General features: G+C 35.5%; 56 protein-coding genes, 1 tRNA gene, 1 other RNA gene and 3 pseudogenes (1 of these 61 cut by a window edge). 24 read left to right on the top strand and 37 right to left on the bottom strand.

Annotated features, from left to right (window positions below; genetic code table 11):
- Positions 1 to 514, top strand: partial view of an NAD(P)/FAD-dependent oxidoreductase gene (locus J3U74_RS05595; protein ID WP_267329405.1) — the final stretch only. Its footprint begins 668 nt before the window's first position; 514 of the gene's 1182 nt are visible here — the last part of the coding sequence; its start codon lies beyond the left edge, outside the window; it ends in the stop codon at positions 512 to 514.
- A gap of 19 nt (positions 515 to 533) precedes the next feature.
- On the opposite strand, the gene J3U74_RS05590 is transcribed toward J3U74_RS05595, so the two are convergent.
- Positions 534 to 1973: a sigma-54 interaction domain-containing protein gene (locus tag J3U74_RS05590; protein WP_416379781.1), complete on the bottom strand. Its 1440-nt coding sequence runs from the start codon at positions 1971 to 1973 to the stop codon at positions 534 to 536.
- Positions 1974 to 2235: 262 nt separating this feature from the next.
- Between J3U74_RS05590 and lysA the strand changes: the two genes are divergently transcribed.
- Genes lysA through J3U74_RS05570 form a run of 4 tightly spaced genes read left to right on the top strand, consistent with a single transcriptional unit; the run spans position 2236 to position 7682 of the window.
- Positions 2236 to 3633 carry a diaminopimelate decarboxylase gene (gene lysA / locus J3U74_RS05585; RefSeq protein ID WP_220218859.1) on the top strand — a complete coding sequence of 466 codons (1398 nt, stop codon included), beginning with the start codon at positions 2236 to 2238 and terminating at the stop codon, positions 3631 to 3633.
- A 53-nt stretch (positions 3634 to 3686) separates the two neighbouring features.
- On the top strand, positions 3687 to 5099 hold the full coding sequence (locus J3U74_RS05580) for an APC family permease (protein WP_220218860.1): 1413 nt from the start codon (positions 3687 to 3689) through the stop codon (positions 5097 to 5099).
- Between the two features lie 18 nt (positions 5100 to 5117).
- The gene (locus J3U74_RS05575) at positions 5118 to 6224 is read left to right on the top strand and encodes an alanine/ornithine racemase family PLP-dependent enzyme (RefSeq protein WP_267329407.1); all 1107 of its coding nucleotides are present in this window, start codon (positions 5118 to 5120) and stop codon (positions 6222 to 6224) included.
- Between the two features lie 54 nt (positions 6225 to 6278).
- Positions 6279 to 7682: an amino acid permease gene (locus J3U74_RS05570; protein WP_220218862.1), complete on the top strand. Its 1404-nt coding sequence runs from the start codon at positions 6279 to 6281 to the stop codon at positions 7680 to 7682.
- A 123-nt stretch (positions 7683 to 7805) separates the two neighbouring features.
- Here J3U74_RS05570 and J3U74_RS05565 read toward each other — a convergent pair whose 3' ends face one another.
- From J3U74_RS05565 to aas, 14 genes and pseudogenes are all read right to left on the bottom strand, one after another.
- A complete protein-coding gene (locus J3U74_RS05565; protein ID WP_220218863.1) occupies positions 7806 to 8408 on the bottom strand; it encodes a MarC family protein in 603 nt (200 codons plus the stop codon).
- 159 nt (positions 8409 to 8567) lie between these two features.
- Positions 8568 to 8918, bottom strand: a complete 351-nt coding sequence (gene rplS / locus J3U74_RS05560) for a 50S ribosomal protein L19 (RefSeq protein ID WP_034900792.1) — start codon at positions 8916 to 8918, stop codon at positions 8568 to 8570.
- Positions 8919 to 8949: 31 nt separating this feature from the next.
- Positions 8950 to 9702 (bottom strand): tRNA (guanosine(37)-N1)-methyltransferase TrmD, encoded by a 753-nt coding sequence (gene trmD / locus J3U74_RS05555; protein WP_220218864.1) that lies wholly within the window; start codon positions 9700 to 9702, stop codon positions 8950 to 8952.
- Between the two features lie 16 nt (positions 9703 to 9718).
- Positions 9719 to 10246, bottom strand: coding sequence for a ribosome maturation factor RimM (gene rimM / locus J3U74_RS05550; protein ID WP_267329408.1), 528 nt, complete (start codon positions 10244 to 10246; stop codon positions 9719 to 9721).
- A gap of 29 nt (positions 10247 to 10275) precedes the next feature.
- Positions 10276 to 10524, bottom strand: a complete 249-nt coding sequence (gene rpsP / locus J3U74_RS05545) for a 30S ribosomal protein S16 (protein WP_220218866.1) — start codon at positions 10522 to 10524, stop codon at positions 10276 to 10278.
- Between the two features lie 487 nt (positions 10525 to 11011).
- Positions 11012 to 11386 (bottom strand): DUF956 family protein, encoded by a 375-nt coding sequence (locus J3U74_RS05540; RefSeq protein ID WP_220218867.1) that lies wholly within the window; start codon positions 11384 to 11386, stop codon positions 11012 to 11014.
- A 180-nt stretch (positions 11387 to 11566) separates the two neighbouring features.
- Positions 11567 to 12478, bottom strand: coding sequence for a PTS system mannose/fructose/sorbose family transporter subunit IID (locus J3U74_RS05535; protein ID WP_220218868.1), 912 nt, complete (start codon positions 12476 to 12478; stop codon positions 11567 to 11569).
- A 16-nt stretch (positions 12479 to 12494) separates the two neighbouring features.
- Positions 12495 to 13295 (bottom strand): PTS mannose/fructose/sorbose transporter subunit IIC, encoded by an 801-nt coding sequence (locus tag J3U74_RS05530; RefSeq protein ID WP_220218869.1) that lies wholly within the window; start codon positions 13293 to 13295, stop codon positions 12495 to 12497.
- Positions 13296 to 13310: 15 nt separating this feature from the next.
- A pseudogene (locus J3U74_RS12540) lies at positions 13311 to 13859 on the bottom strand (PTS system mannose/fructose/N-acetylgalactosamine-transporter subunit IIB); the annotation flags it as partial.
- Positions 13860 to 13915: 56 nt separating this feature from the next.
- Positions 13916 to 14291, bottom strand: a pseudogene (locus J3U74_RS12535) (PTS sugar transporter subunit IIA); the annotation flags it as partial.
- A gap of 329 nt (positions 14292 to 14620) precedes the next feature.
- Positions 14621 to 16354: a carboxylesterase family protein gene (locus J3U74_RS05520; protein ID WP_267329409.1), complete on the bottom strand. Its 1734-nt coding sequence runs from the start codon at positions 16352 to 16354 to the stop codon at positions 14621 to 14623.
- Positions 16355 to 16647: 293 nt separating this feature from the next.
- A complete protein-coding gene (gene murQ / locus J3U74_RS05515) occupies positions 16648 to 17559 on the bottom strand; it encodes an N-acetylmuramic acid 6-phosphate etherase (RefSeq protein ID WP_267329410.1) in 912 nt (303 codons plus the stop codon).
- Positions 17546 to 18733 carry a lysophospholipid transporter LplT gene (gene lplT / locus J3U74_RS05510; protein ID WP_267329411.1) on the bottom strand — a complete coding sequence of 396 codons (1188 nt, stop codon included), beginning with the start codon at positions 18731 to 18733 and terminating at the stop codon, positions 17546 to 17548. The genes murQ and lplT overlap by 14 nt, the downstream gene beginning before the upstream one ends.
- A 15-nt stretch (positions 18734 to 18748) precedes the next feature.
- A complete protein-coding gene (aas, locus tag J3U74_RS05505; RefSeq protein WP_267329412.1) occupies positions 18749 to 20890 on the bottom strand; it encodes a bifunctional acyl-ACP--phospholipid O-acyltransferase/long-chain-fatty-acid--ACP ligase in 2142 nt (713 codons plus the stop codon).
- A 200-nt stretch (positions 20891 to 21090) separates the two neighbouring features.
- Between aas and J3U74_RS05500 the strand changes: the two genes are divergently transcribed.
- A complete protein-coding gene (locus J3U74_RS05500) occupies positions 21091 to 22065 on the top strand; it encodes a hypothetical protein (RefSeq protein ID WP_267329413.1) in 975 nt (324 codons plus the stop codon).
- Positions 22066 to 22137: 72 nt separating this feature from the next.
- Here J3U74_RS05500 and gpsA read toward each other — a convergent pair whose 3' ends face one another.
- The 3 genes from gpsA to J3U74_RS05485 are packed head-to-tail and all read right to left on the bottom strand — an operon-like array spanning position 22138 to position 24152.
- Positions 22138 to 23151, bottom strand: a complete 1014-nt coding sequence (gene gpsA, locus J3U74_RS05495; protein ID WP_267329414.1) for an NAD(P)H-dependent glycerol-3-phosphate dehydrogenase — start codon at positions 23149 to 23151, stop codon at positions 22138 to 22140.
- Positions 23152 to 23192: 41 nt separating this feature from the next.
- Positions 23193 to 23681 carry a protein-export chaperone SecB gene (secB, locus tag J3U74_RS05490; RefSeq protein ID WP_220218877.1) on the bottom strand — a complete coding sequence of 163 codons (489 nt, stop codon included), beginning with the start codon at positions 23679 to 23681 and terminating at the stop codon, positions 23193 to 23195.
- 30 nt (positions 23682 to 23711) lie between these two features.
- The gene (locus tag J3U74_RS05485; RefSeq protein WP_220218878.1) at positions 23712 to 24152 is read right to left on the bottom strand and encodes a rhodanese-like domain-containing protein; all 441 of its coding nucleotides are present in this window, start codon (positions 24150 to 24152) and stop codon (positions 23712 to 23714) included.
- 453 nt (positions 24153 to 24605) lie between these two features.
- Here J3U74_RS05485 and glnA point away from each other — a divergent pair, with 453 nt between their 5' ends.
- From glnA to fruA, 11 genes are all read left to right on the top strand, one after another.
- Positions 24606 to 26015 (top strand): glutamate--ammonia ligase, encoded by a 1410-nt coding sequence (gene glnA, locus J3U74_RS05480; RefSeq protein WP_220218879.1) that lies wholly within the window; start codon positions 24606 to 24608, stop codon positions 26013 to 26015.
- A 96-nt stretch (positions 26016 to 26111) separates the two neighbouring features.
- Entirely contained in the window at positions 26112 to 27161 is a 1050-nt protein-coding gene (glnL, locus tag J3U74_RS05475) for a nitrogen regulation protein NR(II) (protein WP_267329415.1), read from the top strand.
- Positions 27162 to 27172: 11 nt separating this feature from the next.
- On the top strand, positions 27173 to 28621 hold the full coding sequence (gene glnG / locus J3U74_RS05470; protein WP_267329416.1) for a nitrogen regulation protein NR(I): 1449 nt from the start codon (positions 27173 to 27175) through the stop codon (positions 28619 to 28621).
- A 182-nt stretch (positions 28622 to 28803) separates the two neighbouring features.
- A complete protein-coding gene (locus tag J3U74_RS05465; RefSeq protein ID WP_267329417.1) occupies positions 28804 to 29784 on the top strand; it encodes a siderophore ABC transporter substrate-binding protein in 981 nt (326 codons plus the stop codon).
- Positions 29785 to 29790: 6 nt separating this feature from the next.
- Entirely contained in the window at positions 29791 to 30747 is a 957-nt protein-coding gene (locus J3U74_RS05460) for an ABC transporter permease (protein ID WP_366518707.1), read from the top strand.
- Complete coding sequence (locus J3U74_RS05455) at positions 30737 to 31708, top strand: iron chelate uptake ABC transporter family permease subunit (protein WP_267329418.1); 972 nt, start codon at positions 30737 to 30739, stop codon at positions 31706 to 31708. The genes J3U74_RS05460 and J3U74_RS05455 overlap by 11 nt, the downstream gene beginning before the upstream one ends.
- On the top strand, positions 31705 to 32460 hold the full coding sequence (locus tag J3U74_RS05450) for an ABC transporter ATP-binding protein (protein ID WP_267329419.1): 756 nt from the start codon (positions 31705 to 31707) through the stop codon (positions 32458 to 32460). Before J3U74_RS05455 ends, J3U74_RS05450 begins: the two co-directional genes overlap by 4 nt.
- Positions 32461 to 32628: 168 nt before the next feature.
- Positions 32629 to 33651: a catabolite repressor/activator gene (gene cra, locus J3U74_RS05445; protein ID WP_267329420.1), complete on the top strand. Its 1023-nt coding sequence runs from the start codon at positions 32629 to 32631 to the stop codon at positions 33649 to 33651.
- 189 nt (positions 33652 to 33840) lie between these two features.
- The gene (gene fruB, locus J3U74_RS05440; RefSeq protein WP_267329421.1) at positions 33841 to 35046 is read left to right on the top strand and encodes a fused PTS fructose transporter subunit IIA/HPr protein; all 1206 of its coding nucleotides are present in this window, start codon (positions 33841 to 33843) and stop codon (positions 35044 to 35046) included.
- Between the two features lie 2 nt (positions 35047 to 35048).
- Positions 35049 to 35984, top strand: coding sequence for a 1-phosphofructokinase (fruK, locus tag J3U74_RS05435; protein ID WP_267329422.1), 936 nt, complete (start codon positions 35049 to 35051; stop codon positions 35982 to 35984).
- 8 nt (positions 35985 to 35992) lie between these two features.
- On the top strand, positions 35993 to 37693 hold the full coding sequence (gene fruA, locus J3U74_RS05430; protein WP_267329423.1) for a PTS fructose transporter subunit IIBC: 1701 nt from the start codon (positions 35993 to 35995) through the stop codon (positions 37691 to 37693).
- Positions 37694 to 37755: 62 nt separating this feature from the next.
- Here the strand turns inward: fruA and J3U74_RS05425 are convergent, their stop codons facing one another.
- Positions 37756 to 38331, bottom strand: coding sequence for a TIGR00730 family Rossman fold protein (locus J3U74_RS05425; RefSeq protein WP_267329424.1), 576 nt, complete (start codon positions 38329 to 38331; stop codon positions 37756 to 37758).
- A gap of 147 nt (positions 38332 to 38478) precedes the next feature.
- Here J3U74_RS05425 and J3U74_RS05420 point away from each other — a divergent pair.
- The 3 genes and pseudogenes from J3U74_RS05420 to J3U74_RS05410 all read left to right on the top strand — a co-directional run.
- Positions 38479 to 38554, top strand: a tRNA-Asn gene (locus J3U74_RS05420).
- 175 nt (positions 38555 to 38729) lie between these two features.
- Complete coding sequence (locus J3U74_RS05415; protein WP_267328898.1) at positions 38730 to 38867, top strand: Arm DNA-binding domain-containing protein; 138 nt, start codon at positions 38730 to 38732, stop codon at positions 38865 to 38867.
- 222 nt (positions 38868 to 39089) lie between these two features.
- Positions 39090 to 39307 (top strand): annotated as a pseudogene (locus tag J3U74_RS05410) (transposase); the annotation flags it as partial.
- A 59-nt stretch (positions 39308 to 39366) separates the two neighbouring features.
- On the opposite strand, the gene J3U74_RS05405 reads toward J3U74_RS05410, so the two are convergent.
- From J3U74_RS05405 to J3U74_RS05340, 14 genes are all read right to left on the bottom strand, one after another.
- Positions 39367 to 39765 (bottom strand): immunity 22 family protein, encoded by a 399-nt coding sequence (locus J3U74_RS05405; protein WP_267328897.1) that lies wholly within the window; start codon positions 39763 to 39765, stop codon positions 39367 to 39369.
- A gap of 115 nt (positions 39766 to 39880) precedes the next feature.
- Positions 39881 to 40042: a hypothetical protein gene (locus J3U74_RS05400; RefSeq protein WP_267328896.1), complete on the bottom strand. Its 162-nt coding sequence runs from the start codon at positions 40040 to 40042 to the stop codon at positions 39881 to 39883.
- A gap of 46 nt (positions 40043 to 40088) precedes the next feature.
- Entirely contained in the window at positions 40089 to 40634 is a 546-nt protein-coding gene (locus tag J3U74_RS05395) for a hypothetical protein (RefSeq protein WP_267346903.1), read from the bottom strand.
- Between the two features lie 596 nt (positions 40635 to 41230).
- Complete coding sequence (locus J3U74_RS05390; RefSeq protein ID WP_267346904.1) at positions 41231 to 41803, bottom strand: hypothetical protein; 573 nt, start codon at positions 41801 to 41803, stop codon at positions 41231 to 41233.
- A 611-nt stretch (positions 41804 to 42414) separates the two neighbouring features.
- Positions 42415 to 43137 carry a hypothetical protein gene (locus J3U74_RS05385; RefSeq protein ID WP_267328946.1) on the bottom strand — a complete coding sequence of 241 codons (723 nt, stop codon included), beginning with the start codon at positions 43135 to 43137 and terminating at the stop codon, positions 42415 to 42417.
- Positions 43138 to 43349: 212 nt separating this feature from the next.
- Positions 43350 to 43628: a hypothetical protein gene (locus J3U74_RS05380; protein WP_267328945.1), complete on the bottom strand. Its 279-nt coding sequence runs from the start codon at positions 43626 to 43628 to the stop codon at positions 43350 to 43352.
- Between the two features lie 207 nt (positions 43629 to 43835).
- The gene (locus tag J3U74_RS05375) at positions 43836 to 45542 is read right to left on the bottom strand and encodes a toxin-antitoxin system YwqK family antitoxin (protein WP_267328944.1); all 1707 of its coding nucleotides are present in this window, start codon (positions 45540 to 45542) and stop codon (positions 43836 to 43838) included.
- A gap of 75 nt (positions 45543 to 45617) precedes the next feature.
- Positions 45618 to 46076, bottom strand: coding sequence for an N-acetylmuramoyl-L-alanine amidase (locus J3U74_RS05370; RefSeq protein ID WP_220218895.1), 459 nt, complete (start codon positions 46074 to 46076; stop codon positions 45618 to 45620).
- A gap of 132 nt (positions 46077 to 46208) precedes the next feature.
- Entirely contained in the window at positions 46209 to 46388 is a 180-nt protein-coding gene (locus J3U74_RS05365) for a hypothetical protein (RefSeq protein ID WP_267328943.1), read from the bottom strand.
- 46 nt (positions 46389 to 46434) lie between these two features.
- Positions 46435 to 46980, bottom strand: coding sequence for a hypothetical protein (locus J3U74_RS05360; protein WP_267337949.1), 546 nt, complete (start codon positions 46978 to 46980; stop codon positions 46435 to 46437).
- 603 nt (positions 46981 to 47583) lie between these two features.
- Positions 47584 to 48156, bottom strand: a complete 573-nt coding sequence (locus J3U74_RS05355) for a hypothetical protein (RefSeq protein ID WP_267337948.1) — start codon at positions 48154 to 48156, stop codon at positions 47584 to 47586.
- 337 nt (positions 48157 to 48493) lie between these two features.
- Positions 48494 to 49138: a hypothetical protein gene (locus tag J3U74_RS05350; RefSeq protein WP_267328684.1), complete on the bottom strand. Its 645-nt coding sequence runs from the start codon at positions 49136 to 49138 to the stop codon at positions 48494 to 48496.
- A gap of 172 nt (positions 49139 to 49310) precedes the next feature.
- Positions 49311 to 49886, bottom strand: a complete 576-nt coding sequence (locus J3U74_RS05345) for a hypothetical protein (RefSeq protein ID WP_267328683.1) — start codon at positions 49884 to 49886, stop codon at positions 49311 to 49313.
- A 196-nt stretch (positions 49887 to 50082) separates the two neighbouring features.
- Positions 50083 to 50709 (bottom strand): hypothetical protein, encoded by a 627-nt coding sequence (locus J3U74_RS05340; RefSeq protein ID WP_267328682.1) that lies wholly within the window; start codon positions 50707 to 50709, stop codon positions 50083 to 50085.
- Positions 50710 to 51295: 586 nt separating this feature from the next.
- Between J3U74_RS05340 and J3U74_RS05335 the strand changes: the two genes are divergently transcribed.
- Both J3U74_RS05335 and J3U74_RS05330 read left to right on the top strand, forming a co-directional pair.
- Positions 51296 to 52024 carry an outer membrane protein gene (locus J3U74_RS05335; RefSeq protein ID WP_220218902.1) on the top strand — a complete coding sequence of 243 codons (729 nt, stop codon included), beginning with the start codon at positions 51296 to 51298 and terminating at the stop codon, positions 52022 to 52024.
- Between the two features lie 316 nt (positions 52025 to 52340).
- On the top strand, positions 52341 to 53078 hold the full coding sequence (locus J3U74_RS05330) for a carbonic anhydrase (RefSeq protein ID WP_220218903.1): 738 nt from the start codon (positions 52341 to 52343) through the stop codon (positions 53076 to 53078).
- A gap of 271 nt (positions 53079 to 53349) precedes the next feature.
- On the opposite strand, the gene J3U74_RS05325 is transcribed toward J3U74_RS05330, so the two are convergent.
- Positions 53350 to 53595, bottom strand: a complete 246-nt coding sequence (locus tag J3U74_RS05325; RefSeq protein WP_267328681.1) for a helix-turn-helix domain-containing protein — start codon at positions 53593 to 53595, stop codon at positions 53350 to 53352.
- 174 nt (positions 53596 to 53769) lie between these two features.
- Here J3U74_RS05325 and J3U74_RS05320 point away from each other — a divergent pair, with 174 nt between their 5' ends.
- Positions 53770 to 54057 carry a helix-turn-helix domain-containing protein gene (locus tag J3U74_RS05320; protein WP_065563680.1) on the top strand — a complete coding sequence of 96 codons (288 nt, stop codon included), beginning with the start codon at positions 53770 to 53772 and terminating at the stop codon, positions 54055 to 54057.
- Between the two features lie 152 nt (positions 54058 to 54209).
- Positions 54210 to 54443, top strand: coding sequence for a hypothetical protein (locus tag J3U74_RS05315; RefSeq protein ID WP_267328680.1), 234 nt, complete (start codon positions 54210 to 54212; stop codon positions 54441 to 54443).
- Positions 54444 to 55111: 668 nt separating this feature from the next.
- Here the strand turns inward: J3U74_RS05315 and J3U74_RS05310 are convergent.
- The 3 genes from J3U74_RS05310 to ssrA form a co-directional block, all read right to left on the bottom strand.
- Positions 55112 to 55987 (bottom strand): FRG domain-containing protein, encoded by an 876-nt coding sequence (locus J3U74_RS05310; RefSeq protein ID WP_267328679.1) that lies wholly within the window; start codon positions 55985 to 55987, stop codon positions 55112 to 55114.
- 9 nt (positions 55988 to 55996) lie between these two features.
- Positions 55997 to 56875 carry a helix-turn-helix transcriptional regulator gene (locus tag J3U74_RS05305; RefSeq protein WP_267328678.1) on the bottom strand — a complete coding sequence of 293 codons (879 nt, stop codon included), beginning with the start codon at positions 56873 to 56875 and terminating at the stop codon, positions 55997 to 55999.
- 90 nt (positions 56876 to 56965) lie between these two features.
- Positions 56966 to 57330, bottom strand: a transfer-messenger RNA (tmRNA) gene (ssrA, locus tag J3U74_RS05300).
- Positions 57331 to 57671: the final 341 nt, after the last annotated feature.

Here is a 57671-nt window from a genome sequence, read left to right as displayed (position 1 = left end):
AGAGAATTTACTCTTTACCCACCGTGGACTTTCTGGCCCCGCTATTTTACAGCTATCAAGTTACTGGCAGGCAGGCGAATTTATTACCATTAATTTGTTGCCCGATCTCCCGTTTGAATCGGCATTTAACCCTCTGCTTGAGAAGAATCGTAATCAGTCTTTAAAAAATTGTCTGGCACAAATTTTACCTAAAAGGGTTGTTGAGGCATTAATGCAATTGAATATGATTGCCGATAAGCTGGTTAAACAACTCAATCCTAATGAGCAAAAGCAGCTTTATACTGCCTTAACGCAATGGCAAATTATGCCTAATGGTACAGAAGGGTATCGCACAGCCGAAGTGACATTAGGCGGGGTGAGTACTGATGCTTTATCGTCAAAAACGATGGCTGCAAAGTCACATCCTAACCTCTATTTTATTGGTGAGGTTATGGATGTAACTGGCGCTTTAGGTGGGTATAATTTTCAATGGGCTTGGAGTAGCGCCTTTGCATGTGCGAAGGCTTTTGATTAACGAGCTTTTATGTTTGCCATTAATTGTCGATAACGCCCATTTGAATATGATACTTTTTGACCTTATATTGTAATGTCGTGCGGGAAATGTTTAACAATTTGGCCGCCGTGATGATTTTGCCATTAGCTTGATTTAAGGCATCAACAATGAGCTGTCTTTCGTAGTTTTCAACTTGTTCGATTAAGTTATCACTGCTTGGCGGTGTAACGTTGACCGGTTTTTCCGGCTGGCTTACCTGCTCTTGTTGAGTAAGTGGCGCTTGAATATCAAACAGCTCATCATCAAGGGTGATATGTTGCAGTTCGCCAGGTTCATTTTGCAGCACCATGCTGCGGACTATGGCGTTTTCTAACATACGGACATTGCCCGGCCACGGCGCTGACATTAATTGCTTTAACGCGGGTTCGCTAATACCACTAATGGTCACTTTAACGTCATGCTGATGTTTATCGATAAAGTACCGGGCTAATACCGGAATGTCTTCGGTACGTTCCCTTAGGGCTGGCAGTTTGATTAAACCGACATTCAACCGATAAAAAAGGTCGCTGCGCATTTTACCACTTTTTAACAGCTCTGACGGCGATTGGTTCATGGCGGCCACAATACGGACATCTGAGTGAATTTCTTTATTACCGCCTAATTGCCAGTAGGTTTTTTCTTGCAAAAAGCGTAATAATTTACTTTGCATCTCTAACGGCATTGCATTGAGTTCATCCAAAAACAGCGTACCGCCATTGGCAAGCTCTAAGTAACCTTGACGGTTTTCTGCGCCGGTAAATGCCCCTTTAACGGTGCCAAATAGCGTGCTTTCAATCAGCGTAGTTGGCAGGGCACTACAGTTTAGCGAGATAAACGCTTTATCACGCCGGTCACTGGTTTGGTGAATTAAGCGGGCAAACAGCTCTTTACCGGTGCCGGTTTCACCCACAATTAATACCGGCACATCGTTAGCACCTAAAATATTGGTTTGATCGATAACGTCCTGCATTTTTTGCGATGCAAAGACAATTTCCGGTAAGGGTTGTTCTTGATTTTGGTATAAACGGCTATTGAGTTTAAATACTTGGTCTTGTAATTGTCTGACGTTGGATAAATTACGGCCTATCTCAACTGCACCGATGATCTCTTTCTGGTGATTATAAAGCGGAACGGTGGTATGAAGGTAGTCAACGACTTTACCAACATGGTTATAATAACTTTGGTAATTGTTTTGATACTCTTTACCATGTTGTAAAGCTTGCAACATAGTGCTATCTTCTTTCTTCAAATTAGGATAAACTTTAAGCATTGGTTTACCGATGGCTTGTTCTTCCGGGAAGCCATCCAACTCAGCACTTTCTTTATTGTAGTAAATATATTTACCTTCTTTATCGATAATGGCCATTGGCTGATGCATTAAATCGAAAAAATGTTTAAATACATCCAATGCTTGTGATAATTCAGGATCGATTGTCATGATAGTAGTACCTTTTGAAATTGAGATCATTTACTAAGTGGTATATTAATTTTTAAAAGCCTTTCAACCATTACCTCAACAATGACGAATTTTTGTCATAAAAACATATTTTTTACTAAATGACTAATATTTTTTTTGTAAGTATATAGTTAAGAATTTGATTTATAAGTAATTTTTAAGTTGGCATGCTGATTGCATTACTTGTGAGAAGCCATTTTTCTTATTCATTATGTACTTTTTTATGTACTAATTAACTGGAGGTCATATGTCCGACAAAATTATGTCAAATTATAACAAAATACGCACAGATCTTATAACAAAAGATCGTCGTTTTAGTGCTGAAAGTGGCAAATTATGTTTTGATGGGGTTAATTTAGAAGAATTAGCCAGAAAATACCCAACGCCTTTTTATGTTTTTTCTGAAAAGGAAATTGATCGTAACGTTCAAGAAATCAAAGAAGCATTTAAAGCGCATCCTAAAACAAAAATTTTCTATGCTTCTAAAACCTGTTCGGTAATGGGCGTACTTAAAGCAATTAAAGACGCAGGTATCTATGCTGAAGCAAACTCAATGTTTGAAGTGCGTAAATGTTTAGATATCGGTTTCCCAGGAAGCCAAATTGTTTTCAACGGTGTGGTTAAAAAACCAGTTGATTTAGAATTTGCTATCCAAAACGATCTTTACATCATCAACGTAGATAGCTTATATGAGCTTGATATTATTGATGAGATTTCACGACGTTTGAAAAAAGTGGCAAATGTGTGTGTGCGTGTTGAACCAAATGTACCGTCAGCAACTCACGCAGAATTAGTCACCGCTTATCACGCTAAATCTGGTATCGACTTAGAACAAGCTGAAGAGACTTGTCGTCGTATTCTTGAAATGCCTTATGTTCATTTACGTGGTTTACATATGCACGTAGGGGATCAAGTACCGGAAGCAGAACCTTTTGCCAAAGCGACCAAAGTATTAGTTGATGAATCACGCCGTTTAGAAGAAGTGCTTGGCATTAAATTTGATTTAATCAACGTTGGTGGTGGTATTCCTGTTCCATATAAATATGACGAAGAAAATGGTAACCCATTAGAAGACAATATGTATGCAGGTATTACCGCACAAGATTTTGCTGATGCAATTATTAGCGAAGTTCACAAATGGCGTACTGATGTTGAAATCTGTATTGAACCAGGTCGTAAAGTAACCGGTTCAGCAGGTGTACTTTTAACTGAAGTTGCTTGTGAAAAACGTAAAACTAACTATGACTTAGACGGTAACATCGAAGAACATGTTGAATGGAAATTTGTTGATGCTGGTTATAGCGTGTTATCTGACAGCCAACACTTTGATTGGTTCTTCTATGTCTATGATGCATCAAGAATTACTGAACAACATGATGAGTACATCAAATTAGCAGGTCCATTATGTGACGGTGGTGACTATTTCCACGTGGGTGTTAAAGGTGAAGAGTTCTTATTACCAAAAGACACTCAAATTGGCGATATCATTGCTTTCCTTGATGCCGGTGCTTATACCATCGAAAGCCAAACAGTTTATAACAACCGCCCACGTACTGCTGTTGTTATGATTGATAAACATGGCAAAGATCGATTGATTCGCCGTGAAGACACTTACGAGGATATGGTTGGATACGACGTGTATTAATCATGAACTGGCTGGGGCAATAACTGCCCCAGTTGTTATTATGTGAGGTTATTATGAGTGATTCTAAAGATTCAAGTTTACTTGGTATTAAAGACATTGTGTTTATGAATGTCATCGCAATATTAAGTTTACGTCAAATTCCGAATGTTGCGCCTTATGGGGCGTCAGCAATGGTACTTTGGCTACTTGCTGCATTCTGTCTTTTCTTCCCTTTAGCCATGGTATGTGGTGAGCTTTCAACAGGCTGGCCAAAAGATGGTGGGATCTTTGTATGGGTAAAAGAAGCATTTGGTAAACGTGTTGGTTGGATAGTGGTTGTTTGCTTCCTGTTTTCATGTGTACTTTTCTTCCCATTAATGTTGCAGTTTGGTTTTACTGCAATTGGTTATATGTTTAGTCCTGAACTTGCTCAAAATCAGGTGTTTATTGGTGTCGGTTCCATGGTGGTATTTTGGATTTTGACATTAATGAATATCAAAGGTATGCAATGGACTAAAGTTATCAATAGTGTCAGTGCATGGCTTGGGGTATTTATTCCGGCTGCAATTATTGTGCTATTAGCAATTGTTTGGCTATTAACTGGTCATCCAATGGCAACTGACTATAGTCATCTTAGCGATTGGATCCCTGATTTAAGTAGCTGGGATACGATTGTGTTTTTATCTAGTATGATGTTTGCTTTTGCTGGCCTTGAAGTTGCGCCGATGATCGCTGGTCGTACTCGTGATCCACAACGTGATTTCCCTAAAGCAATGGCGGTATCAGCAATTGTGATTGTGGGTATTTACATGATTGGTTCTTGGGCAATTAATACTTTATTGCCAGCTGAAGATACTGATATTGTTGCAGGTGTAATGCAAGCAATGGAAGCGGCGGCAAAAGAGTTACATATGCCTTGGTTATTACCAGTTATGGCAATCTGTTTATTCTTTGGTGCGTTAGGACAAATTAACTCATGGTTAGTTGGCCCTATCTATATGTTACAAGAAGCATCAAAAGAAGATAATTTACTTGGCGAACGTGTTGGTCGTTTACACCCTGTGTATAAAACACCAGCTTTTGCGTTAATTGTTCAAGCAATTATTGTAACCGTACTTTGTTTCTCAACTTTCGTATCACCGAGTATTGCAGCAGCATATTGGATGTTAACGGCGTTAACAACAATCTGTTACTTTATCCCATATTTAGTGATGTTTATTGCTTATTATCGTTTACGTATTACTCAACCTGATGTACCACGTAGCTTTAAAATTCCGGGTAAAGTGTTACCGATTGTGTTACCTGCGTTAGGTTTCTTATCGACTCTATTTGCGGTGATCTTAGTGTTTATCCCACCTGCACAAATCGATATGGGTGGATATGTTGAATATATCGCTAAAATTGTTGGTGGTGCGGTATTAGCTATTGTGTTAGCTGAATGGATCTACCATAGAGCACAAAAACGTAATCGCTTGCAACAACAATAAGATATAGAGGAGTAAAGTATGTACAAACCTATATTGGAAATCGATTTACGTAAATTAAGAAACAATGCTCGTGTTGAAAAAGAGCTGTTAGCTAAACACGGCATTGAAGTAATGGCCGTCAATAAAGTTTTTGATGGTTGCGTTGAAACCGCCAAAGCCGTGCTTGACGGCGGTATTGATGTGATCGCTGAGTCAAGAACTTACAATTTGAAAAAATTAAAAGACGCCTTAAATTGTAAGACCTGTTTATTACGTAGCCCTTGTTTAAGCGAAATCAGCGATGTTGTTAAATATGCTGATATTAGCTTAAACAGTGAAAAACAAGTTATCCAAGCGCTTTCGGATGAAGCCGTTAAGCAACAAAAAATTCATCAAGTATTATTAATGGTGGATATGGGTGACTTACGTGAAGGTATTTGGTTTGAACACCTCGATGATATCATCGATACCGTTAAACTCATATTATCTTTACCAGGTGTTGAGCTTTATGGGCTTGGCACCAACTTTAACTGCTATGGTACTGTTCTGCCAACCGTTAAAAATGGCGTGGATTTTTTACACATAGCACGTAAAGTGGAAGAGGCTTGTAATATCAAAATCAAATATCTGTCAGCAGGTAATTGCACCAGCTATCATCTGCTTGATAAAGGTATTTGGCCTGAAGGATTAAACCACATCAGAATCGGTGGTTTACATGAGTTTGGTATTGAGTATGTGGATATGAAATATCTTGATGAATTCCACCACTCAAATAAACCTGTTGAGAAGGCATGCAGTAATTTATATAAATTATATGCCCAAATCATCGAGCTCAATAGTAAACCTACTGTTCCTGTTGGTGAGTTAGGGGTTGATGCATTTTTAAACAGTAAAACATTTGTTGATCATGGTACACGTAAACGTGCTTTATTGGCTTTTGGACGTCAAGACGTTCCGGCCGAAAACTGTGTTCCTATCGACGATAACATTACTGTTTTAGGTCAAACCAGTGATCATACTATTGTTGATATTGAAGATGTGACTGAAACATTGAAAGTCGGCGATATGATCGGTTTTGAACTCGATTACACAGCCTTACTCATGGCATGTCAAACAAATGGCGTAGAAAAACGTTTTATTTATTAATTCGTGCTAGCTGCCGGGTCACCGGCAGCTTTTATTGATTACTAGGCGGTTTACATGGCTATATCAGAAACTCAAGAAAGTCCTTATCCCAGTAACTTAAAGAAAAACCTTAAAAATCGTCATCTTTTGATGATTTCATTAGGCGGATCAATTGGTACGGGATTATTTATTGGTATTGCAGCACCTCTTAGCACGGTTGGACCGTTAGGGACAATTATTGCCTATTTAATGGCGGGCAGTATTATGCTCTCTACGATGCTTTGTTTAGGTGAGCTTTCTTGCGCTTTTCCGCATGCTGGTTCTTTCCAACACTATGCATTAATGTTTATTCCCAATCCAATATGGAGTTACACCATTGGTTGGTTATATTGGTTAAGTTGGGTATTGTCAATGGCGGCAGATCTTACAGCGGCTGCTATGATTGCTCATCAAGTCTTTCCTTCCATTCCTATCTATCTTTTTAGTTTAATTATTTTAGTTGTGATCACCTCGGTGCATTTAACCTCGGTTCGTGCCTTTGGTGAAAGTGAATACTGGTTTTCGACCATAAAAGTGTTGGCGATTATTGCCTTTATTGCCACCGGCATTTATCTGCTTTATCAGCAATATGAGCAAACGCATCTACTGCCGACATTTAAAACAGAAAGTGGTTGGTTTCCCAATGGCTTTTTGTCGATTTTTGTCTGTATGACAATTGTCACTTATTCATTTCAAGGGGTAGAGTTAATTGGTAGTGCGGCTGGCGAAGCACAATCGCCACAATCGGTTTTACCGAAAATTATTACCGGCGTTGCTTTTAGAATTATTCTATTTTATGTATTAGCAATAGCGGTATTGGCGCTTGTCTATCCTTATGGCGTTGCTCACGATGAAATCAGCCCGTTTGTTTGGGTCTTTAACAAGGCCGGGATTCAGTTCGCCTCTTATATGATGCTATTTGTGATTTTCTGTGCTGCTATTTCGGCTGCTAATTCTGCCGTTTATGCCAGTTCAAGAATGTTGTGGTCTATGGCACAAGATAATTTAGCTCCAAAATCGTTTTCCAAAGTAAATAAACGAGGGGTACCAACAAAAGGCATTCTCTTTATTGCTATCATTGCGTTAGTTTCGCTATTTTCGAAATATATTGCTGCTGATAAGCTTTATCTTTATTTAGTCGCCGGTACCGGACAGGTCGGCTGTTTTGCCTGGATTATCATTGCATGGTGCCAATATCAATTCCGTAAGGGGGTGAACAGTGGTAAATACCCGAAAGAGATGATTAAATTCAAATCACCGCTGTTTCCATGGTTAGCCATGATTTCAATTACGGTCAATATTGTGATTATACTGGGCGTTTGGTTTGGTGAGTCAGGCCATTATATTTTACTGTCTGAACTGGCATTAATTACTATTATTTTAATTTCTTACTTTTTTTATAAAAAACGTAATCCCGCTATCACAACTAAGTCAACTTAGTTTTTGTCTAACAATGTAATCATCATCACTTAGGATGATGATTACATGTCAAAATCTTATCGATAAAACGTTTAAGGTAGTGTGTTCAAAGCGTCGCTTTGTTTGCACAGCAACGTTAGATGACTATTTTAAAAATGCCGCAACCCCGGTAAACACAACTTGTGCTGCGATAGCGGATACTAACAGTCCGGTTAATTTTGATAATATCGCAATGCCGGTATTTTTTAATACTTTAGCAATCGTTTTGGCGCATAAAAGCATGGCGTAGATGCCTAAAGAGGCGATCAATAAAGAGACAGCGCCTACCATGTTTGCAGCAAATCCGACGGAACTGGTGCCCATAACAATGATTGTCCCGATAGACGCAGGCCCCATACACAGCGGTACCGCAAGCGGAACGACGCTGATATCATCATCGCTACTAATTTTGTTTTTTTCCGGCGAGTCATTCATTAATGAAACTGCGGTAATAAACAGTAAAGCACCAGAGCCGATTCGAAACGCATTTAAGGTAAAACCAAAAACGCTAAACAGGGTATTACCGAAAAAGAATAATATGATACCAATAATAAATACCGCACACGATGTTTTACGCGCGGTTTTGCGGCGTAATGATTCGTCGTACTGTTTAGTACCACTTAAAAATGCGCTTAATACCGCTGGTGGCGTCATAAGGGCAAAGAGTTTTATGGTTGTTGAGACAATATCAACAAGATAGTTACTCATAGTATTACCTTTCAAAGAATAACAGTAAATTGGATTTAGTTGTCAACTTCAGGCAGTTGGCTGGAAGATAATATGATAGATACAAAAACGGCCACCGTAAAGGTGACCATATTTAATCTGATATATTTTAATTGGTTTTTAAATTGTAACCAATCAATATTAGTTAAGGCGCTCTTTAATACGAGCCGCTTTACCACGAAGTTCGCGTAAGTAGTAAAGTTTCGCTTGACGTACTTGACCACGACGTTTCACAGTAATTGAATCAACAATTGGTGAGTGAGTTTGGAATACTCGTTCAACACCTTCGCCATTCGAAATTTTACGTACTGTAAATGCAGAATGTAAACCACGATTGCGAATAGCAATAACCACACCTTCATATGCTTGAAGACGTTTTTTGTTACCTTCAACAACCCATACTTTTACTTCAACCGTATCACCCGGGCGAAAAGACGGGATGTCTTTTTTCATTTGTTCTTGTTCTAATTGCTGAATAATTGCATTTTTCATAATATTATCTCTTACTAGTTATACTGAAATTTTAGTCGCTATGTTTATCACGATATTCCCGTTGGAATTCAGTGAGTAAACGTTGCTCTTCATCAGTCAGAGCTAGATTTTCAAGAAGATCTTCTCTTCTCAACCAAGTTCGTCCTAGTGATTGTTTCAATCGCCAGCGACGAATCGCTTCATGGTGTCCGGACATTAACACATCGGGCACCGCCATTCCATCTAACACCTCTGGACGAGTATAGTGCGGGCAATCAAGTAAACCGTTAACAAAAGAGTCTTCTTCTGCCGATGACTGGTGATTTAACACGCCCGGTATAAACCTTGCTAATGCATCAATCATTGTCATTGCCGGTAATTCACCGCCACTTAACACGTAATCCCCAATTGACCACTCTTCATCAATTTCGGTTTGGATAACGCGCTCATCTATACCTTCGTAACGTCCACAAATCAAAATAAGTTTTTGATTATGTGACAATTCGCAAACACCTTGTTGGTCAAGTTTGCGCCCTTGTGGGGAAAGATAGATTACTTTTGTATCTTCACCTGCTACTGCTTTTGCCGCATGAATGGCATCCCTAAGGGGTTGTACCATCATTAACATGCCGGGCCCACCGCCATAAGGTCTGTCATCAACAGTCTTATGCTTATCATGCGCAAAATCGCGCGGGTTCCAATATTCTACTGTTAACAGTCCGTTTTTAACTGCTCGACCAGTAACGCCATAACTAGTAATAGCTTGAAACATTTCGGGAAAAAGGCTTATTACGCCAATCCACATAATCTTACCTTACCAATTAAAAAGCAGGATCCCAATCGACCATAATCATTTTTGTTGTTAAATCAACCTGTTTAATAAATTGTTCTTCAACAAAAGGGATTAAACGTTCTGTTGCTCCAAATGCATCTTTTAGATTGGCTTTAACGACCAACACATCATTAGAACCGGTTTCCATTAAATCAGTGACTTGACCTAAGTCATAACCGTTAACTGTTTTCACTCGACAGCCGATAAGATCTTTCCAATAAAAATCGCCTTGATTAAGCTTAGGCAATTTATCAGCATCAACAAACACTTCAGCATTCGTTAATGCATTTGCTTGATCTCGATCATCAACGCCTTTGAGTTTGACAATCATGTCTTGATTATGCGGTTTAAAGCTTTCTACGATTACTTCTTGCCATTGTCCAGCACGCTGGATATACCAAGGGGTGTAATCAAAGATACTATCCGGATATTCTGTAAACGAAAAAATCCTGAGCCATCCACGAATTCCGTAGCTTGAACCAAGTTTACCTACAACAATCAGATTCTCAGTATTCATTATCATTACAGTGACTATAAACGACTAAATTAAGCAGCTTTTTGTGCTTGTTTGATCAATGAGTTAACACGATCAGAAACGGTTGCACCTAAACCAACCCAATGATTTACGCGATCAAGATCTAAACGTAATTCTTCTGCTTTACCTTGTGCAATTGGATTAAAAAAGCCAACGCGCTCAATAAAACGACCATCACGTGGGTTACGGCTATCAGTGACAACTACTTGATAAAAAGGGCGCTTTTTAGAGCCACCACGAGCTAAACGAATAGTTACCATAACATCCTCTTAAATTAAAAAATAATCTTTCTTTTGCCCAACATGGACAAAATCAAAGCCCCGAAATTATACTCTTTCTAGCAAAAAGTGCAATGACTGTTTATCAGCTGGGGTTAGTGCGAGATTATTTATAATAAAGCAAATAGACCTGCCTAATTATTTGCGTGATTGAGGGTTAACGGTAATGGTTTGAATTGTTTACAATTTGCTGTTAGAAAATATCTATATCTATAAGTGCAGCGTTTAGCCTTTTAGCATGCATATCGAGCGCTAAAGTGTGGGTATAACACCGCCACTTTGCTGTTTGCTTTACACTTTAGATTAATCCTTTTTCAAGTTGAGCATGATAATATTGCCATTATGTCTTTTAAGCAGATATCTTTTAAATGAGCGGTTTATTTAATTAAGAAAAACAGCGGCAATTGCCCAAACCAACGCAAAAATTTTAAGTGTTTACTCAGCAAAACAATAAAATAAATTAATAGGGTTATTTGTTGGGCTTTTTGCGAATAAATGCCCGTTTTATGACATCAAAGAAACCTAATGATTTCACCATTTTTTGGCTATCAATATAAACTCGAATCGCTCGTAAAACTGTTTTGGGATCTTTCGAGGAAAAGGTAAAAGTGCCATTTTGTTTGGTATGTATTTGGTAGCGTGGTATCCACTTACCGCCAAATAAGACCGATGCGCTGACAAAATCTATCTCTTGCCATGGGATTTGTATATACTTACGGCGGTCACGTTGATGATAAAATTCAAAGGCTTTATCGCCAATCATAATATTGCCGTATTCAGTGGTGCCAACAAAAGTTGTTCCTTTGGTGGTCAGATCGATTTTGGTATTTAATGATTGAACCATATTTCTCCAAGTATGATGATAATTTAGCGATGCTATTTTGCCTGCTATGTTCAATATCGCTAATTAGCAAGCCGGGTGATAATTGTATCAGTCAAAAACGCCGCTAATAGAGAGAGAAAGCACTATGTTTTTATACTCAAACATAGTGCTTTTCTGAAACTTCTTTACAAGATTGGTTGCTTATAAAAGACCAATCACGTGTCCACCAATGCCGACTAGGAATAGTGCAAGAATAATTAAGATTGGTGATACTTTTTTACGTAATAACCACATACATAAAAAGGTTAAAAGTAATGGAACCAGTCCAGGTATCAGCTGATCTAAGTTATTTTGTAAAGTAACTATCTTCGTTTGTGTGAGAGATAATCCGGCTTGCATTTGTTCTAAGGCTTCTTTAATACCTGTTGCACCATTAGATATTTTGCTCCAATCAATAAAGGCACCGTCTGCCAATTTCACTTTTGAAACGACAGGTTGGAAATTGATCGATACCCACCTTTGCACCAAAGCTGCCAGAACAAACATTCCTAAAATTGAGGCGCCTTTGGTAATTTTTTGCAGTAAACCACCAGATAGGTTATCTGTGATTTTTGAACCGGTACGATAACCAAACTCTTGGGTATACCACATAAAGCCCCAACGAATAATATTCCAAAGTAAAAAGAATAAAATCGGTCCTAAAATATTGCCACTTAGTGCGAGCGATGCACCTAGGGCACCAAGCATTGGTCGAACAGTAAACCAGAACACCGGATCACCGACACCGGCTAAAGGTCCCATCATACCCACTTTTACCCCTTGAATAGCCACATCATCAACTGGTGCGCCATTGGCACGCTCTTCTTCAAGAGCAAGGGTTACACCTAAAACAGGCGATGCTAAATAAGGGTGAGTATTAAAAAACTCTAAATGGCGTTTTAATGCAGCAGAACGATCTTCTTTAGTGGTATACAATTTTTTAATCGCCGGTATCATTGAATAGACCCAGCCGCCATTTTGCATACGTTCGTAGTTCCAAGAACCTTGAAGGAAAGTTGAGCGCCAAGCAACTGCTAAACGATCTTTTTTAGTTAATTGAATTTTATCAGTCATTTTCTTCTCCAAGTTCCTAGTAATCATTCAAAATATCATCTAGTGGATCACCTTTATCACCACCATTTGAGTTATTGCCACGTTCAGAAAGATTAAGGTAAATTAACGCTAAAGCAATACCTAATGCACCAAGGGCAATCAAGGTTAATTGGGAAATAGCGGCAACAACAAAACCGATAATGAAAAACGGCCATACTTCACGGGTAGCCATCATATTGATAACCATTGCATAACCAACAGCCACAACCATGCCACCACCAATAGCCATACCGGTGGTTAACCATGTTGGCATTGCATTTAATGCGTCTTTAACTGTTTCAGCCGGAATAAATAGTAATGCTGCAGCTGGGATAGCGATACGTAAACCTTGCATGCAAATACCCAATATTTGCAGTAATTCAATACGTCTAATATTGCCTTCTTCCGCTGCGCTATCCATCATATGAACCAAAGGCACAGCCAGTGTTCGAACGATCATTGTTAAAAACAGTCCGGCAACCGCTAACGGAATTGCAACCGCAATCGCTGTTGAAACACCTTCAACGCCTTGCCCGCCTAACACTAATATAATTGATGAGGCAACTGACGCTAATGCCGCATCCGGTGCCACTGCTGCGCCAATGTTTGCCCAGCCTAGTGCTATCATCTGTAATGATCCACCTAATACTACACCAGCTTCTAGATTACCGGTTACCAGTCCAATTAATGAACATGCCACTAACGGTTGATGAAATTGGAACTGATCTAAAATACCTTCCATTCCTGCCAGAAAGGCGATAGCTATCACTAACAGGATAGCAACGATTGATAACGTCATAATATAACCCCTTAATTAAGACTTATTCTTTTGTTCGGCTAACTCTTCTTTCGCTTTAGTTAATAATTCATCCATATTGCTATTTGAATCATTAGGCACTTTGCGAACATCGAATTTAATATTTTTTGCTTTTAATTTTTCAAAGGCTTCAACGTCTTGCTCATTCATTGAAAGCACTTTATTTACCATGACTTTACCTACTGAGTGAGCCATGGAACCAATATTGAGTACCTCAATATCGACACCGCCTTCAACAGCTCGCACCACATCTTCCGGGTTTTCAAAGAGTAATAGTGCTTTGGTATTCCCAAAACGGGGATCTTTTGAAACCTCGATGATTTTTTTGATTGGTACGACGTTGGCTTTAACACCAGGAGGAGCGGCTTCTTCAATGAGTTTTTTTCTTAACTCATCTTTAGCAACTGAATCAGAAACAACAATAATACGATTAGGATTGGTCGATTTAGTCCAGGATGTGGCAACTTGTCCATGCAGTAAACGAGAGTCGACTCGAGCTAACACAATCTTCATTTTTCCGTCACCAAGCACAGTGCCTTCCGGAATGGTATTTGATGTTTGTTTTGCCGGAGCTTGATTCGCTGGCGCATCTACCGTTGCACGAATGCCGTCTTTAGCCGATTCTAAAATTGCTCCGGCGATCTCTTTTGCTGACTCCATGGAGAAACGTGATGAATAAGCTTCAATTAACATGGGCAAGTTTAGACCAGCGACAATTGCCCAATTAGGATGCGCTCCGCATAAATTATTTGCTTGATTAAATGGCGTGCCGCCCCATAAATCGACCAAAAATAACACTTCATCTTGATTATCAAATGTGGCAATAGCGGCTAACATTCGTTCTTTTAGACTTTCAGGGCTATCACTTGGGTGCAATGTTACGGCTTTAACATTTTCTTGTTCACCAAATATCATAGAGCCTGATTGTAGAATACCTTCAGCAAACTCACCATGAGTTGCCAGGATAATTCCTACCATATAACTACCTCCTGATTTTTATATTATTCGCTAATATAAATGTTATAAATTTTTCAAAAAAAAATGATATATCCTACATAATTAGTTGATTATAAAATATATTTTTTTGCGTAGTACAAAACGATTTTCTTACTTGTTGCAATTCAACTATTTTACGATTTATGTATTTTATCTGATTATAATTGATAAAATACAAATATTGAAAAAAATTGTGATGCTATATAGATTAATTATTTGTATTTTATGAATTTATTCACTGTTACATGAAAATATTTCAACTATGTATCATGATCGATAATTTCAACCAATCCCTTTAAGATAAATGGCATTTATTTAATCCATAATGATTTATTTTTATATTTCAGATCAAGTTCATGACTAAACCATCTGCCATTTAATACTTCAGCGATTAAAATCTTTTTAACCTTTGCATCGATTGACTGATCGTTATCCATTTGATTAAGCACATCTTGATAGTTCCATTTTTGCTCTCCCATGTAAATTTGGGCTTGCTGTCTATCGGCGTTAAGGTAAAGTAACGATTGGTTTTTAGCTGTCCAATTTTCCCAATAAATTAGATCATCGCCGTTAGGGTTGCCGTGATGAATAAAGTTATGCAGATATTGTTTAAATATCATGCTCAGTTGCTTAGCGCCTTTAGTCTCAAATGCATTGCCAATTATCTTTTCATAATTATCTGAAGAATGATCCATTAATGGGATGAAAACACCATGAAAAGCGCCAAATATTCCCATAGGCAAGCCAACAGTATTTTGATCCTCGCCATATTTTATTGTCACGCCAAAAATATTGGCTGGGTAAAATGGTGCCATTTTGTTAGCTGAGTCGGTAACATTAAATAGTTCATAAAGACGACTGCCATATTTATTGGCAAATTGAAATTCAGCTGACGCTTTGGTGGTCAATGAACCGGCTTCTTGACTAAAATAAGGGGACGATTGTGCAAATAGTGAAAACTCGCCAGTACCGGTAAGCATAATTAACGGGACACTATTGTAGTGTTGAGTATTAAAACCGTCTTTAGGGATCACATAGCCGTCATTGTATAAATGTGGAAAAACACTCATTCTTATACCGGCATTTCCCATTAGCGCAACAAGCCGATCAGATGAGATGCTATAGAGGTATTTTTTGACTTCAGATTGATTGGTTAACAACCATTGATAAGCTTGTTCTTCAGTTGGTTTAATTTTATCTTCAACCACCAGTGGGGCGATAGCTTTGGCAAACACTTTGATACTATCGACTTTATCTGCGACCGTCATCCCGCCACTAAATGAAATAGCTTGTTGAAATTTATCTTTAAAGATAGGGGAAATTAACATTGCCATTACATCTCGTCCACCCGCTGAAAAGCCTGAGACGGTAATATTATTCGGATCGCCGCCAAATTGCGCAATATTTTGTTTTATCCAATCTAATGATTTTGCTATATCAAGTAGCGCATAGTTACCTGAATCTTCTAATTTATCGCCGGTTTGTAAGGCTGGAAGCGGGTTAAATCCCAATGGTCCTAAACGGTAATTAATTGACACAAAAATGGCATCAAGATCGGTTACCAGCGTGTTGCCAGTCATTTCCATGGCGGTGCCGATTTGGTTATTTCCGCCGTGTATATAAACCAGTACAGGTAAATTATTGTTATGATTATTAGGGCGATAGATATTAAGGTTTAAGCTATCATCAGAACCTATTATATTATTGTCTTTAAGTTGCATGGCAACTTGACCGGCTTTGGTTGCATCAAATACGCCGTTCCAATGTTCAACATCAACCGGTTTTTTCCACCTTAACTCGCCGGTTGGGGATTTGGCATAAGGTATGCCCGTCCATTGAATGACATTATTAATTTGGTCGTAATAACCTTGGATTAAGCCATATTGTGTTTTGATAAGCGTTGAATCAGCAGTTGTTGGTGTAGTGATGTTTTCATTATGGCTAGGAAGCGAGTTTTCTTGACTAAAGCCAACCATTGGTGTTGCCAGCGTAATTAGACCCAGAAAAGCGAGAGTAGTTTTAAACTTATAGAATGATGTTTTCATACATTTCCCTTGTGTATTAATAAAAAGCCATTAATGTGAAATAGTTAATGTTAAAAATTAGAGAGAAGTGTATTCATATTACGAAATAAAGTATGACTAAATTACTCTTAATCTAACAAGCTCATATTTCTAAACGTGATAGAAATTAATACTATTTTGGATGTAAATCTAATAATTGTAGTAACAGTATTCGGTATATTTTTCTATAACTTGTATTAATGTCAACAATCATGATTGAAAAATTAGACTTGAGTCATAAAATCTCTTTTGCTAACTGCTTTAACTGCATCAAATTAGCTTATCATGGTGTTGAGTGCTTTTCTGATAAATCCTTTATTTTCCGATAACAGTTTTTTGGCCTCAATCACATCAAGATCGGCCAAAATCATTAAAATTGCTGTTTTGCAATGCTGTTCACTTTGTTGCAAAGCCAAAATGGCGGTTTGGCGATCACATTGTGTTGCTTGCCTAACAATTGCTATTTGCCGTTCGATAAGTTTAGCATTAGTTGCTTCAACATCGACCATTAAATTACCATAAACTTTACCGATTTTAATCATGCTGGCGGTGGTGAGCATATTAAGGACGAGTTTTTGGGCTGTGCCGGCTTTCATTCTTGATGATCCAGTAATCACTTCAGGCCCAACAATGGGGGTAATGGCAATATCAGCTATATCTATCATTGGCGCGTTGGCATTACAGCAAAGGCTAATGACAGTTGCACCCAGTGTTTTGGCGTATTGCATTCCACCGATGACATAAGGTGTGCGCCCACTAGCTGCAATCCCAACTAAAATATCGTTGGCCGAAAATTGAATATCGGTTAAATCGGTAACTGCCAGCTCCGGTTTGTCTTCAGCGTTTTCAACTGCTTTAAAAATGGCTGGTTTACCGCCCGCAATTAAGCCTATGACTTGTTGAGGTGGCGTGCCATAAGTTGGTGGGCATTCACTGGCGTCTAAAATGCCAAGCCGGCCAGAAGTGCCGGCACCAAGATAGATAAGTCTGCCATTATTTAAAAATGCATGACTGATTGCATCGACAGCATTTGCGATGTTAGCAAGCTGCTTTTCAACCGCTAGCGCAACTTGCTTATCTTCATTATTAATGATGCTGAGAATTTCAAGCGTGGAACATTGATCGATGTGTTCACTGTTAGGGTTTTGATTCTCAGTCATCATATCGCCAAGATTAATGTTTTGCATGCTTTTTTAATCCTATCCATAAAAAGAGTATGACAATGGCAACTAAACTGCCGAAGCCGACACCTATTGCAATAACGGGTAATTTCATGGCGACCGCTAAAGTATAAAGCCCTAGCATAATCATCATAGCACTATTTTGACTTAAGTTTTGGATTGAAACAACACTACCGGCACCAATTAACTCTTTCCCCATTTTTTGAATTAACGCATTAAGTGGCACGATAAAAAATCCGCCTAAAGCGCCAATTAGAATCAGTAAAATATACGATGAAATAATATTACTTTGTAAGGTGAATGCTATAACGGTCAGTCCCATTACTATTCCTGCCGGAATACAACGCAGGGTATTTTTCATCGAGATACACATACTTGCCAGCCCGGCGCCAATAACAATACCGATAGCCACAACTGCATTAAGGTTAGTCGGTGTGGCATTATCTTCAATACCTAATACGATTGGTACCCAAGCGATTAACAGGAAACGTAGCGTAATTCCGGCACCCCAAAATAGACTGGTACAACATAGTGTGTATAAGGTTTGTTTATTGGTGAAAACCACAGTAATGGTTTTAACAAAATCTTTCAATATGCTGATAAATTTCCATTCAATATTTTTTCTTGCGGCCGGAAGTTTTGGTATGAAAATATTGGCAAACACGGCCAGTCCATACATCAAAACACAAGTGAGCAAGGAGGCAATAATACTCATATCTGCAATATGCCCGCCAGCCAGTGAACCGAGTAAAATTGCGGCAATTGTCGATGACTCAATCAAACCGTTGGCTTTCACCAGATTATCGCCGGTAGTTAGCTCGCCCAAAATACCATATTTCGCCGGGGAGTAGGTTGCGGCGCCAATTCCCACTAAAAAATAGCCGACAAAAGGGGTAATATCTAAACAGATACAACCGGCACCAATTAACTTGATCGAATTTGCAATCATCATTGCTCTGCCTTTGGACATGCTGTCGGCAAACTGGCCGACAAAAGGCGAAAGAATGATAAATGGGACGACAAAACTAATTTGCAGTGCTGATTGGCTCCATTCGGGATAATGAAGATTTTTAATATAAGCGAGAATGGCAAAAAAGATCGCATTATCGGCAAAAGCTGAAAAAAACTGCGCCAGCATGGTTGCGACCATGCCTTTGCTTAATAAGGAATAGTGATTCATGCGTAATCCTTTCGGTTATTCGTCAGCCATTTTTCGGAGTGTGATAAAATCAATTTTACCCGTTCCGAGTAGCGGCAACGCTTTAACAACACGAATATCACGTGCAATGGCTAATGCCGGGATACCCAATTGTTGCGCTGCTTGACTAAGCAGATCACGACTTAACTTATTTGAAGTGGTAAACAGGACTATTGCTTCGCCTTTTGCTGAATCCGGTTTGACCGTTGCACCATGCATGGCATCGGGGTCAACTTTTTTCGCTAATGCTTCAACGCTTTCTAATGAGACCATTTCACCGGCAATTTTGGCAAATCTTTTTAGTCTTCCTTTGATAGTAATGAATCCTTCATTGTCAATGTTGACGATATCGCCAGTATCATACCAGCCTTCTTCTAATTGACCATTTTGATCAGCTGCCGCAGGCGTGATTAACTGACCGGGAGTTTCAACCCGTAAGTAACCTTTCATGACATTCGGGCCTTTAACTTGTAACTCTCCGCCGTCATTGATACCCGGCACAGGAATCAATCTTGAAACCATACCCGGCATTAAGCGCCCAACAGTGCCATTTTTAAATGCCATAGGGACATTTAACGCAACAACCGGCGCACATTCGGTTACGCCATAACCTTCTAAAATACGAATGCCGTATTTATCTTTCCATTGTTCACGTACTGATTCCGGTAGTTTTTCTGCCCCGGCAACCACATAGCGCAAACGCATAAAATCATAAGGGTGCGCATAACGAGCGTAATTAGCCAAAAATGTTGGTGTTCCAAATAAAACGGTACAATTTTGGTCGTAAATGATTTCCGGTACCATTCGGTAATGCAATGGGTTAGGGTATAAAAACGTTCGACTACCGGAAAACAGTGGTAAAAATAGTCCGGCTGTGATGCCAAAAGCATGAAACAGCGGTAAAGCTGACATAAATCTATCGGCCGGCGTGGGATCGATGACGGTACGAATTTGCTCAACATTGGCGAGCAAACTGCCATGAGTGTGTACAACCCCTTTAGGATTGCCTTCAGACCCAGAGGTAAACAGTACTAACGCTTCATCGTCACTCGATTGAGGATGCGCCACTAAGCGTGGAATGTATTGAAAAATAAAGGTATAAAGTTTATCCGAAAGTGTTAAGCTTTTGCTTAAATCTTCAAGAAAACACCACTTAACCCCTTTGATTTCATCGAGTAGATAATCAAGTTTGCCCTTTTTAATAAATTTACGTGATGTAATAATCGTTTTAATTTCTGCCGCTGTGATAGCACAGGTTAACCCTTTAGTGCCCGCGGTATAATTAAGCATTGCAGGCGTACGATTTTTTACCGATAAACCAAAAAAGGTTGCCACCGTAATTGTTGCATTAGGCAATAGTAGTCCCACCCGCTCTTGCGGAGCGGTAAATTTTGCTACGATGCGACTGATACCGATAATTTGTTTAAATAAGTGACGGAAAGAGGCTTCATGTGTGGTTGGATCTTGCACCATACGTGTTTTAACGCCATAACGCACTTGAGCTTCAAGCAGGGCTTCAAATAGGGTTAACTTAGGACGACTTGCCATTCGGGCATTCATCATAATTTGATGTAGCTTTTCACCGGCAATATAGCGGCGTTCACTGGCAGTTGCGGCATCCGGCATTGGAATAGTAGTAGGTTCGATTACATGTATGGTTATTTTCGGAAACAAGCGACGCTTAAATAACCCTTTTAAGCGACTGGTTAAGGTAAATTCTGCACCTTCAATCCAAACCGGTACAACGGTCGCTTGTGAACGGGCAGCAACAAAAGCGGCACCGTCGTAAATTTTCATTAATGAGCCTGTGATTGTAATTCGACCTTCAGGGAAAATAACAATAGGTCGGCCTTTTTCAATTTCACGGACTAATCGTTTAATCGCCATAGGATTTAAGGGATCCATGGGGACAAAATCAACATAGCGTTTGGCAAAACGAACTAACCAATGATTAATATACCCAGCATAAATTGCAAACACCGGTCTTACAGGTAAAAATACGCCGATTAAAATGCCGTCTAGGAAGGAAACATGGTTAGGAGTGATGAGGAGTCTTTCTTGCTTTAAGTTATTTAGATTACCATTAAGTTTGACATGGAATAATATCTTTAAAAAAAACTTTAATATTTTAAAAACCATTTGAATTCTCAATTACCGTACAAAATTGTACCAGGTAATAATAGTGAAAATCTATCCAATATACAAGAACTTTGATTTTTATGATTTTATTTATAATTAAATCATTCGTTGCGCTGTTTTGCTTAGTATTGTTACTCATTAACATAGACAACAGATATCAAAAAAGTAAAATAACGGATAACAACATATAAGGAATCATCATGTTAATTTTAACCGCAAAAGATATACAACAATGTTATAGCATGAAAGAGGCTATAGCGGCTGATAAACAGGCTTTAAAAATTTATACACAAGGAAACAGTGAAGTGCCATTACGTATAAATTTTGATATGCAAAATGGTCAATGTTTATTTATGCCTGCACATATTAAAGCTAACGATGTAGTTGGTATAAAAATTGTTTCGGTTTTTCCCAATAACCCTAAATTGGGTAAACCGTCGGTGCCAGCACAAGTACTTATGATCGATCCGAAAACTGGCGAAGTGTGCGCAATGTTAGACGGCACTTATGTGACACAATTACGTACTGGCGCAGTTCAAGGGGCGGCGACAGATCTGCTAGCTAAAAAAGAGGCTAAGCGAGCGGTGTTAATAGGTACCGGTGGGCAGGCGATTTCTCAGTTAGAAGCCATGTTAACGGTGCGTCCACTTACTGATGTGGCTATTTATGATATTGATACCAATAAAGCTAAACAATTTACCGAAGAGATGAAACAACGATTTGCCCATTTTCCGGCTCATCTCTATTTCTCACAAGATCTTGATTCAGATATTAGCCGGGCAGATATTATTACTTCAGTTACCACTTCCAACACTGCTACTTTTAATGGTGAAAAGGTGAAATCCGGTGCACACATTAATGGTGTTGGCGCTTATACGCCTAAGATGCATGAAATACCGGAGAGCGTTGTTAAACAAGCTGATATTCGTGTATTAGATACTAAAGATGGCGTGTTTGCTGAGGCGGGTGATATTATTGATCCGATTAACCAACAGTTAGTGACAAAAGATGACTTTTTTGAATTGGGTGATTTAGTAATCGATCCGCAAAAATGTCGTGTAAACGATCAGCAAATTACCCTGTTTAAAACAGTGGGCACAGCAGTATTAGATGTTTATGTCGGTTATGATATTTATCTAAAAGCTAAACAACAGGGAATCGGCACTCAGATTTAAGCGTATCAAGCACATTAAGCCAAAATAGATTTGAGGCAATCAATCAAACTTAATGTACGTTTAAGCTTAACTTTAGCTTTGCAGCTCTTGTTTTTGTGAGCGTCCAAGTAAGGTCATTGCAGCTTGTTTAGGATCTTTGCCTTCATAAAGAATTTTATAGATTTGTTCGGTGATAGGCATATCGACATGATATTTTTGTGCAAGCATCCAAACTTCTTTGGTGTTTTTGCATCCTTCAACAACTTGAGCAATGATATCTTGCGCTTGTTTAATCGTTTTATTTTGCCCGAGTAAAATCCCAAAACGACGATTACGAGATTGGTTATCTGTGCAGGTGAGAACTAAGTCGCCTAAACCAGCCATCCCCATAAAAGTTGCCGGATCTGCGCCGAGCGCTGCGCCTAGGCGCATCATTTCTGCCAGTCCACGAGTGATCAAAGCCGTTCTTGCATTTGCACCAAAGCCTAGTCCGTCAGATAAGCCTGCGCCGATAGCAATAACGTTCTTAATTGCGCCACCAAGTTGCACACCAATAAAGTCTTTACTGCTATAAACCCGAAAACTTTTACTACAGTGGAATAGATTTTGTAGTTCAGTTAAAAACTGATCATCGGTAGAAGCAACTGTCACTGCCGTTGGCAAGCCAGAAGCAACTTCTTTAGCAAAGGTCGGACCCGATATGACAGCAAGGGGAATTTTATCACCCAGAATCTCTCTTGCGACATCTTGCAGTAGCCTGCCGGTATCAACTTCAAGTCCTTTGGTTGCCCAAACGATTTTACTGTCTTTTCGCAAAAATGGTTTAATTTGTTTAAGAATGTTACCAAATGCATGACTAGGTACTACGATAAGTAAAATAGGGGACGCAGCAACTGCCGTGCCAAGGTCACTTTCAATATACAGTAAGTCAGGAAAAGGGATATCAGGCAAAAATTGATTATTTTGCCTGTCATGCTGCAAAATGGCCATTTTATCAGGGTTATGCCCCCATAATAATGTTCGATGACCATTTCGTGCTAGTAATATCGCCAGCGAAGTGCCATATGAACCCGCACCAATTACTGTCACAGCAGCATCTTTTTTCATAAATGATCCAATTAAGTATTTAGTTAACTTTAAAACAATAATTATTGTAAAGTATCTGAAGACTCATTTTCAGCTTGTTGTTGTTGCTGTTGTTGTTGAAGATAGTTCAAATACAATGCTTCAAAATTGACTGGTTCTAAGTTAACTTGTGGGAATGTCCCTTTATTCACTAAACTTGCCACCACTTCACGTGCATATGGGAATAAAATATTTGGACAATATGCACCAAGACAATGTTGAATTTGACCTTCCTCAAAGCCAATTAATGAAAATATCCCAGATTGAGTGACTTCACAAATATACACAACTTCTTCTTGTTGTTTTACGGTAATGGTGACTCTGAGTGATACTTCAAAAACACTATCACTTAGTGTTTGTGAAGATGAATTAAGTTCTAAATTCATCTCTGGTTGCCATTGTTTAGTAAAAATTTCTGGCACGTTGTTTGTTTCGAAAGAAACATCTTTGGTATAAATTCGTTGAATAGCAAATTGTGTTTCAGCTTGTTGTGTATTGTTTTGTTCTGTCATGATAAAACCTTATTTTGAAATGATATTATATTATTTTTTTACTAATGGTAGATTTTCGCCATTCCACCCAGCAATGCCGTCTTTTAACGTAAATACGTTTAAAAAACCTTGTTTGACAAGGAGTTCACCAATACTTGATGATGATAAACCATTCTCGTCAACTAAAATTATGAGATTTTCTTTAAATTTATCAATTGTTTTTGCATTCGCATTTTTGATATCAATCGGTAAGATATTGTGTGATTGAGTGATATGCCCTTTTTTGAAGCTATCAGCTGAACGAATATCGATAATAACTGCATCGAGCTTATTGATCATATTAATCGCTTGGGCGTTATTAATGATTTTTACTTTTGATAATTTACTTTTAACCGTTAATACGATGATTGCAATAAATAGGACAATCCAACCTAAAGATAGTAAAAGGTGATTTTTAATAAAAGGTATAATTTCGAGAGTAATAAAGTCCATACTTGTATATTTACCTGAATTTTTCAATATAAGAAGAGATTATAACGATATTATGCACTGAAATATAGTACCAATAAGAAAATCTTGTAAACACAAAAAAATATTTATTGAGATTTATAAAGTCGGATAACGCAAATAAAACAATTTATTATTTTGGTGCTTTTTTTCAATATTGCTCAGCTTTAATTTAACCAAGAGTGAAGATTCAAGCAAAATCTACCCATTAAATAAGCAAAATGGCACAATTGCGCTCAATTTTGGTGCGTAATCAATCTTGTTTTGCTTTATTTTGGTGCATGAGTTTCATTTGTGTTATCATCGATCCATTAAATTCACCGAAATAAGGCATTTTAAAAAGTGGCATTATATTTGCATATAGTTTAGCAACTTATAAACCTTTGGCAACAATGCCTTACGAACTGAACAATTATTTGTCCTTAATGGAGAAGATTCATGTCTATACAAAAAGTGTTAACACTAATTAAAGAAAACGATGTTAAATTTGTCGATTTACGTTTTACTGATACAAAAGGTAAAGAGCAACACGTTACAATACCGGTTAGTCAAATTGATGCTGATTTCTTTGAAGACGGTAAGATGTTTGACGGCTCATCAATCGCAGGTTGGAAAGGTATTAATGAATCAGACATGGTATTAATGCCAGATGCTTCAAGTGCCGTTATCGATCCATTTTTTGAAGATGTGACATTAAATCTCCGTTGTGACGTATTAGAACCAGCAACGCTACAAGGTTATGATCGCGATCCACGTTCAATCGCTAAACGTGCTGAAGAGTTTTTGAAATCTTCAGGCATTGCCGACACCGTTATTTTTGGACCAGAACCGGAATTCTTCCTATTTGATGACGTTCGTTTTGGAACGCCAATGTCGGGTAGTTTTGTTCATATTGATGATATTGAAGCGGCTTGGAACTCAGGGACTAAATACGAAGAAGGCAATAAAGGGCATCGTCCGGGCGTTAAAGGTGGTTACTTCCCACTTCCGCCAGTTGATTCATCGCAAGATATTCGTTCTGAAATGTGTTTAATTATGGAACAACTTGGCTTAGTTGTTGAAGCGCATCACCATGAAGTGGCAACCGCCGGACAAAACGAAATTGCTTGTCGTTTTAATACGCTAACTAAGAAAGCTGATGAAGTACAAATTTATAAATATGTGGTACAAAATGTCGCGCATGCTTATGGTAAAACCGCAACATTTATGCCAAAACCGATGTTTGGCGATAATGGTTCAGGTATGCACTGCCACCAATCTTTAGCCAAAGATGGGGTTAACTTATTTGCAGGTGATAAATATGCAGGCCTTTCAGAAATGGCATTATTCTATATCGGCGGTATCATTAAACATGCTAAGGCTATCAATGCGTTTACTAACCCTGCGACTAACTCATATAAACGTTTAGTACCGGGTTATGAAGCACCCGTTATGCTTGCCTACTCTGCTCGTAACCGTTCTGCTTCAATTCGTATTCCGGTTGTGACTAGCCCGAAAGCACGCCGTATTGAAGTTCGTTTCCCTGATCCAGCCGGTAATCCATATTTATCATTTGCTGCTCAGTTAATGGCTGGTTTAGACGGTATCATTAACAAAATTCATCCGGGCGATGCAATGGATAAAAACTTATATGATTTACCACCGGAAGAATCTAAATTAATTCCTCAAGTAGCAGGTTCATTGGAAGAAGCGCTTAATGCATTAGATGCCGATCGTGAATTTTTAACACGTGGTAATGTATTTACGAATGATACGATTGATGCTTATATTGATTTAAAACGTCAAGACGTTGATCGTGTACGTATGACTCCACATCCTGTCGAATTTGAGCTTTACTATAGTTTATAACGTTAATGTTGATAACATTATCGTCTATCAGCTATTTGATAAAAATTAATCCACCGCTTACAGGCGGTGGTTTTAAATGAGGACGGAAATCCTGCGATGACATTTGATAATGAATCTGATGCTAATCTTGTTCTCGATTCGATGATTACAAGTATTTTGTTACTTGATAAACAACTCCATATTCGTTATGCCAATACAGCAGCTCAGCAGCTTTTAGCGCAAAGCACGAAAAAATTATTAGATAGCTATCTGCCCGATCTATTGGGTTACTTTTCGTTGGATATTGATTTGATGCAAAACGCTTTAGATCAAAATCAAGGTTTTACTGATAATGAAGTCAACTTAGTGATTAACGATGAATTACATATTTTATCGTTAACCGCTCAACTCCTACCTAATGGGCAAATTTTGCTCGAAATGGCGCCATTAAATAATCATAAACGATTGAGTCAAGAGCAATTACAGCAAGCGCAGCAGAGTGCGGCTCGTGATCTAATCCGTGGGCTTGCTCATGAAATTAAAAATCCTTTAGGTGGCCTACGCGGCGCCGCTCAGTTATTATCTCGCCAGTTACCGAAAAACGAGCTACAAGATTATACTAAGATTATTATTGAACAAGCGGATAGATTAAGAAACCTCGTCGATCGGTTGTTAGGTCCTCAGCAACGATTACTACAACAAGAGCAAAATATTCATAAAGCTATTGAACGAATCTATGCGCTATTGTGCCTTGAAAAGCCGGACAATGTACAAATTTTGCGTGATTACGATCCAAGCCTACCGGATTTAATTCATGATTCCGAACAGATAGAACAGGTTGTTTTAAATATTGTTCGTAATGCTTTGCAAGCAATTGGTGCAAAAAACGGCACAATTACTATCAGAACCAGAACTGCTTTTCAAGTGACTATACATGGCCAGCGTTATCGGCTATGTGCACGCATTGATATTGAAGATAATGGACCAGGAGTGCCAATGCATATTCAAGATACCCTTTTCTATCCTATGGTAAGTGGTTATGAAGGGGGTACCGGCATCGGGCTTTCAATTGCGCATAATATTGTGGATCAACATCATGGCAAGATTGAGTTCAATAGTTGGCCGGGTCATACAGAGTTTTCAATTTATTTGCCAATCAAACAATGAGGTAAATGATAATGAATGTTTGGATTGTTGATGATGATAGTTCGATTCGTTGGGTATTAGAAAAAGCGCTGACTAATGCGCATTTTCATTGCGTCAGCTTTTCCAGCGGGCAAGCAGTCATCGATGCTTTAGTCAATCATCCCCAAAAACCAGCAGTTTTAATATCCGATATAAAAATGCCTGGGATTGACGGACTAACGTTACTGCACCACATAAAGGAGCAGATGCCTAATTTACCGGTGATTATTATGACGGCACATTCGGATTTAGATGCGGCTGTTAATGCTTATCAACGTGGCGCTTATGATTATATCCCTAAACCTTTTGATGTTGATGAAGTTATTCAATTGGTTGAACGAGCTATTTTACAAAATCAGAGCAATAATTCCTCGCATACCACTACGGTAAAAGCATCGACTGGTATTATTGGTGAAGCACCTTCAATGCAGGAAGTGTTTCGTATTATTGGGCGGTTATCTAAATCCTCAATTAGTGTTCTTATTAATGGGGAATCAGGAACAGGTAAAGAGCTGGTCGCTAAAGCGTTACATACCCATAGCCCACGTGCGCAATCGCCATTTATTGCACTTAATATGGCGGCCATTCCAAAAGATCTGATTGAATCTGAACTTTTTGGGCACGAAAAGGGCGCTTTTACTGGTGCGGCACAAATCAGACATGGGCGATTTGAACAAGCCAATGGCGGTACGCTATTTTTAGATGAAATTGGCGATATGCCATTAGATGTACAAACCCGATTATTAAGAGTACTTGCGGACGGGCAATTTTATCGAATTGGTGGTTATTCACCAATTAAAGTTGATGTGAGAATTATTGCTGCTACGCATCAAGACTTACAAGCTCGAGTTAGAGAAGGTAAATTCCGGGAAGATCTGTTCCATCGGCTCAATGTAATTCGTATTTTATTGCCACCATTACGTGATCGCTCTCAAGATATTCCAAAACTTGCCGAGCATTTTTTGCATACCACCGCTCAAGAATTAGGGGTTGAAAGTAAAGTATTAAGTCCGCAGGCACTTGAAATTTTATGCCTGTTTAATTGGCCAGGTAATGTAAGACAGCTCGAAAACGTTTGCCGGTGGGTGACTGTAATGTCTTCAAGTAAAGAGATACTGGTTCAGGATTTACCTGCTGAATTGCTTCATCCATGCACAGCTAATATTAGCGAGCCAAATGAAATATCGCCCCCTGTGATGTCGGTATCTAATTCGGACTGGCAACATGAGTTAGAAAATTGGGCTAAACAAGCTTTAGTCGCAGGTAAGACAGGAATATTAACCGAAGCTGTTGCAGATGTTGAGCGTATCTTATTAAATTGCGCACTAAATTTTACCCGAGGTCATAAACAAGATGCTGCTAATTTATTAGGTTGGGGGCGCAATACTTTAACCCGAAAATTAAAAGAGTTATCCAATGAAAATGATCGTGGTGCACACTGATGAATATATAAATTTTTTATTATAATGTTTTGCAATAGATATGATTTCTCCTTATTTAACGTTAATTTTACATATTCTTTGAAGTTTATTGAACACTGAGTTGTTTTTAGATACAATTTAATGATAATGATTATTATTTATCATTTATTTTGTTTTATCTAAACAAGTTAATAGGAGTTCATATGTATTCATTTATCAAAGTTAAAATTACAGTGCTGTTTGCTGTATTGCTGTTAGTTGTTGGGTGCGATAATAATAAGAATAACCAAAAAACAGATTATTCCAATATCGATGTTTGGAAAGATGCTCTGATAATTAAACACGCTCAAGGCGAAGCATCGTTTGAGTATGCTCCCAAAAAAGTAGCTGTTTTTAACATTGCAACGCTTGATATTATTGATGCATTAAATATTCCAGTCACAGCTGTGCCACAATCAGATGTCCATTTACCTGATTTCTTATCTAAATATAGTGATAAGTCCTATACTAACATTGGGACTTTGTTTGAGCCAAATTATGAAGTACTTAGCTCTATCAATCCTGACTTAATTATAGCAGGTGGACGAGCAACTGATGCCTATCCAAAATTGGAAAAATTAGCAAAAACAATCTCCTTAGATATCGATTCCAATAATTTCTTAGCGAGTTTAACTGAGCGAACTCGTCAATTAGGTTGGATTTTTGAAAAAGAGAAAGAAGCATCTAAATTGATTGAAGACTTTAATCAAAAAATAGAACAACTAAAACCAAAAACAAGTACAGCTGGTTCGGCGTTAATGATTATGGTTAATGGTGGCAAAATGTCAGCTTATGGTCCAAAATCTCGTTTTGGCTTTGTGTTTGATGTTTTAGGTTTCAAGCCGGCAGCTGTTTTCCAAGAAGCAGGCCGTCATGGTAATTCGATCACCAGTGAATTTGTTTTGAGTGTTGACCCGCAGTGGATATTTGTTATAGACCGTGATAGTGCCATTGGTAATAAAGAAGCGTTATCCGCACAACAAGTTTTAAATAACGAATTGATCCAAAAAACTGCCGCATGGAAAAATAATCATATTGTTTATCTGGATTCAACATCAATGTATATTGCTGGTGGTATTCAAACTTATAGTCGATTGATGGATCAAATAGAAGAAGCGTTACAAAAAACATCAACGAATAATTAGTGTATGATTAAATCGTTTTATTTTATGACAGCCATTGTCTTTTTAATGGTAATGGTTGTCGTAAGTCTGTTTATTGGTGCAGGGAATGTCACATTATCAGAACTCTGGACTGACAGTAACATGCGAGAAATCTTCTTTGTTAGCCGACTCCCTCGAACACTAGCATTATTATTAGCAGGTAGTGCTATGAGTGTGGCTGGCTTGATTATGCAGTTGCTCACTCAAAATCGATTTGTTGAACCCTCCCTTGTAGGCACGACGCAAGCGGCAAGTTTAGGACTGCTGGTAATGATGGTCTTTGCGCCTGCTGCTAGCGTCATGATCAAAATGGTTGTTGCAAGCCTATTTGCTTTATTCGGTACGCTGATTTTTATGTATATTTCTCGGAAAATTATGTATAAATCTGCACTTATGGTACCACTTATTGGCATTATGCTTGGGGCTGTGATCAGCGCAATTACCACTTTCTTCGCAATGTATTTTGATTTATTGCAGTCTCTTGCCGGGTGGGAATCGGGTGATTTTTCCGGAATTTTACAAGGACGATATGAACTCTTATGGTTAGTTGGGGGACTAACGTTGCTAGCTTGTTGGAATGCCGATCAGTTCACGGTGGTCGGTTTAGGGCGTGATTTTTCGGTTAATGTTGGTCTCAATTATCGCCGAGTGATGTTAATTGGCCTTATTGTTATCGCACTTATCGGGGGAATTGTTGTCGTTGTTGTTGGCGTATTGCCATTTTTAGGATTGATTGTCCCCAATATTGTAAGCTTATTAATGGGGGACAATGTCCGTAAAACGATTCCATGGATTTGTCTTTTGGGCAGTGGATTAGTGTTAATATGTGACATTATTGGGCGTGTTATCCGATATCCATTCGAAATTCCTGTGAGTGTTATCCTTGGTGTTATAGGTGCAGTTATCTTTTTAGTTTTATTGAGTCAAAAACGTCATGTCCGTTAATCTAAATCGTCAGTTTTCCAGCGCAAAACGGGTGATAATACTGTTAGTTCTCGCTCTAGTTTGCATTACTTGCTTTATGACCATTAATTTGAAAGGAAACATCAACTATATTCTCATGCATCGAACATGGATTATGTTAACCATGATTTTAGTTGCGTTTTCAGCGTCAACCTCAACGTTACTTTTCCAAACCCTAACCAATAATCGAATATTAACTCCATCGATAATGGGGTTTGAATCATTGTTTGTTTTAATTCAAACTATAATCATATTTTTTATTGATATTCAAGGCATCCCTTTTATTGGCGTAATAGGAAAATTTATATTTGAATCTTTAGTCTTGATTTTCTTTTCACTCTTTTTATATCAAGGCTTATTAACTAAACTTAAGCAAAATCTTCATTTGGTGCTATTAATTGGTATTGTTCTAGGCACACTATTTCGTAGTTTTTCCAATTTATTACAGCGATTAATGACGCCGACAGAATTTGCTGTATTGCAAAGCCGCATTTTTGCGACCTTTACTCGAGCGGAACCTGTGTTAATTCTATTTTCGCTAGCTATTGTAACCATAATTGGGCTGGTTTTGTGGCAAATGCGCTATCGATTTGATGTGTTAGCATTAGGGCGTGATAATGCCATTAGTTTAGGCCTCGATTATCAAAAAAATGTCTCGATAATCTTATTACTTGTATCAATCTTAGTTGCAATCTCTACTGCGCTGGTTGGACCATTTACTTTTTTAGGTCTGCTGATTGCAAATTTAGCCTATAGCGTAAGTGGATCTAGCCAACATCGTTACTTACTACCAACAGCCTTTTTATTAGGCATTATTTTTCTTGTAGGAGGACAAATGTTTTTAGAGCGAGTGCTAAATATGGTCGGTGCGCTATCGATTGTTATTGAGTTTATTGGAGGCACTTTATTTATCTTCTTATTATTGAAAAAGGTGCCAAAGTGATTGAAATTAACAATATCAGTAAAAATTACCAATCAATTTCAGTATTAAAAAATGTCAATGCCACTATAACCCAAGGCGGCATTACGACAATCATTGGCCCCAATGGTGCAGGCAAATCGACGTTACTTTCAATAATAAGTCGTCTGCTATTGGCTGACGAAGGCGAAGTAAAAATTCAAAATATGAATGTGGTTGATACACCTAGTGATAAACTTGCTACTTACTTATCTGTATTAAGACAAGAAAATCGCTTTACCAGTCGGCTGACCGTCTTTGACCTTGTCGGTTTTGGCCGTTATCCCTATTCTAAAGGGCGCTTAAATGCTAATGACTATGAGCATATTCATCGTGCTCTCGAGTTTTTAAATCTGACTGAATATAAAGATCGTTTTTTAGATGAACTCTCCGGCGGACAACGACAACGTGCTTATGTTGCCATGGTGCTTTGTCAAGATACTGAGTATGTTTTGCTTGATGAACCGCTAAACAATCTTGATATGAAACACGCAGTTTCGATGATGAAACAGTTACGGCGAGCGGCTGATGAGCTGGGTAAGACCATTGTGATTGTTATTCATGATATCAATTTTGCATCGGTTTATTCAGACTATATTTTAGCGATGAAAGATGGGAAATTGATTTATCAAGGCGAGCCAAAACAGATTATGGATGCGGCGATATTAGAAGAGATCTTTGATACTCCCGTTAAAATTGAGAATGTGCATGATCAAAATATTGCTATCTATTATTAGTTAATTTGATCAATTATCTTAGGTGTTGGTTAAAGTAACCATTTGTAATATCGACACTATTTTTTGTTTGTTAACATTGCAAATCATTGCATAAACAATACGGTCGATGTTTACAATGTAAGTTGATTTAGGTTAAATTACTAACAGTTTTTTGATTGAGAAAGTTTAATGAAATTAGAACAAATTGCTTTGTTAGCAGGTGTATCAAGAACAACTGCCAGCTATGTAATTAATGGAAAAGCAAAGAAGTATCGGGTAAGTGATAAAACCATTGAAAAAGTTATGGCGGTTGTAAAAGAGCATAACTATCAACCTAATGCGGTAGCGGCAGGATTAAGAGCAGGTAAAACACGCACAATTGGTATCATTATTCCTGATTTAGAAAATAACAGTTATACCCGAATAGCAAATTATCTAGAGCAACTTGTTCGCAAAGAGGGTTATCAGCTACTGCTTTCATGTTCGGAAGATAATCCTGAAATAGAAAAAGAGTGTGTTAAACACCTTAGACAACGCCGTGTTGATGCCTTAGTCATCTCATCTGCTTTCGTGTCTGATGATGATTATACTTTTTATGATGACTGGCAAAATAATGAAATGCCATTATTTGCGCTCGATAGAACATTATCGGCAGACCACTTTAGAAACATTGTTGGGGCTGATAAAGAAGATTCAAAGATGTTAGCGCAAACATTTAATCAATTTGTGAAGGGTAATATTGTTTATATTGGCGCATCACCAAATTTATCTGTAAGCCAGCTTCGTATGGCAGGTTTTAAAGATATTACACAAGACCACTGTAATAGGGTTGATTTTTTATGCGTAAATAATTATAGTCGGCACGATGCAGCGCTAACATTTAGTCGCTGGCTGGAAACAAATAAGATACCAGATGGTATTTTTTCAACCTCTTTTTCATTACTGCAAGGCGCAATTGATGCGATATTGAAAAAGTTAGGTCATCTACCAGAAAATTTAACTATTGCAACATTTGGCGATAATGAATTACTGGATTTTTTACCTTGTAAAGTGATAGCGCTTTCTCAAGATCATAAAGCAGTATCCAAAGTAACTATTGAGTTATTATTAAATAGTTTACAGAAAAAACAGTACCAACCCGGTACTACTGTTATACCAAGACGGTTAATCTATCGTGGTAGCTTTAGTCGGGATGGTAGCTTTAAGAATTAAAAGCTGTTTGAATTTTTAACAAAAATCAGATCTAGATCACAGATTAATTATTAATAGAAATAAAATATTTGATAATTAATAAGTTTGTATTCATTATTGCTGAAACGATTCAATATGATTCAATTATGGATTTAGAATTACTGAGTTATTTTAGTAGATCTAACATTTTAACCCCGAGGTATTTATTATATGTTTCATTTAGTTAAAGAAAATATTCATTTAAATGAACAAGCACCCAATAAAACAGAAGCAATAAAACAAATTGCAGCAGCCTTAACTAACGCCGGTTATGTGGAAGAAGGGTATGTTAATGGTATGCTTGAACGGGAAGAGCAAGCTGCAACTTATCTGGGTATCGGTATTGCTATTCCTCATGGTACAACTAAAACCCGCCATTTAGTTAAAAAAACAGGCGTACAAGTGTTTTGTTTCCCTGAAGGTGTTGAGTGGGGCGATGATGGTGAAAAAGCTTACTTAGCTATTGGTATTGCGGCAAGTTCTGATGAACATCTCGAACTATTGCGTCAACTGACTCATGTTCTGGGTGCTGACGGTGTTGAAGAACGAATTAAAAACATTCAATCTGCCGATGATGCGATTGCCATTTTGACCGGTAAAGAGAGTTCACAAGATAGCCAAATTAGTATTAATCATGATTGTGTCTTATTAGATATTACCGCCGACAGCCTAGCGACATTACAAGCATTAAATGCTTCACGCTTAAAACAACAAAATGCCGTTAACGCATCTTTTATTGCTAATGTGCTTGATAACAAACCTAATTATTTAGGCAGTGGTGTTTGGTTAAATGATAGCAAAGAAGGTAACTTAAAAAATGCGATTGCAATTAGTCGCACAGTCAGTGATCTGAGTCAAGACGGTAACCCTGTAAAATTATTAATCACAATGTCAGCAACTGATGATAGCGTGTGTGAAATTATTGCTAATATTGCAACGTTGACCTTTAACCAAAAATTAGATCAACTATTGTCGGCCAATATTGATACGCTTAATCATCTTCTGGTAGCAGGTGGTGAGGGGGTTGCTTGTGATAATACTCAAGCAGAATCAGCCGTTAGTCAGAATCAATCAACCACGACTGAAACCAGTGGTGAAACCTTAACGCGTGATTTTATTGTACCAAATGAAAACGGTTTACATACCCGACCTTCGTCAGTACTGGTTAAACTTGTCAAAGAGTTTAACAGCAAAGTTACAGTGGCAAATCTTGACGGTAAAGGTGAAGCGGTAAGCGCAACCAGTCTTATGAAAATTGTCGCTCTGGGTGCTAAAAAAGGTAGCCGATTAAGATTTACCGCTGTGGGTGATGATGCACAACAAGCCCTTGATGCAATTGGTCAAGCAATTGAAAGTGGTTTAGGCGAGGGCGTTTAGTGATGACATATCGTGTTGCAACTATTACCTTAAATCCAGCTTATGATCTTTTGGGATTTTGTCCCAAAGTGGAACTTGGTGATGTGAACCTTGTTCAAACTAATGCTTTACTTGCCGCTGGCAAAGGCATTAATGTCGCTAAAGTATTATCTGATTTAGATGTTAAATTGACCGTTGGTGGCTTTTTAGGTAAAGAAAATCGTGATGGCTTTAATTTGTTATTCAAATCCTTAAATGTGGTCGACAAATTCCAAACGATTGAAGGCCGTACTCGTATCAATGTTAAATTGACCGAAGAAAATAGTGAAGTGACGGATCTTAATTTTTCCGGCTTTACTATCAGCGAAAATGACTGGCAACTGTTTGTGAAAAGCTCGCTTGAATGGTTGAAAGATATCGATATGGTGGCAATCAGTGGTAGTTTGCCAGCGGGCGTTTCGCTTGATAAGTTCACTGATTGGATGAAACAAGTCAAAGCCATTTGTCCAAAAATTGTGTTTGATAGCTCAAGAGATGCTTTGGTTGCCGGTTTAAAAGCCAAACCATGGTTAATTAAACCTAATGATAAAGAATTAGAAATGTGGGTAGGACGGAAATTAACCACCCTACCAGAAATCAAAACAGCTGCCATGGAACTTATTGATGGCGGTGTTGAGAACGTGGTAATTTCACTAGGAAGTAAAGGTGCTTTATGGGTAACAAAACACGAAGCATGGTTGGCAAAACCGCCTAAATGTCAGGTAGTTAGCACTGTTGGTGCTGGTGATTCTATGGTTGGTGGTTTAATGTATGGTCTGATGACTAATCTATCCATTAAAGACACCTTAGTATTTGCATCAAGTGTTGCCGCTTTATCAGTTGGACAAGCAGGAGTTGGTATATCTGACCGTCAAGCAGTCACTAACATGCTTTCAAAAATTGAAATAATTGCGGGATAGGAGTATTCATGAATATATATATAGTTGAAGGTAGTCATTCTGGTCCGGTTAACGGACGTTTGGCTAAAGCAGAACTAGCTTTAGCTGCCAATTCATTAAATTTAAAAATCGCAGAAAATGCTCAATCTGCTGATGTCATTGTTGCTGTTGGTGGTGGTGATATCGGTGATCAGTCTGTGATAGGCAAAAAAGTTTATGTGGTGGAAGATTTAAATGAAATCTTTGCTAACCCTAAACAGATTTTAAATGATGCGCCGACTAAAGCGAGTGTTTACCAACAATCAACTTCAGCAGCGCCAGCATCTAAGCCAGATACAGGTGTAAAACGTATTGTTGCGGTCACAGCTTGTCCAACCGGTGTTGCTCATACCTTTATGGCAGCTGAAGCGATCGAAGAAGAAGCCAAAAAACGTGGTTGGTGGTGTAAAGTAGAAACCCGTGGTTCTGTGGGTGTAGGTAATGAATTAACGCCAGAAGAGATCGCTGCGGCTGATGTTGTGATTGCAGCTTGCGATATCGATGTCGATCTCAGTAAATTTGCCGGTAAAAAACTATACCGAACTAAGACTGGTCCAGCTCTTAAAAAGACTGCTCAAGAGTTAGATAAAGCATTTGAAGAAGCGACGGTTTATCAACCTTCGGCGGGTGCCTCATCCGGAAAATCAAGCAATGAGAAAAAAGGTGTCTATCAACATCTTTTAACCGGTGTTTCTTATATGTTACCAATGGTAGTTGCGGGCGGATTGATTATTGCACTCTCTTTTGCCTTTGGGTCATTTGAAATGCAAGATGGTGTCCAAAAACTTGTCGGTGAACCTCATTTAGCTGAAATTGGTGGTTTAGCCTTCTCGTTAATGGTGCCTTTACTTGCCGGCTATATCTCTTACTCGATCGCTGACCGACCGGGTCTTGCTCCGGGGCTTGTTGGTGGTTTGCTTGCAGTATCAACGGGAGCTGGTTTCCTAGGTGGTATTATTATTGGTTATTTTGCGGGTTATATATCTATGATCATCGCCAAATATTTACCATTACCACAAAGTATGGAAGCACTCAAACCAATCTTAATTGTACCGTTGCTTGCTACGCTGGCAACCGGACTTGTTATGCAATTTGTCGTTGGTGAGCCAGTCTCATGGTTGATGCGGAATGTTGCATCATGGCTTAACTCAATGGGTACTGGTAATGCTGTTATTTTAGGTGCGATTTTAGGCGGTATGATGTGTACTGATATGGGCGGACCAATCAATAAAGTTGCGTATGCATTCGGTACAGGTTTAATCTCTTCACAAGTTTATGCACCTATGGCGGCAGTTATGGCTGGCGGTATGGTACCACCATTAGCGATGGGAATTGCCACACTTATTGCCCGCAAAAAATTTGCTAAAGCAGAACAAGAAAGTGGTAAAGCGTCTCTAGTTTTAGGCTTATGCTTTATCTCTGAAGGAGCGATTCCTTTTGCAGCGCGTGATCCGCTACGTGTAATCCCTTGTTGTATTATTGGTGGAGCAATCACTGGTGGTATGGCATTAGCATTTGGCTCAACGCTAATGACTCCACATGGTGGATTATTTGCTTTGGCAATACCTGGGGTTGTGAAACCAGTTGTTGGATATTTATTATCAATTGTTGCTGGTTCACTTATTGCAGGTATTGCTTATGCATTAATTAAAGCACCCGAATCGGTGAATGAAAATCCTCAAGCTGCTTAACAGAAATAAAATACTAAAAACGCCGTCAAATGATGGCGTTTTTTTATTCCGGTTATTAGCTTTTATTTTTTTACCCAACGCTGCAAATCTTTAGGTACAAACTCATCCATACGTTTGAGTATTAATTCGTTATTATCGCTCACAATTAATGTTTGATAAAAACTATCCCGAATAAAGCCCTCATTAACCGAATGTTCCAGAAAGTTTAATAATGATTGCCAAAATCCGCTCACATTAAACAAAGCAACCGGCTTTTCGTGATAACCTATTTGCATACCCGTCCAAACTTCAAAAACTTCTTCGAGCGTGCCTGTTCCGCCCGGCATAGCGATAAAACCGTCAGCTAGCTCAGAAAGCCTGGCTTTACGTTGATGCATATTTTCGACGACTTCTAAACGGGTAATACCGTGGTGCGCTGTCTCAGCTTGTACTAAACGTTCGGGAATAACGCCAATAACTTCACCACCATTGGCTAAGACCGCATTAGCAATAATTCCCATTAAACCTTTATTGCCACCGCCGTAGATCAAACGTCTGTTTTGATTGGCAATGGTTTTGCCTAATTGTTCAGCGGCTAAACGATATTCCGGAGACGTGCCCTCACTGGCACCACAAAAAACACATATATTTTTTTTCATTAATTTATCAACAATATTAAGCTAAAGAATGCTAATAATAGCATATAAATCGCATGATTTGTTTATAAGGTGAGCAGTTGGTTATATTTAGTGTATTAACGATTGACACAGCAGCCTTTGATGGTTAATATTCTCCCCGTTGAGTGTTCCTCCATAGTTCAGTCGGTAGAACGGCGGACTGTTAATCCGTATGTCACTGGTTCAAGTCCAGTTGGAGGAGCCAACTTTCCACTTCATCTCATACCTATACATCTTTATTTATAAATCAATATATTATATTTTTTTAGTATTCCTCTTATCCATATACATCTATCTTTTTTTCTATCAATTCAATATTTTTTCGGGTTCAAATGAGGGTTAGCAAAAATGCTCATTTTTTCCTCAAGGAAAAGAATTCTATGCCAAAAATAATTAAAAGATTAACAGATAATCAAATTAAAAATAGTCGAGCAAATGATAAAAACTTGTATTTAAGAGACGGAAATGGTTTAGTTCTTATTGTTCGAAAAAACAATGTTAAAAAATGGGTTTTTTAATATACGATCCTATAAATAAATTTGTGTATTTGCCTATTTTTGAACTACTCTAATGATAAAAAAATAGGTAGATAAAAAATAGACGAAAAAAGACTAAGAGAAATGGCCGTAGAGCTTGCCAAAGGCATAAAGACTCAGGAAGATTTAGGCAAATTAACGGGCTTTATGAATAAGCTGGTGATTGAAACGGTGTTAAATGAAGAAATGGCGCAGACATTGGATAATATCAGCCCCTTCTTTGTTTATTCTAAGGATATTCGCAAAGCGATTTATACCACTAATGCAATAGAATCTTTAAATAGTGTTATTCGTCATGCTATCAAGAAACGTAAGGTTTTCCCGACCGATGACTCAGTTAAAAAGGTCATCTATTTAGCGATACAACAAGCTTCTAAAAAATGACAATGCCTATCCAAAACTGGAAAATAAACAAAATATAGGATAGGGTCAAGCTAACTTAAGGGTTGGCTTTATGATTTATTTTTATTGTTTTTTGATATTACTCTTCATATTCATATACTCCAAGAAAAAATATATTACTATTCTGTTTAACTTCTCCATCATATTTATATTTATAAACAGCAATTAAGGAATTATAATTTTTATCTTCACTTTTTATTTGGTTTATAAATGTTTCTGAATAAGAGATAGGTTCAATAAGATTTTCAACTGAAAGAAAATCTCCAGCACAATAAGCTTCTTGAAAATCTTGATCATAATAGTCTATTTTAAAGTCTTTAGTGAATTGAGATCTTGGCAAATCTTCATTGTCTAGATATTCCATTAAAAGATAATTTTCCAATTGTTCATTATCTTGAAAATTACCAATCCAAATTGAAACATTTTTTTCATTATTATTTTTTTTATTTACATGAGAATAATCCTGATGGTAGAGCATTTATACCTCCTTTTAATCTATAGTCAGCCCAGTTATTTAATCTTCTTATAAAAAGCGGTAAAATTGTTGTTCTGGGTTAATAGGCTGGTGCGGACGCCATTGGATTTTTATTTTTTCATTTTTCAATTTTAATCTGAAAATCAGATTGATGTAACAAATCATAGACAATTTGATTAGGGTTGGCTGGATAGAAATCGGTTTGAGGTTGTAATACCTTGTTGTCGGGTTGATTGGGTTGTGATTGTTTATTGTCCGGCAAGGTTGCTCCTTTTTTCATTTTGGGCTGTAGACTTATTTTTTGTTTATGTATCTAACTTTTAATATTATTTATTTTTAACGTTGAAACATTGAGGATCATTAATTGAATCTATGATTAAATTAATTTCCTTTCCTTTCTTTCTTGACATACTATATTTACAGATTTGAATAGTATTTCCCGATTGGATTTGTTCCATGGATATTAATTCTAATAAGTTGTTTTTATCCTTTTCAAAGATGAATTTATCAACCGTTAAATGTCTAGTTTCTTGTATAATTTCTAAGGTATATTTTTTTTTACTTACTTTTGTCAAAGTAAATGTTAAATCATTTCTATCACCATAGTTACTAATTAATAATTTATAGTTTTCTTTAAATTTTATATTTCCTTGTTCTATTTGAATTATAAAATGATCATACGGTTGATCCGATACTAAATTTTTATGGACTTCCCCTGCATTATCAAATTGAATATAAACAATATTATTTTTAATAATATTAGCTTCGCTCTCATTTTGAATCTTTTGTTTACTATAAACATTTTTAACTTGTCCTTGACAAGGAAAAATTAATATCATTATTAGAATAAAAAAGATTCCTTTATTTTTCATTAATACACTCATTATATTTCATTATACCTTTTAATATTTCTGTAAACTTCTTTCTTCTAAACCATTGGGGACTTTTACATTTCCATTAATTGCTCATGATACCAATAAAATATATATGATTAATAGATAAATTAAATCAAAAATAATTATATTATACTAAGCGTGTTTAACATCGTCCTATTTTTCAAACTCACCGATTAAAAGCCTTCCACCTCTGCATCTGTCTCATTTTATCATAAAATGTGGCATCTAAAATGATAAACTTATCCTTATAAAATCCGACAGGTCTAGAGGCAGTAAACATGCCTTTTAACTCATACTTATAGCAAGTTTGTCCATAGCCATATGAGTATCGGTTCGACGGATAAATAGATGATAAGGGTTTATAGTCGCATACAAAATTTTTATATCGGTAAAAGTTCACATTTTTTGAATCAAGTGTATATAACTCTTTTTCCTCTTCATTATAAAAAGTTGCAGACGTTTTTAACAGGTTAGCTTTACCCAAAATAAAAGCGTCATCTTGATATAGTAAGATATCGTAGTTGTTTTTAAAACTTTTGATGATTTGTTGGTTTTAGGTTTTAGGGTCATAACTAATGATCTGATTTTTTGTGTAAAGTTAGAATGTTACCCTGTGCGGTTAAATAAAATGGCTGATTGTTTAAATCGTCTGGCAAGGGGTATTCTTCTTCTCGATTCAATAAATTAATCAGTTTTAAATTGCCTCGATTGGAATATATGACATATTTACCATTAAAATTTTCATAATTGATTTTAGCATCAGAAGCATATTCATCTATTTTAACCAATTTAAAATTATTATTATCTAAAAGATATTGGGAAATTTTTTTACTGTTATCGGGTAATCTATTTTGAGCTTCTACTAATGAATAATCATTGCTGGTGTCAATCCATCTCATCTCTTGTTCGGGAAGCGTTAACTCTTGATAACTTTTGCCCCGATCTTTCGATATAAGTATTACGGTTTGATCTCCTATTTGGCTTGAATCAAAGGAGTTAAGATCTTTATTTCCGATTAAAATAATGGTGTTCTCGTTAGGTGCTTTAAAACGTTCAAAACGAAAAGCAGACATTGGGTCTAAGGCAGTTGCTTGGTCGGTTAATTGGTATAGTTGATTAAAATCGTATTTGGCTATCCATTTCATATTTCCTTTTTAACGGGGTTACAGCTGAATAAAAAAGGTTTAATAGGGTAGTGATAATGAATTTATTATTTAGAGATATCATCATAAAAAATACTCTAGTTACATAACCTTTGTTAACGGACTCTTGTTATTAAATTTCAAATAAAACCAACAGCCATTATAAGGATTAGTTTTGAATGATTATTCTTTTTAATTTACTCATTTATATCGGTTTACTTATCACCGTTCATAATTATGAGGGTGATAAGCAAAATAATTGTGTGTTTAATATACTATCGTTACTTCAATTCATCAATTTCTTTATCCACAAATTTGCGTTCGAAAAGCTCACCGTCTTTATGGAGTATTGCCCGCTGTCCTAATGGAAGCAAAGTAGGTGCACCTAACAAATCTTTTTCTGTGTCGGAAGTGGCAGGTGTATAAATTATTATCGGTTGCCCATACTAACAACCCAACCATAGGATCAATGTAAGTAAAATAATTATTTTATACTTAGATATTAGGGATTTCTCGAAAGTTAGAAATAGATAAATTAATATCATATACGGTATGTATTTTATTTCTATTTTGTTATTTAGTTAAACTAATACAATCCGCATAATCACTCATTTTTATTCAGGAACAAAATCACTAATATTATTAAAGACGATATGATAACCATCACCCATGTTTAACGTTATTTTTTTATAGGTAAATTCAACAAACAGGCTTTGTAATGAGTGAAAATCACGCTCTTTTTTAGATAAAAACTTTTTTGCATATTCAATATACTCAGGGCAACAATCCTTATATTTTTCTGGGTTATCGATTATTTCATTCTGATAGAACTGTTTTTGAACCAAATAAGACTCTTTCCGGATCTCATCAAAATATCTTTCTTGGCAAATGGCTTCTAGCTGTGGTGTAGTTTTAATCGCTGTTGATAAAATAAATTTACCTTTATTGTTATGTAGCAGTATATCTTCTTTAAAAGAAAATGGTAAAAATACATTTCCCTTATCAATATCATCAATTAAGTCTTGAGAAACCGCATATTCTATTTCACCAGTTAATAGGAAATCTTGATCCTTGTTATCTATAAATTCAATTTGGAGATCATCTATACCCAGATACAGCTTTTTAATGATAAAAAGCGTCTTACCTTTTTGTACCAGTGAAAAGTCTTCTGGGTTTAATCCTTTTAATGCTAATTTTTTACTGCCTAACTGCATTAAAACAGGATCATGGTCTAACATAATGACTTTGCTAGAGTTTATGCTTATTTTTTCCTCTTTATGCGCATAAGCACAAGAAGTCAAAAAGCTAATGAGTAAAAGTATAGCTATCGTTTTCATTATTTTCCTAATTAAATAGTAGTATGTATAAAATCTATATTAAATCCCCAATGTTCATGATCATAATGATTTTGAACACCTGAGTTTACACCGGAAAACTCTGCCAAACCTATCGGAACGCTTGTTCACACGCAGTAAGGCATAAAAAAATAGAACAAATACGAGAGGGCGATCTGTGATTGTCTCAAAACCAAACCAGTGGAAAAATAAGCCTAAAAAGTAACGTCATTATCCGCTAAGAGACAGACACCACCGTACAAATAGAGCTGGAAGGCGAAACCATTGAAACTACCGCCGAACACCCTTTTTACACCAAAGAAGGCTGGAAAGATGCCGCCGACCTCACCGAATAATATCACATACAAACCAAAAATAAAAAATGGTATCGTGTAAAAGGGTAAAACTATCTTTATACTAAGAAAGAAGTTTATAATTTTGAAGTTGAAGGCTGGCACACCTACTTTGTCGGCAAACTCGCTTGGCTGATACATAATGCTAAGCATTGCTTGAGTGGAATATTCAAATTCATAGAAAGATATGGGATAAAATCTTACTAGTAATTAAAGGCATTAGTTAAAGGAAAAGATCCTCAAGTTCATCATCTTATTGAAAAAAGATTTACAAATATTTTCAATCCTCCCAAAAAACCGGAGAGATGCTTTCTATTGTATTAACAAAAGAAGAACACCAAACATTCACTAGTACATGGAGGAAGAAATTTCCTTATGGTGATATAAGCCATCATCTAAAATTTCTTTATCCACAAATTTGCGTTCGATAAGCTCACCGTCTTTATAGGTTTCTGTGTACAAAAGTTTGCCTTTTTTAGCAGAAGATAGATCAGCAGATCCATCTGGCATCTCTTGGTAATCTAATTTATAAAACTTCCAAATTCCATCTGGTAACCCTTTTTGGTAATTTGCTTCAAGGTAAGTATAAAGGTAAGTATAATAACTATTCGGCTTCTTCTCAATCCACAAACCTTCACGGGTATGATTTTCAACTAATCCTTGCTCTTCTTCGTTTTGGAAAAGTCCATTTTGGTCGTAATATCGAATAAATTTGCCTTCAGGCGAAATTTGGAATTTTTCATAACGGATAAAATGCGTATCCTCTTCATCTCCTTCAAAATATTTAATATGAATAATATTGTTCTTATCTATGAAAAATAATTTTCTATAACCATTAATTACCCATGATAAAGAATAATAAACATTTAATTTATCGATAGTGTTAGTACTATCTGTTGTGATTAAATCCATTCTAGAATAATTATAAGGCTCGTATTCACTATTATAAACTGGCTTGTCTTCAAGTGTTGTATGAGAAGATGTTAATAGAAATAGATTTAGATTTTTATCATTAATATTTATTTTGCTTACTGGTGAAAGATAATTATCTTTTTTTATATTTTTATCAAAAAAATGTGGTAGTTTATCATAGTAAAGATTACTCATTTCAGATTCATAAAATCTGTCTTTAAGAATTGTTAATTGAGGGTTTAAATATAATTCTGGATATAAATAATCATTTGAATATTTACTCAAATAAAAAAATACTGAATCATAATTACGTTGTATCCTACTGTTATTTCTGTCAAATTTTTCTTGCCAAAATTGGGTTGTCCATTTTTTAGGAAAATGTGTTGATATCAGTTCTTCTTTACCAAAAGAAAGCTCGTTCGTATAAGGCAACTCACTATAAATATTTACTGAATAAGTATTATTCGGTATGGTGGAAAGCTCTTTTAATTCAGTCTCATATAAATCATCAAAATTGTAAATTTTCTTTGAAACAACTTTTCCATTCTTATATTGAGTTATGATTTTATAGTCTTTGCCTAATTCATCAGGATGATAATAGGTGGTTTCGATTAAATCGCCTTTTTCATCGTATGTTTTCCATAATCCTACAGGTATTGTGGTAGCATTATACATATCCATAAACCCTTCATATTGCTTAACGCCATTTTCAAAGTAAATAGTAGTGAGTTTGGGTAATTCTAAAGAGTCAGTAACTATTGTTTCTATATGATTTATTTGTCCATTAGGATAATATTTAACATATAATACATCTCCTTTTTTAACTTCATCTCTTACATAACGGATGAATTTTAGTTTTCCATCTGGGTAAAATCCTTGAGAAGAAATGCCGTCTCGTTGATATGATGACATATAATACACAGATTCTAATTGACCGCCTTTAGTATAGTAAGTTTTTATATAATCCGCTGCTTTATTGCCATTGATATAATATTCATACCGTAGAAAACCCTCCGGAGTATTGGATTCTTTAATTTGTACTGAATGTGAAGGGGTAGCTTCCGAAATCTTTTTTGCTTCAATGTGTTGAACACATGCCAAAATGCCACCAAAAAAAATAGACACCATTAGTAATTTTTTCATTTTATTCCTAAAACGTTATTTAATGTTGATTTCTAACCCTTGAGCAAGTTGCTCTGCTATTAAGTCCATATTGTCCTAAATACTTTTTGCATCTTTTGGGGGTGTAATATAACCAAACTCAATTAAAACTTTATATTTCGTTTGATTTTTTACCTCAAGAACTCCTACATTATTTCTAGCATCAGGGTGTTTCTTTCCTATATTGACAACAGTATAACAACTAAAAATATCATTAGCTAATTCTAGCCCTTTTTTATCTCCTTCATAATAGATAACATGCGCGCCGGAAGTAAAATTGGTTAAGCCATCTGCATGAATAGAAATAAAATAATCCGCTTTGTTATTATTAGCTATATCACAGCGAAAATAGATCGCTTCTTTATTATTGTCAACTTTAACAGCGTTTTTACTATTTCCTTGGTATAGGTAATGGAGCCCTCTACCGTGTATTCCATTTCTGTTTTTTCTTCTCCATTGACTAAAAAGGAACTGGGTTATTTGAATACAGGTTTTGGGTAGTATCGGTATTTTCAATTTCCCTAAGACTGAGCACTAATTTACCTTTTCGGGGAGTACCGTAACATTTGGCAACCAGATAAATTTTGTCATCCAAAGAGGCTTGATTTAATTTTAAATAGGTATATTCATTAGGTTTATTCGCGACATTTACTTTTTTTGCAAAATGGTATCCGCTACATTAATCTGAAAATCAGATTGATGTAACAAATCATAGACAATTTGATTAGGGTTGGCTGAATAGGAATCGGTTTGAGGTTGTAATACCTTGTTGTCGGGTTGATTGGGTTGTGATTGTTTATTGCCCGGCAAGGTTGCTCCTTTTTTCATTTTGGGTTGTAGACTTATTTTTTGTTTATGTATCTAACTTTTAATATTATTTATTTTTAACGTTGAAACATTGAGGATCATTAATTGAATCTATGATTAAATTAATTTCATTTCCTTTCTTTCTTGACATACTATATTTACAGATTTGAATAGTATTTCCCGATTGGATTTGTTCCATGGATATTAATTCTAATAAGTTGTTTTTATCCTTTTCAAAGATGAATTTATCAACCGTTAAATGTCTGGTTTCTTGTATAATTTCTAAGGTATATTCTTTTTTACTTACTTTTGTCAAAGTAAATGTTAAATCATTTCTATCACCATAGTTACTAATTAATAATTTATAGTTTTCTTTAAATTTTATATTTCCTTGTTCTATTTGAATTATAAAATGATCATACGGTTGATCCGATACTAAATTTTTATGGACTTCCCCTGCATTATCAAATTGAATATGAAAAATATTATTTTTAATAATATTAGCTTCGCTCTCATTTTGAATCTTTTGTTTACTATAAACATTTTTAACTTGTCCTTGACAAGGAAAAATTAATATCATTATTAGAATAAAAAAGATTCCTTTATTTTTCATTAATACACTCATTATATTTCATTATACCTTTTAATATTTCTGTAAACTTCTTTCTTCTAAACCATTGGGGACTTTTACATTTCCATCAATTGCTCATGATACCAATAAAATATGTATGATTAATAAATAAATTAAATCAAAAATAATTATATTATACTAAGCGTGTTTAACATCGTCCTATTTTTCAAACTCACCGATTAAAAGCCTTCCACCTCTGCATCTGCCTCATTTTATCATAAAATGTGGCATCTAAAATGATAAACTTATCCTTATAAAATCCGACAGGTCTAGAGGCAGTAAACATGCCTTTTAACTCATACTTATAGCAAGTTTGTCCATAGCCATATGAGTATCGGTTCGACGGATAAATAGATGATAAGGGTTTATAGTCGCATACAAAATTTTTATATCGGTAAAAGTTCACATTTTTTGAATCAAGTGTATATAACTCTTTTTCCTCTTCATTATAAAAAGTTGCAGACGTTTTTAACAGGTTAGCTTTACCCAAAATAAAAGTGTCATCTTGATATATTAAGATATCGTAGTTGTTTTTAAAACTTTTGATGATTTGTTGGTTTTAGGTTTTAGGTTTTAGGGTCATAACTAATGATCTGATTTTTTGTGTAAAGTTAGAATGTTTTCCTGCGAGGTTAAATAAAATGGCTGATTGTTTAAATCGTCTGGCAAGGGGTATTCTTCTTCTCGATTCAATAAATTAATCAGTTTTAAATTGCCTCGATTGGAATATATGACATATTTACCATTAAAATTTTCATAATTGATTTTAGCATCAGAAGTAAATTCATCTATTTTAACCAATTTTAAATTATTATTATCTAAAAGATATTGGGAAATTTTTTTACTGTTATCGGGTAATCTATTTTGAGCTTCTACTAATGAATAATCATTGCTGGTGTCAATCCATCTCATCTCTTGTTCGGGAAGCGTTAACTCTTGATAACTTTTGCCCCGATCTTTCGATATAAGTATTACGGTTTGATCTCCTATTTGGCTTGAATCAAAGGAGTTAAGATCTTTATTTCCTATTAAAATAATGGTGTTTTCATTAGGGGCTATAAAATCTTCAAAACGAAAAGCAGACATTGGGTCTAAGGCAGTTGCTTGGTCGGTTAATTGGTATAGTTGATTAAAATCGTATTTGGCTATCCATTTCATATTTCCTTTTTAACAGGGTTACAGCTGAATAAAAAAGGTTTAATAGGGTAGTGATAATGAATTTATTATTTAGAGATATCATCATAAAAAATACTCTAGTTACATATCCTTTGTTAACGGACTCTTGTTATTAAGTTTCAAATAAAACCAACAGCCATTATAAGGATTAGTTTTGAATGATTATTCTTTTTAATTTACTCATTTATATCGGTTTACTTACCACCGTTCATATTTATGAGGGTGATAAGCATAATAATTGTTTGTTTAATATACTATCGTTACTTCAATTCATAAATTTCTTTATCCACAAATTTGCGTTCTAATTTTTATCAGTAAGTTAGTTGATTTTTTCAATAATTAATTTTTTATATTTATAATCAGTACTATAAAAACCTTTTCCGTTCCAAATAGTATCAGTTACTTTTATGTATAAAATATTGTCATTCCAAGCCAAATCCCAAATAATCCATTTTTCTGTTTCGAAACAAAAAATATGCTTGATATGATTATTTTCAATCTCATATAAATCTATAATGGATTTTGATTGTTCATAATCTATGTAAAAGGTAGTAAAATGCGTTTGGGCCTTATTTATATAAGGTATTGCTTGTAAAGTAGTTGTATTATTATTGTTATCCTGAATTTTAACTTCGCTATCCTCATAATATGAAACTGTAATAATATCGCTATTCAAGGGCTTCCAATAGCCATAATAGTCATAAATTTTCATGAGTTCATTATCATTTAAATTATTTGTATAAATTTTATTATTTACATTTAGATATTCTTCTTTTTTTATAAATCTTTTGTCATTTTTTTCAATCATTGGGTCATAAATTTTTTTCATATGACTAAATTCTTGTGCGTTACTTTCTTTTTCTATAAAGCTTATTGGAATCTTTTTTATGCTATTAGCTTCACTATTTGTTGTGAAACTACATAACATAAATAAAAAAATATATAAGGAAAAGTATTTTATCATTTTAGGATTATCTCCATATAATTCTGATTATATTCATTTTCATTCTGATGCAAATGGTAATGAGGGTCTGTTTTATGAGCACTATTTTTTTATATAAATTCTTTTTAAATTTATTCATCTTTTAAAATTTTCATGTTTTTATCTCTGTTTATTTCTCTTTCGAACTTAAACTTTATTCACCATCAAATTCGACTTGTTCATTACTAATCCATTGATCATCTTTCCACTCACCGTCACACCTTTCTACCCCAGACCAAACGACTTTTGATTTTTTGATATCGATAATGACACATTGATAGTTTTCGTATAGCCATCGCTCATTGTCTGATATTTCAACATAACCTTTGCTAATAGCATCCATTTTTACATAATGTTTATTTTCAGATATTTTAATATCAATCGATTCAATACCGGTATAACCGTCATCATATCCTTCGATTTTAGATATAACACCATTTTTACTTAGTCTTGGTTCTGAATAGAGTTTGAAATTTTTATTATAATTTAAGAAGATTAATTCTTCCTGATTGTTGATTTTTAGTTTATAGGCATAGCCAGATTGACCTAATAAATACGTATCAGATTGCGAAATTATCTTAGGAGAAGAATTACCTAAAGGAACTAAAACATTAGTCGCTACGTCACCATATTCTATGGGGGTGGGATGCTTGACGGCTTGCTGATTTTCTATTTTTTGACTGCATGCTACGTTAGCCAAAGACAATAGAATGAGTAATAATATTCTCATTTTAAGTTTATTTCCTCTTCCCATTAAATCGTGCTGTTAATATTATCTGAAACTAATTTTTTGTTTTAATTTTAATATAAATAATAGCAATGAATAAGAACAACATTATCCAGTAAACATTCTTGTGGTTGTTTTGATGATATGTTTCTCATTTAATTCATTACATGGATTAGAAATATGTGATATCTCTATCCTCTTATTCTTTCCAATTAAATTTTTCACCCGCTTGTTTTTTTTGTAAACACTCTTCAGTAGTATATTGTTGTGGGCAGGCAAAGCAGTCTTTTGTATTTTCATTGGTAAAATTTAAATCATCAGGGATTCTTATGATGCCATTTATTGGTTTTATCTCTTGACTTAAGCAGATCAAATTTGCATTTGTATTATCATAATCATCTTTTGCTATTTTAAATTTATAAGATATACGATCCCAACCAGTTTGTTTGAAAATTTCCAACTTTTTATTTCTTTCTCGAATAAATAGCTCATAGGCGCTAACACCAATTCTGTTTTGTATTTCGACAATGACATAATCCAATTTATTTATCAAAGAGATTTCAAATACTTGATCATAGGTATTTAGATAATCTATAAAAAAAACTTCGGATTGCAAAATTAATTTCTGTGAAAAAACATCGAAAATATTTAAAATATAAGTATTTCCGAAATTATCTTTCATAATGGGTGATATTGTTTTAGCCGTTTCATTTATATTCTTTTTTTCATTAAAGAAACCAACTTCCGAATTTTCTTTATTTGATTGTTTATTACTACAACTACATAGCAATACAATAATAAAAAAGTAAATTATTTTATTTTTCATTTTTCTATCTATCTTATCGATTAGAACTTTGTTGATGATATTTTATAAATTCTTTGATCCATTTGTTCTATTTGTTTTTAAATATTATTTATAACTAATTTATTTATTTCTATTATTTTATTAACAAGGAACAACTAACGGACATGATTGACTAAGTTAAACTCCTCAATTCAATCATTATCAAATTTTAGGCAAATATAACATTGTTGATTAAATTTTACACTCATTCTATCTCATTTTATTGAATTATTTTTATAAACAATTCGATGATTTTTATAAGAATTTAATTATGGAAATAAACGAGGTTCATTGATTTTTACATAAATATAGTGTCCTTTGTGCTCAATTTAGTATAAATGAACTTATAAAATAATAAATTTGAGTTTCTTTATTCGAATTGTTTGAGTTATAGTGTTTTTTTTGTGCGTTTTATGAGCGGTGTTTTCCTGGTATTTATAAGTAAAATAGCTAAAAAGGTTAAGTTAAATAAATAACATTAATGATTAATTTATTGTGTTTTTGTCACTACTTAGTTAAACTTTTGTTTCAATGGATAAGTGCAACAACTTAAAAAAGGAAATTTAATATGAAAAAAACACTCATCGCCTTAACGGCAATCGCTTGCTTCTCAAGTTTTGCTCATGCTCAAACATCTGGTTTTTATGTAGGTGGTCAATTAGGTTCAAGTATTTTAAAAGCTAGTAGCCTTAAAGATAGCTATAGCTATGATGATGGATATGACTACTGGAGCGAAAGTTATAAAATCGGTTCAATTAGTGATGGCAAACTCGCTGGCTCATTAAATATTGGTTATAACTTCAAACCAGCTTTTGATCTTCCTTTCAGAGCAGAGTTATCATTTACTTTACGTGGTAACTTAGATGATAAAAAACATAAAAGTTATTATGATGAAGACGATGATTTATATCATACAACCCAAAGAACTAAAGCTCGCATGAATACTTTAATGCTTAATGGTTATTATGATATTGAAACAGGCACATCATTTACGCCATTTGTGGGAGCGGGTATTGGTCTTGCTTTTGCAAAATTAGAACATAGATATGATGAAAGATATGAATTTGATGATGAAGCAGATTACATACAATTCTCTAGATCAAAAACTAAATTTGCATGGAATGTTGCTGCTGGTGTTGCTTATAAAGTCTCAGATAATTTAGATATCGACTTCACTGCTCGTTATGTCGATGCGGGTAAACTTACTTTAAAACGTAGTTATGATGATTTTCATTTCAAAGCTAGTGGAAAGCTAAGTTCTGTTGATTTATTAGCGGGTATACGTTATAACTTCTAATTGTTTATGATTTATACAAAATAAAAAAAGGGCTTAATAGCCCTTTTTTTTAACACTTTTTAGACCATTACTTTAAATAAAAAACTTTTCAAATTTGATATCCCGATAAGATTCGTTCATATCTATGAAATAAAACAATCATCTATAAACTATCAATCATAGTTAAATCATTGCAAATAGACGAGAATAGTACTAAATATAAGTTCAAGTTGTGTTATTTAGGTAAAGAGGCAAAAAATATATAATTCATCAAGACATTTTCATCGATGAGGTATACAATTTATACACTAAATTATTATTCTCTTTGAAGTGTAGCATGAAATATAACGCAATTATCGCAATGTTTATGGCAACAAGCTTATCTTGCGCCGCAGCCGAACATCACCCTCACTGGGGGTATGAAGGGCAGGAAAAACCAGAAAACTGGGGAAAACTCTCACCGGAATATTCAACTTGTGAAAATGGTAAAAATCAATCGCCAATCAATATCGATCATGTTTTAAAAACAGAGCATAGCGAACTCAAACTTACTTTTGAAGCCGGCCAGCAAAATATCATTAATAACGGCCATACTATTGAGATCGATGTTTCCGGAAATAACCAATTAGAACTAGACGATGAAATTTTCACATTACAACAATTTCATTTCCATACGCCGAGTGAAAACACCATTAAAGGCAAATATTTTCCAATGGCAGCACACTTTGTTTATAAAAACCAAGATGATGAATTGGCAGTAATTGCATTAATGTTTAATAAAGGTGAAGCCAATTCAGAATTAGCAAAAGCATGGCAACAAATGCCGACAGAATCAGGAAATACAGCCGTTTTAGCCAACGCAGTTGATATTAAGGCGTTATTCCCAAAAGAATTAAGTTATTACCGTTTTAGCGGATCATTAACAACACCACCATGTACAGAAGGGGTAAGGTGGATCGTGTTAGAACAACAAAGCCATGCCTCAGAAGAACAAATCGAAAAATTCCATTCGATTATGCACCATAATAATAATCGACCAATTCAGCCATTACATGGAAGGATTATTGTTGATTAAAATAAGATAGGGGTTTTGGTGAAAGCGATCACTAAAGCTTCTTTAAAATATATCTGTGCAAGATAGTTGCTTATAAAATAAATAAAAGTTTGTTTTTATAACAAAAGAATGGTTGTTCGTTAAATTTTGAAAAAAAACGCATTGTGAAGTGACCCCATAAAGTTGGACTCTTTTGTTAAGCGGCTTGTAAGGCCTGATTTCGATATTCTACCGGAGTCAGGCTTTTTAGCAAACATTGAGGTTGTTTGTGTATATAGATATTCCTCTGTTGCTATTCACATCTTTTAATTCGCAATGACCGAATTTTCTTTTTATAACGAGAGGGCCAAATCCGTTTAGCCTCTACACCTAAAGCATTAGCAATAATCATTTCACCTTTTGTCCATGGCCGTGCAAGTGCGTTAGCTAGTGTTGAAGGCGTGTAGCCAGATTGTCTAGATAACGCTGATAGCGTTGTTCCTTTCTTTTTCAATGCTGCAATAATATCGGCAGGATGCCAGTCTTTTTTGCTATTCATAACACCTCCTGAAATCATCAAATACATGAATTATTAATGAGAAACTTTAATTATGATTAAATTAAAACCAAAATTCAAGTTATACATGATTTATTAAAGTATTCCATTACGAAATATAAATCGCAGAAGAGGATAATTATTAATCAAAACTATATAAGATGAGCAGCAATTATCATGATTGGTAAGCGATTAAAAATAGCTAGAATCAATGCAGATCTGACACAAACTGAACTTGGAGTGAAAGCAGGATTAGACGAAGAATCAGCAAGTTCCCGTATTAGTTCTTATGAAAATGAAGTTCATTCACCTGATTTTACGCTTGTAAAACGTCTTGCAAAAGTTCTTGATGTACCTAGCGCTTATTTTTATGCTGAAGATGATGAATTAGCCGATTTTATTATTCAATATAACAAGCTAAAAAAACAAAAGCCTAATGCGTTTGTGAGTTTAACGGCTTCATAATTATGATGACATCCATTTATTTAGAACAAATAGTCGTCACCACTAAATGGCATAGAATTGTCTGTGAGTCTTATCACGAATTAAAGGAAATTGAGTTTTAATCAACAACCATCTATAATCGGTAGTTTAACCAAATAAGACAAAATGCTGATATGTTAATTGAAATAGAAAGCTTTTATGGAGATTCATTGCTCTCTGGTAAAGTGTCATCTATAGAGCAATTAAAATATCAGGTGATGACAGTATTAGCCGATTGCGATATACGAGATTTTATATCTGTTTTTTGTGCTCGTTATAGCTATGATATTTATCCATATGATGAAAGCATTCAGGTAGATTATGTGGTGGATCTCGATATCTATAAGGTATATAAACCAATTTATTAAAATATGAGGAGGTTTATATTATTTTTAATATTTTATAACTCCTCTGATGGTTCTTTAATTACGTTTATTCGCTTGATCACTAGTTTTTTATATTACCATATTTAATAAGTTTTTTCAATAAAAACAATCAATTAAATCAAAAGGACTTTATTTTTATGAACCTAGACAGAGAATAGTCTAGGTTCAAATAGAAGTATAAAATTCAGTGAATATTTCTAACGTTCCTTTGATAAACCTGTTCCCAAACCAAGCCATCAGTTCTATGCGTTGCTCTAAAATAGTTTAACTTTTATAGGTACTCCTGACTTCGTTTATTATGGTATCTTTCGATAAAATATAAGCCATGCATCACCAGTTTATCGCTATAATAGTGGATACAGTTTTAACGTGGAATTTCAGATTTGAGCTACAGGGGAATTCATTGCGATTAATATGGCTAGAAACCCATATTAATAACATAGATTTTTATCTCATAAACTAGGTATTCATAAAGAATACTACTCACGTCGGCGAGTGATATATGCGGATAAGTTTTAAATTTAAAAACTGTTTTTTCATAGGCCTGAACATTGATTATGAAACAATTATAATTTCTACTAGAGGGCTTAATTAACAGGTAGATTCCATCATCGTAAACACGATAATCTTTACTTTGTTGCTTGATATTTTTAATTTGGATATCTGTTATTTGAACTATTTTTATAAGATATGTATCTCGCTGAGCTTTCTATATCAGGAAAAACTGTACTTTCATTAATATTGATTAAATCTAATTCTTGTAAGATTTTTTTCCGATTATGAATTTTTATTCTTTGAATTTCTATATGTTCATTACCGTTTTCATTTAAAGTAGCATTTAAGCCAAATAAAAGAAAAACGCCTGATTGAGAAGATATTCTAATATTATTTTTTATTCCTTTAATACAAATAATATTTTCTAAATCATATTTATCAATTCTGGGTTCAAAAAATGGTTTTTCTTCTCTAATAAAATGTAATAGTTTCTTTATACTTGGTTGCTGATTAAAACGTTCTTTTTCTCTATTAAAATTAATTGCTTTTTTTTCATCGTGGGATAGTCTTGCTAAATTTGCAATACAACTTGCTGTATCAGAGTCGTAATATTTAATGTATTTGTTATTTATAAAGAAAAGAATTACTTCGCCAACTCTTTCGTCTATTTCAATACTAGATTTACAAGCGAAATAGAGAGCTATTAATGGATTTGATGTTAGATCGAGTAGTCTGGTGGGCATAGAGTAATGTTGCATTCTAACTAATTTATCTAATGTATATTTATCATTGATAAACTCTTTATATTCAGACATATAAAGTTCTCGATATAATATGTGCTCTTGGCTACAATATTCGGTATGACTTTGATTATTTTTTCTAAATAATGATGGTTCTAAAAGATAATTTTCATTTGAATGACCTCGATAGAATATCTTTTGATGATTCTTATTTTCAATATTCAGTATTTGATCAATAAATTGAACCAAACTCTCTATATGAATATTTTCTATATTTTTTCTTTCATCCATTTTATTTTCTTAGTTATTTCCGAATATTTCTTTACGACCAATTTTATATAAGTACAAAGGAACATCAATTAAACCAACACTATTCAAGGGAATAAAATGTATTTCACCATTATAATCAGAAAATTGAATAAATCTATTGAGTTCAAATTCAATTGTACCAACATTATCAAATAATTCCGAAGCATCTACTATGTCAATAGTTTCAACAGTATTATCATGATAATAAATATATACCTGATTTAAAATCTCAAGTACATTATTCTCAGTAATTCTTTTTTCTTCAATTAATTTTGCTACGAAATTTTGTAGCTGTTCTGAAGTATTCTGACAAAAATGTTCATAGTCAAAAAAGTATTCATCTATCAAGTTATAAAATTCTTCAGAGCCTAGTCCTTGATATCCATCCCACGGAATCTCCCAATCTTTTGGCATGTCTGAAGCATCGTCCAGGAGTGAAATTTTTTTTACTATGTATTTATTGATGAACAGTAATCGATTATTTAATGTGTCAAAAGATAAGATATTATTTTCTTTACTTGGTCCATCATTACTTAAGATTGATTCAACTCTATCAAATGTAGAATTAGTTATAGGATACCATTTTATTATATTAGAATTATATAAAAGAATACCTATATGTCCCCAAAAATAATCAATAGTTGCGTTGGTGTTCCAAGGCCTATAATTTGTTGTTGTTATTGTTTCATTACTTAAAATGTCGTGAACGCTTGTACCAAAAATAACAGCAAGATCTCGTAATATTTTTAATTCAGGCTGAGCTTTATTCAATTCCCAGTTTTGGATATCTTTGGTTTTTACGCCCAACATATTAGCCAAATCTTTTTGTGTATAATTACTTTGTTTTCTTAATATTTTAAGATTTTCCATAAAAATAATATTATTATTTAAATATATATAATTATGGGTATAAATTATACAAAATACAAGTCATTAAGTATAGGTGGGAATTATAATTGGTGGTGGAGCTGGCGGGAGTTGAACCCGCGTCCGAAATCTCTACATCCTTGGTACTACATGCGTAGTTTGTCTTTAAATTTCGCCTACCTGCTGCGGACAAACACGCTACCGATAGACTAGCTTGATTAAGTTTAATGCTTCCGCCCCAAGCAAGGCTTCCACACGATCTCGTTTGGGTTTGACTCCTCTTTATCCCCGTCCTACGAGCGGAGGCTAGGGAGAGAAGGCTCTATGCAGGTTATTAAGCTGCTAGTGCGTAGTTTTCGTCGTTTGCGACTATTTTTTTGCGGTTTATTTACGAGGCCTACCGCACCTCGGCATGCACCTTGGGTTTCGCAAATCCCGTCGAATCCAGAATCAGCCCCAATTGTGATTTGTTATTAACTAACAATATCGGGGCATTATAGGTCAATTCAAGGGGGAATACAAGTTAACCTAAATTTAGATAAGCCCCGTTTTCAGTTGGTTTTTCGTCTTTTGCTGTGCTAAAAATCTTATCTACCACACTTTAGCGACAGGATTAAGGTTGTCACCTGCACAGCGTTAATATAAGTTGGGCACCAATCCATTAAGCTTTAAAACAAAGGCTCTGCGTTGATAACCATTGAAATTCTATCAGGACAGAAACCTACTATTTCAAATAAAGCTAGCCTCCAATCTTGTCAAAAAGTTTCAGAAATACCCTACGTTTTAGTATAAAAGTCAT

The sequence above is a fragment of the Gilliamella sp. B3892 genome (genome assembly GCF_026536305.1).
Classification (GTDB): Bacteria; Pseudomonadota; Gammaproteobacteria; order Enterobacterales; family Orbaceae; genus Gilliamella.
This window is presented reverse-complemented; position numbering and strand designations above follow the sequence as displayed.

Coding starts and splice junctions, on each gene's coding strand:
- J3U74_RS05530 (WP_220218869.1), bottom strand. CDS start 13,295: ATGACGTTATCAATCGTTGCTATCCTGTTAGTGATAGCTATCGCCTTT.
- aas (WP_267329412.1), bottom strand. CDS start 20,890: ATGGTTTTTAAAATATTAAAGTTTTTTTTAAAGATATTATTCCATGTC.
- J3U74_RS05520 (WP_267329409.1), bottom strand. CDS start 16,354: ATGAAAACATCATTCTATAAGTTTAAAACTACTCTCGCTTTTCTGGGT.
- J3U74_RS05345 (WP_267328683.1), bottom strand. CDS start 49,886: ATGAGAATATTATTACTCATTCTATTGTCTTTGGCTAACGTAGCATGC.
- gpsA (WP_267329414.1), bottom strand. CDS start 23,151: ATGAAAAAAGATGCTGCTGTGACAGTAATTGGTGCGGGTTCATATGGC.
- J3U74_RS05455 (WP_267329418.1), top strand. CDS start 30,737: ATGTCCGTTAATCTAAATCGTCAGTTTTCCAGCGCAAAACGGGTGATA.
- J3U74_RS05575 (WP_267329407.1), top strand. CDS start 5,118: ATGTACAAACCTATATTGGAAATCGATTTACGTAAATTAAGAAACAAT.
- J3U74_RS05405 (WP_267328897.1), bottom strand. CDS start 39,765: ATGCTCTACCATCAGGATTATTCTCATGTAAATAAAAAAAATAATAAT.
- J3U74_RS05570 (WP_220218862.1), top strand. CDS start 6,279: ATGGCTATATCAGAAACTCAAGAAAGTCCTTATCCCAGTAACTTAAAG.
- J3U74_RS05540 (WP_220218867.1), bottom strand. CDS start 11,386: ATGGTTCAATCATTAAATACCAAAATCGATCTGACCACCAAAGGAACA.
- J3U74_RS05340 (WP_267328682.1), bottom strand. CDS start 50,709: ATGAAAAATAAAATAATTTACTTTTTTATTATTGTATTGCTATGTAGT.
- J3U74_RS05375 (WP_267328944.1), bottom strand. CDS start 45,542: ATGAAAAAATTACTAATGGTGTCTATTTTTTTTGGTGGCATTTTGGCA.
- lysA (WP_220218859.1), top strand. CDS start 2,236: ATGTCCGACAAAATTATGTCAAATTATAACAAAATACGCACAGATCTT.
- J3U74_RS05565 (WP_220218863.1), bottom strand. CDS start 8,408: ATGAGTAACTATCTTGTTGATATTGTCTCAACAACCATAAAACTCTTT.
- J3U74_RS05380 (WP_267328945.1), bottom strand. CDS start 43,628: ATGTATCAGCCAAGCGAGTTTGCCGACAAAGTAGGTGTGCCAGCCTTC.
- glnL (WP_267329415.1), top strand. CDS start 26,112: ATGACATTTGATAATGAATCTGATGCTAATCTTGTTCTCGATTCGATG.
- J3U74_RS05580 (WP_220218860.1), top strand. CDS start 3,687: ATGAGTGATTCTAAAGATTCAAGTTTACTTGGTATTAAAGACATTGTG.
- J3U74_RS05355 (WP_267337948.1), bottom strand. CDS start 48,156: ATGAAATGGATAGCCAAATACGATTTTAATCAACTATACCAATTAACC.
- J3U74_RS05400 (WP_267328896.1), bottom strand. CDS start 40,042: ATGAAAAAAGGAGCAACCTTGCCGGACAATAAACAATCACAACCCAAT.
- murQ (WP_267329410.1), bottom strand. CDS start 17,559: ATGCAAAACATTAATCTTGGCGATATGATGACTGAGAATCAAAACCCT.
- J3U74_RS05315 (WP_267328680.1), top strand. CDS start 54,210: ATGTTAATTGAAATAGAAAGCTTTTATGGAGATTCATTGCTCTCTGGT.
- fruA (WP_267329423.1), top strand. CDS start 35,993: ATGAATATATATATAGTTGAAGGTAGTCATTCTGGTCCGGTTAACGGA.
- J3U74_RS05305 (WP_267328678.1), bottom strand. CDS start 56,875: ATGGAAAATCTTAAAATATTAAGAAAACAAAGTAATTATACACAAAAA.
- J3U74_RS05350 (WP_267328684.1), bottom strand. CDS start 49,138: ATGATAAAATACTTTTCCTTATATATTTTTTTATTTATGTTATGTAGT.
- J3U74_RS05485 (WP_220218878.1), bottom strand. CDS start 24,152: ATGGACTTTATTACTCTCGAAATTATACCTTTTATTAAAAATCACCTT.
- lplT (WP_267329411.1), bottom strand. CDS start 18,733: ATGAATCACTATTCCTTATTAAGCAAAGGCATGGTCGCAACCATGCTG.
- J3U74_RS05415 (WP_267328898.1), top strand. CDS start 38,730: ATGCCAAAAATAATTAAAAGATTAACAGATAATCAAATTAAAAATAGT.
- J3U74_RS05535 (WP_220218868.1), bottom strand. CDS start 12,478: ATGACTGATAAAATTCAATTAACTAAAAAAGATCGTTTAGCAGTTGCT.
- glnA (WP_220218879.1), top strand. CDS start 24,606: ATGTCTATACAAAAAGTGTTAACACTAATTAAAGAAAACGATGTTAAA.
- J3U74_RS05325 (WP_267328681.1), bottom strand. CDS start 53,595: ATGAATAGCAAAAAAGACTGGCATCCTGCCGATATTATTGCAGCATTG.
- J3U74_RS05390 (WP_267346904.1), bottom strand. CDS start 41,803: ATGAAATGGATAGCCAAATACGATTTTAATCAACTATACCAATTAACC.
- J3U74_RS05335 (WP_220218902.1), top strand. CDS start 51,296: ATGAAAAAAACACTCATCGCCTTAACGGCAATCGCTTGCTTCTCAAGT.
- rplS (WP_034900792.1), bottom strand. CDS start 8,918: ATGAAAAATGCAATTATTCAGCAATTAGAACAAGAACAAATGAAAAAA.
- J3U74_RS05425 (WP_267329424.1), bottom strand. CDS start 38,331: ATGAAAAAAAATATATGTGTTTTTTGTGGTGCCAGTGAGGGCACGTCT.
- J3U74_RS05310 (WP_267328679.1), bottom strand. CDS start 55,987: ATGGATGAAAGAAAAAATATAGAAAATATTCATATAGAGAGTTTGGTT.
- J3U74_RS05395 (WP_267346903.1), bottom strand. CDS start 40,634: ATGAAAAATAAAGGAATCTTTTTTATTCTAATAATGATATTAATTTTT.
- J3U74_RS05330 (WP_220218903.1), top strand. CDS start 52,341: ATGAAATATAACGCAATTATCGCAATGTTTATGGCAACAAGCTTATCT.
- cra (WP_267329420.1), top strand. CDS start 32,629: ATGAAATTAGAACAAATTGCTTTGTTAGCAGGTGTATCAAGAACAACT.
- rpsP (WP_220218866.1), bottom strand. CDS start 10,524: ATGGTAACTATTCGTTTAGCTCGTGGTGGCTCTAAAAAGCGCCCTTTT.
- J3U74_RS05385 (WP_267328946.1), bottom strand. CDS start 43,137: ATGAAAACGATAGCTATACTTTTACTCATTAGCTTTTTGACTTCTTGT.
- fruB (WP_267329421.1), top strand. CDS start 33,841: ATGTTTCATTTAGTTAAAGAAAATATTCATTTAAATGAACAAGCACCC.
- glnG (WP_267329416.1), top strand. CDS start 27,173: ATGAATGTTTGGATTGTTGATGATGATAGTTCGATTCGTTGGGTATTA.
- J3U74_RS05465 (WP_267329417.1), top strand. CDS start 28,804: ATGTATTCATTTATCAAAGTTAAAATTACAGTGCTGTTTGCTGTATTG.
- J3U74_RS05365 (WP_267328943.1), bottom strand. CDS start 46,388: ATGAAAAAAGGAGCAACCTTGCCGGGCAATAAACAATCACAACCCAAT.
- J3U74_RS05320 (WP_065563680.1), top strand. CDS start 53,770: ATGATTGGTAAGCGATTAAAAATAGCTAGAATCAATGCAGATCTGACA.
- J3U74_RS05500 (WP_267329413.1), top strand. CDS start 21,091: ATGTTAATTTTAACCGCAAAAGATATACAACAATGTTATAGCATGAAA.
- rimM (WP_267329408.1), bottom strand. CDS start 10,246: ATGAATACTGAGAATCTGATTGTTGTAGGTAAACTTGGTTCAAGCTAC.
- secB (WP_220218877.1), bottom strand. CDS start 23,681: ATGACAGAACAAAACAATACACAACAAGCTGAAACACAATTTGCTATT.
- J3U74_RS05360 (WP_267337949.1), bottom strand. CDS start 46,980: ATGAAAAATAAAGGAATCTTTTTTATTCTAATAATGATATTAATTTTT.
- trmD (WP_220218864.1), bottom strand. CDS start 9,702: ATGTGGATTGGCGTAATAAGCCTTTTTCCCGAAATGTTTCAAGCTATT.
- fruK (WP_267329422.1), top strand. CDS start 35,049: ATGACATATCGTGTTGCAACTATTACCTTAAATCCAGCTTATGATCTT.